Source organism: Oceanicella sp. SM1341 (genome assembly GCF_003448965.1).
In the GTDB taxonomy this organism is placed as follows: domain Bacteria; phylum Pseudomonadota; class Alphaproteobacteria; order Rhodobacterales; family Rhodobacteraceae; genus Paroceanicella.
Window position 1 is genome coordinate 1 of sequence record NZ_QRGC01000037.1, and the last position, 43,097, is coordinate 43,097.

General features: G+C 71.9%; 35 protein-coding genes and 1 other RNA gene. 25 read left to right on the plus strand and 11 right to left on the minus strand.

The genetic code is table 11. The annotated features are described in order from the left end of the window. From D3P35_RS23045 to D3P35_RS23055, 3 genes are all read left to right on the plus strand, one after another. Positions 1-439, plus strand: a 439-nt coding sequence (locus tag D3P35_RS23045) for an Hpt domain-containing protein (RefSeq protein ID WP_198670769.1), incomplete at its 5' end; no start/stop codon positions are given. A gap of 97 nt (positions 440-536) precedes the next feature. After that, on the plus strand, positions 537-1,502 hold the full coding sequence (locus D3P35_RS23050) for a DUF808 domain-containing protein (RefSeq protein ID WP_118138289.1): 966 nt from the start codon (positions 537-539) through the stop codon (positions 1,500-1,502). Between the two features lie 154 nt (positions 1,503-1,656). Then, positions 1,657-2,412, plus strand: coding sequence for an SDR family NAD(P)-dependent oxidoreductase (locus D3P35_RS23055; RefSeq protein WP_118138290.1), 756 nt, complete (start codon positions 1,657-1,659; stop codon positions 2,410-2,412). A gap of 25 nt (positions 2,413-2,437) precedes the next feature. Here D3P35_RS23055 and D3P35_RS23060 read toward each other — a convergent pair whose 3' ends face one another. Then, positions 2,438-4,756, minus strand: coding sequence for a penicillin acylase family protein (locus D3P35_RS23060; protein WP_198670770.1), 2,319 nt, complete (start codon positions 4,754-4,756; stop codon positions 2,438-2,440). A gap of 281 nt (positions 4,757-5,037) precedes the next feature. Between D3P35_RS23060 and D3P35_RS23065 the strand changes: the two genes are divergently transcribed. Genes D3P35_RS23065 through D3P35_RS23100 form a run of 8 tightly spaced genes read left to right on the plus strand, consistent with a single transcriptional unit; the run spans position 5,038 to position 12,348 of the window. Beyond that, positions 5,038-6,183: an ABC transporter substrate-binding protein gene (locus D3P35_RS23065; RefSeq protein WP_157982277.1), complete on the plus strand. Its 1,146-nt coding sequence runs from the start codon at positions 5,038-5,040 to the stop codon at positions 6,181-6,183. Positions 6,184-6,196: 13 nt separating this feature from the next. Then, the gene (locus D3P35_RS23070; protein ID WP_118138292.1) at positions 6,197-7,069 is read left to right on the plus strand and encodes a branched-chain amino acid ABC transporter permease; all 873 of its coding nucleotides are present in this window, start codon (positions 6,197-6,199) and stop codon (positions 7,067-7,069) included. After that, positions 7,069-8,007 (plus strand): branched-chain amino acid ABC transporter permease, encoded by a 939-nt coding sequence (locus D3P35_RS23075; RefSeq protein WP_118138293.1) that lies wholly within the window; start codon positions 7,069-7,071, stop codon positions 8,005-8,007. Before D3P35_RS23070 ends, D3P35_RS23075 begins: the two co-directional genes overlap by 1 nt. After that, complete coding sequence (locus tag D3P35_RS23080) at positions 8,004-8,789, plus strand: ABC transporter ATP-binding protein (protein WP_118138294.1); 786 nt, start codon at positions 8,004-8,006, stop codon at positions 8,787-8,789. Before D3P35_RS23075 ends, D3P35_RS23080 begins: the two co-directional genes overlap by 4 nt. Then, positions 8,776-9,501, plus strand: coding sequence for an ABC transporter ATP-binding protein (locus tag D3P35_RS23085; RefSeq protein ID WP_118138295.1), 726 nt, complete (start codon positions 8,776-8,778; stop codon positions 9,499-9,501). Before D3P35_RS23080 ends, D3P35_RS23085 begins: the two co-directional genes overlap by 14 nt. Next, positions 9,488-10,267 carry an SDR family NAD(P)-dependent oxidoreductase gene (locus D3P35_RS23090; RefSeq protein ID WP_118138296.1) on the plus strand — a complete coding sequence of 260 codons (780 nt, stop codon included), beginning with the start codon at positions 9,488-9,490 and terminating at the stop codon, positions 10,265-10,267. Before D3P35_RS23085 ends, D3P35_RS23090 begins: the two co-directional genes overlap by 14 nt. Positions 10,268-10,288: 21 nt before the next feature. Next, the gene (locus D3P35_RS23095; RefSeq protein ID WP_118138297.1) at positions 10,289-11,122 is read left to right on the plus strand and encodes a polysaccharide deacetylase; all 834 of its coding nucleotides are present in this window, start codon (positions 10,289-10,291) and stop codon (positions 11,120-11,122) included. Beyond that, positions 11,119-12,348 (plus strand): cytochrome P450, encoded by a 1,230-nt coding sequence (locus D3P35_RS23100; protein ID WP_118138298.1) that lies wholly within the window; start codon positions 11,119-11,121, stop codon positions 12,346-12,348. Before D3P35_RS23095 ends, D3P35_RS23100 begins: the two co-directional genes overlap by 4 nt. Positions 12,349-13,264: 916 nt before the next feature. Here the strand turns inward: D3P35_RS23100 and D3P35_RS23105 are convergent. The 8 genes from D3P35_RS23105 to D3P35_RS23140 form a co-directional block, all read right to left on the minus strand. Continuing rightward, the gene (locus D3P35_RS23105) at positions 13,265-14,053 is read right to left on the minus strand and encodes an IclR family transcriptional regulator (protein ID WP_118138299.1); all 789 of its coding nucleotides are present in this window, start codon (positions 14,051-14,053) and stop codon (positions 13,265-13,267) included. Between the two features lie 441 nt (positions 14,054-14,494). After that, positions 14,495-16,051, minus strand: coding sequence for a GSCFA domain-containing protein (locus tag D3P35_RS23110; protein WP_157982278.1), 1,557 nt, complete (start codon positions 16,049-16,051; stop codon positions 14,495-14,497). 397 nt (positions 16,052-16,448) lie between these two features. Continuing rightward, the gene (locus D3P35_RS23115; RefSeq protein WP_118138301.1) at positions 16,449-17,075 is read right to left on the minus strand and encodes an HAD family hydrolase; all 627 of its coding nucleotides are present in this window, start codon (positions 17,073-17,075) and stop codon (positions 16,449-16,451) included. A 163-nt stretch (positions 17,076-17,238) separates the two neighbouring features. After that, positions 17,239-18,003: a PRC-barrel domain-containing protein gene (locus D3P35_RS23120; RefSeq protein WP_118138302.1), complete on the minus strand. Its 765-nt coding sequence runs from the start codon at positions 18,001-18,003 to the stop codon at positions 17,239-17,241. A 109-nt stretch (positions 18,004-18,112) separates the two neighbouring features. After that, positions 18,113-18,988, minus strand: a complete 876-nt coding sequence (gene mmsB, locus D3P35_RS23125) for a 3-hydroxyisobutyrate dehydrogenase (protein ID WP_118138303.1) — start codon at positions 18,986-18,988, stop codon at positions 18,113-18,115. 112 nt (positions 18,989-19,100) lie between these two features. Beyond that, complete coding sequence (locus D3P35_RS23130) at positions 19,101-20,132, minus strand: enoyl-CoA hydratase/isomerase family protein (protein WP_118138304.1); 1,032 nt, start codon at positions 20,130-20,132, stop codon at positions 19,101-19,103. Beyond that, positions 20,129-21,268: an acyl-CoA dehydrogenase family protein gene (locus tag D3P35_RS23135; protein ID WP_118138305.1), complete on the minus strand. Its 1,140-nt coding sequence runs from the start codon at positions 21,266-21,268 to the stop codon at positions 20,129-20,131. Before D3P35_RS23135 ends, D3P35_RS23130 begins: the two co-directional genes overlap by 4 nt. A 273-nt stretch (positions 21,269-21,541) precedes the next feature. Beyond that, entirely contained in the window at positions 21,542-23,038 is a 1,497-nt protein-coding gene (locus tag D3P35_RS23140) for a CoA-acylating methylmalonate-semialdehyde dehydrogenase (protein ID WP_118138306.1), read from the minus strand. Between the two features lie 235 nt (positions 23,039-23,273). Between D3P35_RS23140 and D3P35_RS23145 the strand changes: the two genes are divergently transcribed. After that, positions 23,274-24,209: a LysR family transcriptional regulator gene (locus D3P35_RS23145; RefSeq protein WP_118138307.1), complete on the plus strand. Its 936-nt coding sequence runs from the start codon at positions 23,274-23,276 to the stop codon at positions 24,207-24,209. A 369-nt stretch (positions 24,210-24,578) separates the two neighbouring features. Here D3P35_RS23145 and D3P35_RS23150 read toward each other — a convergent pair whose 3' ends face one another. After that, positions 24,579-25,664 carry an AbrB family transcriptional regulator gene (locus tag D3P35_RS23150; protein WP_118138308.1) on the minus strand — a complete coding sequence of 362 codons (1,086 nt, stop codon included), beginning with the start codon at positions 25,662-25,664 and terminating at the stop codon, positions 24,579-24,581. Between the two features lie 274 nt (positions 25,665-25,938). After that, positions 25,939-26,553: a hypothetical protein gene (locus D3P35_RS23155; RefSeq protein ID WP_118138309.1), complete on the minus strand. Its 615-nt coding sequence runs from the start codon at positions 26,551-26,553 to the stop codon at positions 25,939-25,941. Positions 26,554-26,604: 51 nt separating this feature from the next. On the opposite strand from D3P35_RS23155, the gene D3P35_RS23160 reads away from it, so the two are divergent. The 13 genes from D3P35_RS23160 to D3P35_RS23225 all read left to right on the plus strand — a co-directional run bounded on the left by D3P35_RS23160 (position 26,605) and on the right by D3P35_RS23225 (position 42,832). Continuing rightward, positions 26,605-27,726 (plus strand): 5-methyltetrahydropteroyltriglutamate--homocysteine S-methyltransferase, encoded by a 1,122-nt coding sequence (locus tag D3P35_RS23160; RefSeq protein WP_118138310.1) that lies wholly within the window; start codon positions 26,605-26,607, stop codon positions 27,724-27,726. A gap of 136 nt (positions 27,727-27,862) precedes the next feature. Beyond that, positions 27,863-28,564 (plus strand): N-acetylmuramoyl-L-alanine amidase, encoded by a 702-nt coding sequence (locus D3P35_RS23165; protein ID WP_118138311.1) that lies wholly within the window; start codon positions 27,863-27,865, stop codon positions 28,562-28,564. A gap of 749 nt (positions 28,565-29,313) precedes the next feature. Continuing rightward, an RNA gene (gene rnpB / locus D3P35_RS23170) (RNase P RNA component class A) lies at positions 29,314-29,693 on the plus strand. A 712-nt stretch (positions 29,694-30,405) separates the two neighbouring features. Continuing rightward, positions 30,406-30,903 carry a division/cell wall cluster transcriptional repressor MraZ gene (locus D3P35_RS23175; RefSeq protein WP_157982279.1) on the plus strand — a complete coding sequence of 166 codons (498 nt, stop codon included), beginning with the start codon at positions 30,406-30,408 and terminating at the stop codon, positions 30,901-30,903. Between the two features lie 2 nt (positions 30,904-30,905). After that, the gene (gene rsmH / locus D3P35_RS23180) at positions 30,906-31,919 is read left to right on the plus strand and encodes a 16S rRNA (cytosine(1402)-N(4))-methyltransferase RsmH (RefSeq protein WP_118138313.1); all 1,014 of its coding nucleotides are present in this window, start codon (positions 30,906-30,908) and stop codon (positions 31,917-31,919) included. Then, a complete protein-coding gene (locus D3P35_RS23185) occupies positions 31,919-32,341 on the plus strand; it encodes a cell division protein FtsL (protein ID WP_198670771.1) in 423 nt (140 codons plus the stop codon). The genes rsmH and D3P35_RS23185 overlap by 1 nt, the downstream gene beginning before the upstream one ends. Beyond that, complete coding sequence (locus D3P35_RS23190) at positions 32,338-34,110, plus strand: penicillin-binding protein 2 (RefSeq protein ID WP_118138314.1); 1,773 nt, start codon at positions 32,338-32,340, stop codon at positions 34,108-34,110. Before D3P35_RS23185 ends, D3P35_RS23190 begins: the two co-directional genes overlap by 4 nt. 16 nt (positions 34,111-34,126) lie before the next feature. Further along, the gene (locus D3P35_RS23195; protein ID WP_118138315.1) at positions 34,127-35,629 is read left to right on the plus strand and encodes a UDP-N-acetylmuramoyl-L-alanyl-D-glutamate--2,6-diaminopimelate ligase; all 1,503 of its coding nucleotides are present in this window, start codon (positions 34,127-34,129) and stop codon (positions 35,627-35,629) included. Beyond that, a complete protein-coding gene (murF, locus tag D3P35_RS23200) occupies positions 35,626-37,092 on the plus strand; it encodes a UDP-N-acetylmuramoyl-tripeptide--D-alanyl-D-alanine ligase (RefSeq protein WP_118138316.1) in 1,467 nt (488 codons plus the stop codon). Before D3P35_RS23195 ends, murF begins: the two co-directional genes overlap by 4 nt. Beyond that, positions 37,093-38,181 (plus strand): phospho-N-acetylmuramoyl-pentapeptide-transferase, encoded by a 1,089-nt coding sequence (gene mraY, locus D3P35_RS23205; protein ID WP_118138317.1) that lies wholly within the window; start codon positions 37,093-37,095, stop codon positions 38,179-38,181. Positions 38,182-38,245: 64 nt separating this feature from the next. Then, complete coding sequence (locus tag D3P35_RS26355) at positions 38,246-38,746, plus strand: hypothetical protein (RefSeq protein ID WP_157982280.1); 501 nt, start codon at positions 38,246-38,248, stop codon at positions 38,744-38,746. A gap of 22 nt (positions 38,747-38,768) precedes the next feature. Further along, complete coding sequence (murD, locus tag D3P35_RS23215) at positions 38,769-40,175, plus strand: UDP-N-acetylmuramoyl-L-alanine--D-glutamate ligase (protein ID WP_118138319.1); 1,407 nt, start codon at positions 38,769-38,771, stop codon at positions 40,173-40,175. A 1,292-nt stretch (positions 40,176-41,467) separates the two neighbouring features. Next, on the plus strand, positions 41,468-42,832 hold the full coding sequence (locus D3P35_RS23225) for a hypothetical protein (RefSeq protein ID WP_232830610.1): 1,365 nt from the start codon (positions 41,468-41,470) through the stop codon (positions 42,830-42,832). Positions 42,833-43,097 lie beyond the last annotated feature (265 nt).

A 43,097-nucleotide genomic window follows, 5' to 3' on the forward strand; every position in this document is an offset into this window, starting at 1 on the left:
CCCCGTCGGACCGGCCGAGCCTGCCGCCGGGGAAGGCGCCGCGCCGGCGCCCGGGGCGGAGGCCGGCCCGGCCGGCCCGGCCGCGCGCGACCCGGTCGATATCGCCACCATGCGCGGCGCCCAGAAGGTGATGGGCAAGCGGTTCAACCGCATGCTGGAGATCTTCATCGCCGATGGCCGGGCCACCATCGCCCGCCTGCCCGCGCTGCTTGCCGAGCGCAACATGGAGGAGTGCAGCCGCCTCGCGCATTCGATGAAATCCTCGGCGCGGCTGCTGGGCGCGCCGGCCGTGGCCGAGGCGGCCGCGGATCTCGAATGGGTGACGAAGAACTCCACCTCCGATCCGTCGGAGGCGCCGGAGCGGGCGGCGAAGCTCGGCGTCGCGTTCCGCGCGTTCCTGCTGCGCATGCGCGAACTGAGCCGGAAATCGGCCGCGTGAGCCCCGGCAGCCTGGCGGCGCCGCCGCGAGGCCGGCCATTGTCGTCGCGCCGCCCGGCACTATGCTTGGCAGATGGTTCCGGGGCGAAAGGCAGGGCATGAGCGGATTACTGGCGCTACTCGATGACGTGGCCGCGATCGCGAAGGTCGCGTCCGCCTCGGTGGATGACGTGGTGGGGCAGGCGGTGAAGGCCTCCTCGAAGGCCGCCGGCGCGCTGATCGACGATGCCGCGGTCACGCCGAAATACCTGCACGGCTTCAGCGCCGAGCGCGAGATCCCCATCGTGTGGAAGATCGCCCGGGGCTCGCTGTTCAACAAGCTGGTCATCCTGCTGCCCGTGGCGCTGCTGCTCTCGGCCTTCGCGCCCTGGGCGATCTCGCCACTGCTGATGCTCGGCGGCGCCTACCTGTGTTTCGAGGGGGCGGAGAAGGTCTGGCACGCGCTCAACCCCGCCGATCATCATGCCGAGGAGCTGGTGCAGCAGAAGCTGCAGGACGCGCATCTCGAGGAAAGCAAGGTGCGCGGTGCGATCAAGACCGATTTCATCCTTTCCGCCGAGATCATGACCATCGTCCTCTCCGCGCTGCCGCCGGGCCAGTCGATCTGGGTCGAGGCCGCGGCGCTCGCGGTGGCGGGCGTGATGATCACGCTCGCGGTCTACGGCATGGTCGGGCTCATCGTGAAGGCCGACGACGCCGGGCTCGCCGTCGCGCGCGGCTCGCGCCTCGCGCCGTTCCGGGCGCTGGGCCGCGGCGTGGTGCGCTACATGCCGCTGTTCCTGAAGCTGCTGATGATCGTGGGCACCGCCGCGATGATCTGGGTCGGCGGCTCGATCATCCTGCACGGCCTCTACGAGCTCGGCCTCACCGGCCCCTATCTCGCCATCCACCACGCCGCCGAAGCGGCCGGCCAGGCGGTGCCGGAGAGCATGGAGGGCACCGTGGCCTGGCTGGTCACCGCGGCGATCGACGGCGTGGCCGGCCTCGCGCTCGGGCTGCTGCTCATCCCGGTCGTCACCCGCGTCATCACCCCGGTCGCGGGGCTTTTCGCCTCCGGCGACTGAGCCGGGCCCGCATCGCCCGCAGATCGCGCCGCCGCGGCCCCGGCCCGGCGGCGCTTGCTTGCCCGCCGTGGTGATTGACGGCGCCTCGCGCAGCTTCTAGCGTGATATTCAATTCAATCAAATTGGCAAGCGATACGAAGGCGAGAGCAAGACGATGAACCAGGTGACACGACTGACCGGCCGGGTGGCCATCGTGACCGGCGCTGCCGGCGGCATCGGCCTCGCCACCGCGGCGCGGCTGGTCTCCGAGGGCGCGCGGGTGGTGATGTCCGACCTCGACGCCGGCGTGCTGGCGCGCGCGGAAGCGCTGGGCGCCACCGGCCTCACCTGCGACATCGCCGCCCCGGGCGCCGGCGCTGAGCTGGTGGAGGCAGCGGGCGGCCGCGTCGACATCCTGGTGAACAACGCCGGCATCGGCGGCGCTAAGCCGCTGGCGCAGTCGGATGACGCGAACATCGCCCGGCTGCTCGACGTGAACCTCGGCGCGGTCATCCGCCTCACGCGCGATGTGCTGCCGCATCTCTCCCGCCCGGGCGGCGCCATCGTGAACACCGCCTCGATCTTCGGCGAGGGCTGCTACCCGGGCAAGGTGGCCTATGCCGCGGCCAAGGGCGGCATCAGCCAGCTCACCCGCCAGCTCGCCACCGACCTCGGCCCCGAGGGCATCCGGGTGAACGCAGTGGCGCCGGGCTGCATCGACACGCAGATGACCCATGACTGGATCGAGGCTGACGCCTATTACCGCACCGCGGTGGTGAAGGCAGCCCCCATGCGCCGCGCCGGCACCCCGGAGGAGATCGCCTCCGTCACCGCCTTCCTCGTCTCCGACGATGCCTCCTTCGTCACCGGCCAGGTGCTGGCGGTGGACGGCGGCTGGCTGGTGGGCCGCAACCCCGAGCCCTTCGACTGACGCGGGGCCCGGGGGCGGCCCGCCCTCAGCCGGCGGGCACGAGGGCGATGCGCTGCCGCGTCGCCGCTTCCACCGCCGCGTCGGAGTAGAGGAAGGGCACGTATTCGCCCTTCGCCCAGAGCGGCGCGAGGTCGGCGTAATGCGGCGAGCGCGGGTCGCCGGACTGGCCGGGGGCGTTGATGCAGCGGCTCGCGTCCCAGTTGCCCACGTCGATCACGAAGCGCACCGAGGCGCCCATGGTCACCCGGAAGTCGGAGCCGCGATAGGCGGCGTGCATCACGGTGGAGGCGCTGCCGGGCTTCTCCAGCGGGCCCACGTCGAGCTTCGCGCCCAGCGGCGCCAGCGGGTGCTCGAAATAGCCGTGGTGCAGCGCGCCCCAGCGCCAGCCCTCCGGCGCGCCCTGCGCGGCGAGCAGGGCGGCCACCGCCCCGGCCAGCGTCTCGGCCAGCAGCGCGTCGCGCGCCGCCTCCGGTGCGGGGCCGAACAGCGCTTCGGGCTGCTCCAGCGCGGTGAGGATGCCCTCCACGTCGCCCGGGGCGAAGAGCGGGCGCAGGGCGGCATCGGGCACGAGGCGCGCGAGAATCCCGGGCTTCAGGTGCTTCTCCCACCAGAACTCGCACAGCGCGCCGGCGGCGGAATCGACCCCCAGCACCCCGTCCCAGCCGGCGAAGAGCGCCTTTGCCTCGGCCGGGGTCTCCGCCAGCCCGCCCACCAGTGCCTTCAGCCGCAGGCCGGGCAGCGAGAGCGCGTCGGTCTGCAGCGCGCAGGCGTCGGCCACGTCATGGGTGCCGGAGGCAAGCGCCGCGCGCAGCCGCAGGGCGCGGCTCTTCTCCAGCCACTCGTAGCCCACCTGCACCGCGGCATGGTCCCAGTCCGTCGGCAGGTTCGCCTCGTTGGCGCTGGCGACGAAGCCTTCCGCCGGGTCGGTCACCAGCGGCAGGGTGTCGAGGTCGAGGAAGCCGTCCCAGTCGAGGCTGCCGTCGCCGGGCAAGGGCATCAGCCCGTCCCAGCCGCGGCGCACCGGGATCATCCCCGCCGGCTGCCAGGCGATGGTGCCGGAGACATCCGCGTAGAGATGGTTGAGGCTCGGCGTGGCGAAGCGGCGCAGCCCGTCGCGGAAGGCGGGCAGGGTTTTCGCCCGCATGGTCGAGAGCCCGCCGAGATAGGCCGCCGAGCCGGGCTCGAACCAGACCGAGCGCAGCGCATAGGCCCGGCCGCCCTCGCTGTGCAGAACCGGGCCGTAGCGGGTGAAGAGGAGGGTGCGCTCCTGCGGCTCCGCGCCCTTCACCTCGAAGGTCTCGGTCACCTGCTCCATCTCGGCCCAGCCCTCGCCCTGGCGGTAGCGCGTGGGGCAAGCGGGGTCGAGGGTGAGGACGAAGATGTCCTCCTGGTCGGCCGAGAAGATGGTCTGGGTGAAGGCGGCGGTGCCGTTGTGGCCCATGGAGATGCCGGGCACGCAGGGCTCGCCCGCGCCGATCACGTCGAGCCCCGGCGCGGTGAGATGCACGAGGTAGCGCAGCGCGGGCAGGGCGTGGTTGCGGTGCGGATCGCCTGCCATCACCGGCCGGCCGGTGGAGCTGCGCGCGCCCGAGACCGCCCAGTTGTTCGAGCCGGTCCAGGTGGCGTCGGCCACCACCTGCGCGAGGCTGTCGACCCGGCGCCAGCGCCCGGCCTCGGCCAGCGGCGCGGCGAGGCGCTCGGGCGAGAAGCTCACCCCGGCGGTGGCGAGGCGGAAATCATCGAGCACCGCCATCGGCACGCTGCCGGGGGCGATGCCGGTGTCGCCGGGCACGCGCTTCGGCTCGAGGTTCTTGCGCAGCAGGTCGGTTTCGGGGCCGAGCCCGGCGAGCAGGTTGCTGCGGATCACCTCGGAGATGGCGTTGCGGGTGAGGGCATGGCTGCGGATGCGCACCACGTCCTCGGCCGCCCAGGGCTCGGGCGCCGAGCCGGTGAGGGCGAATTCCGGCGGCAGGCGCGCGGGGTCTTCCAGCGCCCAGGCGATATAGCCGTTCACCCCGGCCACGAAGGCCTCGCAGATGGCGCGGGTGTCGGGCGCGTAGGATACCCATTCCGCCGCCATGTCGCCGCGGAACAGCACCTTGCGCGCCGCGATGTCCTGCGCGAGATAGCCGGGGCCGAAGCTGGCCGCCAGCCGCCCCAGCCCGCGCTTGCGCCACAGGTCGATCTGCCAGAGCCGGTCGCGCGCGGCGTTGAAGCCCTGGGCCAGGAACAGGTCCGCCTCGCTCTCCGCACGGATATGGGGAATGCCCCATTCATCCACCCGGATCTCGGCCGGCGCCGCCAGCCCCTCGATGGCGATCTCGCCCGTCATGCCGTCTTTCATTCTGTCCTCCGCTGTCGTCGGGAACAGCCTAGAGTTGATCATATCTTTATACAATACGACCGAATTTAAAAATTACGTATTTCGTATGCGCCGATACGGCTTCTGGCAACCCTATGGGAAACAAGTGATTTTTAGATGCCGCGCTGTATCCGGGAAACGTGTTTTGGCCGGTTGGTCAAGGCTTCGCCGCAAAAACTCTTTTGACACCGGGCGCGACTCGCCCCAATCATTCGATATCGACGTATCGAACAATGATACGCTTATGCCAACAGAGAGGGCACATGACCGAATTTTCCCGTCGCAGGATGCTCGGCCTTATCGGCGCCGGGCTCGCCGCTCCCACCATCCTCCGCGCCCAGGACACATCGGTGCTCCGCGTCGGCGGCATGCTGCCGCTCTCGGGCCCGGGCTCCATCGAGGGCCACCAGGTGCTCAAGGGCCTCGAGATGGCCGTGGCCGAGGCCAATGCCGCCGGCGGCGTCTTCGGCCGCCAGCTCGAGCTGGTGATGGAGGATGACGAGGCCAACTCCACCAAGGGTGTCACCGCCGTGCGCAAGCTCATCGAGCGCGACGAGGTGCCGTTCATCATCGGCACCTACCCCACGCAGGTGGTGATCGCGGCCACCCAGGTGGCGAAGGAATACGGCGTGCCCATGCTCTCGGGCGGCTCCACCGGCGCCGCGGGCACCGAGGCCAACGAGGTCGGCGACCCCTGGTTCTTCCGCGCCTGGCCGGATTCGAACGGGCAGGGCGAGGACACCGCCAAGGCCATCGTGCACCAGTTCGGCGCCCGCCGCGTGGCGATCCTGCACGACTCGACCAACTACGGGAACACGCTCGCCGACCAGGTGACCAGCCTGGTGCAGGCCGAGGGCGGCGAGATCCTCTCGCGCGACAGCTTCAACGTCGGCGAGCCCGATTTCTCCCCCGTGCTGATCCGCCTGCGCTCCGAGCGCCCGGACGCGGTCTACATCGGCGGCTGGGCCGGCGACGGCGCCAACATCGTGCGCCAGGCCGCCGAGGTGGGGCTGCGCACCCAGTTCGTCGGCTCCGGCTCCATGGTCTCGGATGATTTCATCGAGCTTGCCGGCCCGGCCTCCGAGGGCTTCGCCGTCGCCACGCTCTACGAATCGAGCACGCCCAACACGTTCGGCCACGATTTCGGCCAGCGTTTCAAGGCGCTCAACGGCTACGAGGCCGGCACGCTCAACGCGCTGGGCTTCGACAGCACCAACGTCGCCATCGAGGCCATGCGCCGCGCCGGCGCGCCCGACAGCCGGGCGGTGCAGGCGATGCTGAAGGACGGCATGGCCGACTTCCCGATCACCATGGGCCCCGACGGCACCACCGCCGATTTCGACGACACGGGCGGCGTGCGCTTCCCGATGTTCATCGCCGTCATCAAGGACGGCAAGCGCACCATCTGATCGGACCCCTGCATTGGACCTGTTTCTCCAGTATCTCGCGAACGGGATCGTCATCGGCTCGGCTTACGTGCTGGTGGCGATCGGCCTCACGCTCATCTTCGGCATTCTCGGCGTTGTGAACTTCGCCCATGGCGAATTCTACATGCTCGGCGCCTATGCCGGGGTGCTCACCGTCACGCTGCTCGGCCTGCCGCTCATCGCGGCGCTGGTGGTGGTGATCGCCTTCTCTGCGGTGCTCGGCGTTCTTGCCGAGTCCCTCCTGCACCGCGCCCTGCGCGAGCGGGACATGACGAGCTCGATCATCGCCTCCTTCGGCCTCGCGGTGGCGCTGCAGAACGCGGCGCTGCTGACCATCGGGCCGCGGCCCATGCTGCTGCAGACCGACCTCTCGATGCTCGCCGTCGAGTTCGGGCCGGTGTTCCTGCCGCTGCCGCGCTTCCTCATCCCGGTGGCGATGGTGGTGCTGGTGGGGCTGCTCTTCGGCGTGCTGCGCTACACCTGGACCGGGCGCAGCCTGCGCGCCATGGCCCAGCACCGCACCGTGGCCCGGCTCTGCGGGGTGCGGGTGGAACGGGTGGCCATGGTCACCTTCATGGTGGGCGCCGGCCTTGCCGGGGTGTCGGGCTTCCTGATGTCCTCGGTGCTCATGGTCACGCCCATCATCGGCAACATGATCGTGCTCAAGGCCTTCACCGTGGTCATCCTCGGCGGCATGGGCGACATCATGGGGGCGGCGGTGGCCGGCCTGCTGCTCGGCGTGGTCGAGACCATGACCTCCGCCTATCTCACCAACGGCTTGCGTGACATCATCGGCTTCGTGATCGTGATCGCGGTGCTGCTGTTCCGCCCGCAGGGCCTGTTCGGCAAATCGGTGGAGCGCTCGTGATGAAGGCAGGTCTCTCGCTCATCATCGCCGCGGTGTTCATCGCGGCGCCCTTCCTCACCGGCGGGTACGAGCTGCAGGTGCTGATGGTCGCACTGCTCTACGTCACGCTCACCACCGGGCTCAACCTCGTCTCCGGCTATGCCGGGCAGTTCTCCTTCGCCCAGGGCGCGTTCTACGGCATCGGCGGCTACACCACCGCCATCATGGGGCGCGACCTCGGCACCGGCTTCTGGATCAACCTTCCCGCCGGCATCGTGGTCACCGGGCTGTTCGGGCTCCTGCTCGGCATCCCGGCGCTGCGGCTGAAGGGGCATTTCCTCGCCATCGTCACCATCGCCTTCCAGACCATCGTCTACCTCGGCCTCATCCAGTGGAGCGGCTTCACCGGCGGGCAGAACGGCATCCTGGTGCCGCCCATCGGCGAGGTGTCGCTCTTCGGCGCCACGCTGGTCGACATCACCGGCCTCACCGCGCATTACTGGCTCACGCTCGTCTTCGCCGTGGTCGCTGTGTGGATCGCCTGGCGGCTGGTGCATTCGCGCCTCGGCCGCGAGTGGGTGGCGGTGAAGGACGACGAGACGCTGGCCGGCGCCGTGGGCCTCGACACCACGCGCGCCAAGCTCACCGCCTTCGTGGCCTCCGCCGCCTTCGCCGGCGCCGCGGGCGTGCTCAACGCCCATGTGATGCGCGGCGTCACCCCGGATGACTTCACCATCTGGATCTCCTGCACCATCGTGGCGATGATGGTGGTGGGCGGCCGGGGCACCTTCCTCGGGCCGATCATCGGCGCCATCCTGCTCACCATCCTTCCCGAGCTCACCGGCAGTTTCGCGCAGTACAAGCTGTTCCTGTTCGGCGTGCTGCTGGTGGTGATCATCATCGCGCTGCCGGAGGGCCTCGTCGGCCGCTGGCGCAAGATCAGGGAGGCACGGGCATGAGCGCACTTCTCGAAGTCACGGGCGTCACGAAGCGCTTCGCCGGCGTCACCGCGGTCGACACGGTGGACCTCTCGGTGGGGCAGGGCGAGATCGTCGGCCTCATCGGGCCCAACGGCTCGGGCAAGTCGACCATGGTGAACCTGGTGACGGGGGATCTCATGGCCGACGAGGGCACCATCCGCTTCCGTGGCGAGGACATCACCGCCGTGCCGGCCTGGAAACGGGCGCGGCTGGGCATGGCGCGCAGCTTCCAGATGATCCGGCTGTTCCGCTCGCTCACCGTGTCGGACAACCTGCTGCTCGCCAAGCACGCGGGCATGGAGACCACGCTGGGCGACTCGCTCCTGGGCCGCGCCGCCGCGCGCGAGGAGGAGGAGCGGCTCAGGGTGCGGGCGCGCGAGCTGCTCGCCTGGTTCGAGCTCGACGCCTTCGCCGACCGCCCGGTGGGCGCGCTCTCCATCGGCCAGCAGCGCATGGTCGAGCTGGCGCGCGGTGTCATCGCCGACCCCACGCTCTTCGTGCTCGACGAGCCGGCGGCGGGGCTCTCGCCGCCCAACGTGGACAGGCTGATCGTGCTCATCCGCCGCATGCGCGACGAGTTCGGCATGGCCATCCTGCTGGTGGAGCATGACATGCGCGTGGTGCGTGACCTGTGCGAGCGCCTCGTGGTGCTCGACTCGGGGCTGAAACTGGCCGAGGGCGCGCCCGAGGCCGTGACCTCCGACCCCAGGGTGGTCGAGGCCTATATCGGAACGGGATGGAAACGCCATGCTCGCGGTTGAGGGGATCGAGGCCGGATACGGCCGCACGCGCATTCTGCACGGGCTCACCATCGACGTGCCGAAGGGCGGGCTCATCGCCCTCCTGGGCGGCAACGGCACCGGCAAGTCCACCTGCCTGAAGGTGATCGCCGGCCTGCTGAAGCCCACCTCCGGCCGGGTGACGCTCGACGGCGAGGACATCACCGGCCTCGCGGCCGAGGACAGGCCGGGCCGCGGCCTGTGCCTGGTGCCGCAGGGCAAGGAGGTCTTCGGCACCATGAGTGTCGAGGAAAACCTGATGATGGGCGGCTTCCACCGCCGGCGCGACAAGGCCGGGCTCGCGGAGGATCTCGAGGGGGTCTACACCCGCTTCCCCCGCCTCAGGGAGCGCCGGCGCGTGTCCGCCGGCATGCTCTCGGGCGGTGAGCGGCAGATGCTCTCCATCGGCCGCGCACTGATGTCGCGCCCCTCGATGCTGCTGCTCGACGAGCCCTCGGCCGCCCTCGCGCCCAAGGTGGTGGAGGAGATCGCGGAAGCCATCCTCGGCCTGCGCGAGCTCGGCCTGTCGCTGCTGCTCGTGGAGCAGAATGTCGGCATGGCGCTCGAGATCGCCGACCACCTGCACGTGATCCGCGGCGGGCGCATCGCCTTCTCGCGGGCCGTCGACGGCGGCGTGGCCCCGGACGAGCTGCGCAGCTTCTATCTCAGCGGAGGACATGATGACGAAGCCTGACAGCACGGGCCGCTTCGAGGGCCAGGTGATCGCGGTCACCGGGGCGGGCGGCGCGCTGGCCCGCGCCACGGCGGTGCGGCTCGCGGCCGAGGGCGCGCGCCTCGCGCTCTTCGACCTCGACGCGGAGAAACTGGCCGAGACCGCGGCCCTCTGCCCCGGCGCGCTCACCATGCCGGGCGACGTGACCTCGGCCGCCGACATGGCCGCCTTCGCCGAGGCCACGCAGGCTGCCTTCGGCCCGGCGCACAAGCTCGTCGCCGCCGCCGGCATCCTGGGCAAGGCAGGCCCCGCCATCGAGATGGAAGAGGAGATGTGGGACCGCGTCTTCGCCATCAACGTGAAGGGCGCCTGGCTCGCCGCGCGCGCCTTCATCCCGCAGATCCGCACCCATGGCGCGGGGGCGGTGGTGCTGTTCTCCTCCACCGCCGGGGTGATGGGCTCGCCCACGCTTTCGGCCTACTCGGCCTCCAAGGGCGCGGTGAGCCTGCTCACCCGCTCGCTGGCGCTCAACCACGCGGCCGAGAACATCCGGGTGAACTGCGTCTGCCCCGGTACCATCGACAGCCCGATGTCGGACACGAGCTTCGACATGGCCGGCACCGGGGCCGCGCGCGACGCCCGCGAGGCGATGATGCTCGCCAAGATCCCCATGGGCCGTTTCGGCCTGCCCGCCGAGGTGGCCGACGCGGTGCTCTACCTGCTGAGCGACAGCGCCGCCTACACCTCCGGCGTGGCGCTGCCCATCGACGGCGCGCGCCTCGCCTGAGCCCCGAGAGGAGAGAGACAGATGCATGACATGAGCGTGAAATGGCCCGGCGGCGCCCGCTGCGCGGTGATGCTGACCTTCGACTTCGACGCCGAGACCCTCTGGACCTCGCGCGACCCGGCAAACGCCAACCGCCCCGGCGTGCTCTCCCAGGGCCGCTACGGCGCCGAGGTGGGCGTGCCCAAGATCCTCGACACGCTGGAGGAGGCCGACGTGAAGGGCACCTTCTTCGTGCCCGGCTGGACGGTGGAAAACCACACCGACAAGGTGGAGGCCATCCTGAAGGGCGGCCACGAGGTGGGCCACCATTCCTACTCCCATGTCTGGGTCTCCGACGACCCGGAAAAGGAGGTGGAGGAGTTCGAGCGCGGCATGGAGGCGCTGAAGACCTGCGTGGGCGTGGTGCCCAAGGGCTTCCGCTCGCCGGCGGGCGAGGTCTCGGCCGGGCTGTTCCGGCTGCTCAGGAAGCACGGGCTGCTCTACGACAGCTCGCTGATGAACCACATCAACCCCTACCGCCACACCGCCGAGGACGGCAGCCCCGGCGTGATCGAGCTGCCCTGGCACTGGAGCCTCGACGACGCGCCGCACGCGCTCTTCTCGGTGAAGTCGCCCCGGCCGATCTTCCCCAACTCGCACATGCTCGAGCTCTTCAAGGACGAGTTCCGCGAGATCTACCGCTGGGGCGGGCTCTACGACATCATCTTCCACCCCCAGATCACCGGCCGCCCCGGGCGCATCGCCATGCTGCGCGAGCTGATCGCCTTCATCCGCACCTTCCCCGATGTCTGGATCACCACCGGCGCCGAGGTGGCGGACCACTGGGCCGCGCTCGAGGCGGAGGGGCAGGCATGAGCGCCGAGCCCCTCCTCGCCCCCGAGCCGCCGCTGCCCGCCCCGGTCACCGACATCGACCTCTTCTCCGACGAGAGCCTCGCCGACCTGCCGGCGGCCTGGGCCGCGATCCGCGAGCTCGGGCCGGTGGTGTGGATGTCGCGCTACGGGGTCTACGCCATGGGCCGGCACGCGCATGTGCGCCCGGTGCTGACCGACTGGAAGACCTTCTCCTCCACCGGCGGCTCCGGCCTCGCCGACATCCGCCGCCCCGATGCCTGGCGCGCCGGCAGCCCGATCGTCGAGGTCGACCCGCCCGACCACACCGCCGTGCGCCGGGCGCTGCAGAAGATCCTCTCGCCGGTGCTGATCCGCGGCTGGAAGGCCGATTTCGAGGCCGCGGCCGAGGTGCTGGTCGACCGCCTGCTGGAGCAGGGCAGCTTCGACGGCGTCACCGATCTCGCGGAGGAATACGTCTCCTCCACCTTCCCGCCCGCGCTGGGCCTGGTCGACGAGCCGCAGCGCCGCGCCAACCTCTTCCTGCTCGGCGAGTACAATTTCGACGGCCAGGGCCCGCGCAACGCCCGCTTCCTCGCCACCGAGGCGAAGGTCGACGCGATCCGCGAGTGGTTCAACGCCTCGATGACCCGCGAGGCGATGGTGCCCGGCGGCTTCGGCGCGCAGATCTTCGAGGCGGCGGACCGGGGCGAGATCGCGCCCGAGATCGCCCCCCTGCTGGTGCGCTCCTTCCTGCGCGGCGGGCTCGACACCACGTCCTCGACCATCTCCGCCGCCCTGCGCCACCTCTCGCAGGACCCCGAACAGTTCGCCCTGCTGCGCGAGGACCCCGGCGCCCGGGTGAAGGCCGCCTTCGACGAGGCGATGCGCCTCGAGGCGCCGATCCCCAACGTCGGCCGCCTCACCATGTCCGACACCGAGATCGGCGGGGTGCCGGTGGCGGCCGACCACAAGATGCTGGTGCTGCTCGGCGCCGCGAACCGCGACCCCGAGGCCTGGGAGAATGCGCCCCGCTTCGACCTCACGCGCAACACCAACGCCCAGATGGCGCTGGGCACCGGCATCCACATGTGCATCGGCCAGATGATCGCCCGGCTCGAGGGCGAGGCGGTGCTGAAGGCCGTGGCCACCCGCGTGGGCCGCATCACCCCCGAGGGCGCGCCGGTGCGCAAGCTCAACAACAACCTGCGCTCGCTCAAAAGCCTCCCCCTGCGCTTCCACCCCGCCTGACCCCCGGGGGCGGCCCCGCATCCGCGAGGCCCGACATCCACAAGGCCCGCCGCGCCGCCGCGCTGCGCGGCGGGCCCGGCACACAGCCGCAAGAGCCCGGGCGCACGGCCCGCCAGACGCGGCGCCTCCGGGCCCTCCGACCTGAACCATCCGGTAGCCCTCCCGCCCCTCCGGCGACAGCCGCGCTGCGCGCGGAAGCCGCCTCCGCGTTGGGCCGTGCCGCTCCGCCTTGCGGAGCGGCATCCCCGCCCGGCACGACGGGCAGCGCGCCCTCCCGGGGGGAGGGTCGGGCGCGGCCCGGGCTGGTCGCCCGGGCCGAAGAGGAGAATTCGCGGTGCGCCGCTTGCTCGCGAGAGAGCCCCGTGCACCTTGCACTACGCATGACTCGTCGCGTCATGATCCTCCCGCTCGATTCAGGGGGGTGCACGATGCGGTGTCCCGGTGCAGCGCCATTCCAGACCTCAGGCAGAGGCGTTGCCGCCGGGTGCGCAGCACCCGGCCCGGCCCAAAGGCGGGGACACCGACAGGTGGCCCCGGCACGGGAGTGGCCCGGCCGACAGGCCTTCCGCGAGCGGAGGCGGGGCGCTCCCGTCCCGCGTCGACCCGCCCTGCGGGCGCGTCTCCTGCGGCTTGGGCCGGGCCGCGCGTGCCGCGCGGCGGGGGTGCCGGGGCCGGCAACGTCACATGCAGGTCGCCGCCAGGGGTGGTTCCGGAAGGCGGAACGTCGGCGCACGCGTCCGATGGCGCGCGGTTCGCCAGGGTGCGCCCGCCGGGTGCGCAGCACCCGGCCCGGCCCGGAGGGGCGGACACCGGCGGGTGGCCGCCTCACGGGAGGGCCCCGCCTGACGCTTCGCCCGGGCATGCGGGCGGGGCAGGGCGCCGGAGGCTGGCCGGCGGGCGCTCCGGCCCGGGACGCTCAGGTGGACAGGGCGCGAGCGGCCTCGATGGCGAGCGGGGCGAAGCGGCGGCGGAAATCCTCGGCGGTCCACTCGCTCATCGAGCCCGCGATGTGGATGGCGCCGATGGGCAGGCCGCCGGGCCCGGTGATCGCCGCCGCGAGCACGATCTCGCCGATCAGGCTCTCCTCCTCGGCATAGGCGAAGCCGTCGCGCCGGGCCTCGGCCACCTTGGCGCGGATGCCCTCGGGCGAGGTGATCGTGCGCTGGGTCACCGCGCGGCGCTCCGAGCGGGCGATGATGTCCTCCACCCGCTCGTCGGGCAGCAGCGCCATGCAGGCCCGCCCGCCGGTGGCGGTCACGCTCGGCTGGCGACGGCCGGAAAGCGTGGCGTAGAAGGTCTCGCGCTTGCTCTGCAGCCGGGCGGCGTAGACGATGGACAGGTCGTCGTGCCGCGCGTCGAACAGGCTCAGGTCCACCCGCTCCTCGGCCATCTTGCGCAGGTCGGTGAGCACCGGCATCGAGCGCTCGATCAGCGGGTTGGAGCGCAGGTAGTCGAAGCTGCGGTCGAGGAACAGCCGGCCCAGCGTGAGCCGCCCGTTCTCCGCCAGCTCCAGGTAGCCGCGGCTGAGCAGCGTCTGGCCGATGCGCTGCGCGGCGCTCTTGTTGATGCCGGCCGCCTGTGCGATCTCTCCCAGGGACTTGGGCTGCGGTGACGCGGCATAGGCCTCGAGCACGTCGAGCGCCCTCGACACGGATTGCAGGAACAGGCGTTCGTCGATCTCGGGAAAGCGGTGCTGCTCGGTCATACGGGTACGTGGGTCCTCCGGAACGCCTCCTCTCAGGGGCTTCTGTTCCACATACAACACGTTCGTATCGAATTGAAATACCCTAAACCCCGACATCCCGGCCTTCCGCGACGTCCCTCCCGCGCGCCTCTCGCCAGGCTTGCCGCCGGGGCGAGGCTCATCCCGCGCGCCGGCGAGACATCCGCGCGCCTTCGGCGCGACACCACGCACGCCTTCGGCATGACAGTCCGCTCGCCTTCGGCATGACCGCACGCATGACGTCGGCACAAGAGCACGATCACCGCCATGACGGCACGCCCCCAGCATGACGGCACGCAGGGCAGCGTGACACGGTCCATGGCCTCGGCGCAACCTGCGCGGGGGCTCCTGCGTGTCCCGCGCCACCGGCGGCCCGCCTCCACGGCCCCGCCCGGCGATCCGCGCACCGCCCGGTGCGACAGCCTAGCGCGACAGGCCGAGCCGCGACAGCCAGCCGGAGGAGCGCGGCTTCGGCCGTTTGAGGGTGATGCGCTCGCCCTCCGGCACGGCGGCCAGATAGCGCTCGGCAAGCTCCGGCCGGCCGTGGCGGTTGAGCTGCTCGGCAAAGCGGTTGAGAAGCTGGACCATGGCGATCCGCGACGGGTCGACGCGCTCGAGGATCTCCACCGCGTCGCGCGCCCGGCCCTCGGTGAACAGCCAGCGGGTGGACTTGTGAACCACGAAGCCCCGCAGCTTGCCGCCCCCGCCCAGTTCCTCCGCGAGCCAGGCGTCGGCGCGCTCGGGCGCGCCCACCTGCTTCCAGGCGCTGTAGCGCAGGAAGGCGAGCTGGTTCAGCCCCCGAACCCCGGCGTTGCCCGCATCCGCCTCGAGATGCGCGCGGGCGAGGGCCGCGTCGCCCTGCGCCGCCGCCACCACCGCGGCCAGGGTGTGGAAGCCGCGCGCCGGATGGGCGAGCGGCTCGGGCATGTCGCGGTAGATCTCCGCCGCACCGGCCAGGTCATGCGCCTCCACCGCCTCGGCGAAGCGCCCCTCGAGGTCCTGCCGCGTGAGGTTCGTCGCGGCTCCCTCGGCGGTGTAGCTCTGCTCGACCCGGCTCATGATGCGATGCACGAACTGCTCGGAGACATGCTTCAGGTCGTCCTGCCAGACGCTCGCGGAGCGGGTGAGCATCACGCTCTCGTAGCTCGGGAAATACTCCACCCCCGGGGTGTCCTGCGCAAGCTCGCCCGCCACCGCGCGCAGCACCGACTTGGAATGGCTGTTGGCCACCAGCACGTCCTCGGGCGTGTAGGTGCGCGCCAGCACCACCGGTGAGGTGGTGATCAGGATGCGCGGGTCCCTCTCGCCGCGGATCAGCGCCACCGCCGAGCGCATCATCTCCATGCAGCGGGCAAAGCCGAGGCGCTGGAAGAAGAAGCGCTCCCCGGCGCGCTGCATGGGGCGGGTGGGGGTCTCGGTGATGTAGAGCTGCAGCTCCGCGTCCCACCAGGCCTCGGTGAGCCCGAGGGTGATCACCACCACGTCGGCCGAGAACAGCGCCCGCCAGGTGCGGTACACGGCACGGCGCCGCTCCAGCGCCTCCTCGAGGGGCCTGGGCTCGAACGGGTGGAGCTGGGTGTCGATCACCCGCCCGTCCTCGCAGGTGAAGAACAGGCGCCGGGCGTCGGCCTCGGACATCTCGTCGTCACGCTCGAGGATCTCCCGCGCCCAGGCGACCTCCTGGAGGATGGAGGCGGGGGTGTACTTGTTCATGTGCCCGGGCGTGACCCCGGTGCCGCGCAGGAGCTTGCGCGACAGCATGTCGTAGCCGCGGGCGTCGAGGTAATTCTCGATGTTGGTGGCAAAGCAGGATCCGATGACGAAAACGCCGTCCTGCCTGCCGAAGGTGAAGCCGGGCGTGAGGCCGGGCCAGCACTCCGGCTCCAGCCGGTTCTCCGAGCCGCGGACCGGCACGCGCGAGAAGCGGTTTTCCTTCGTCACCTGCAGGGCGGTCTTCATCGGGACGAGGCAGTCTGTCATGCCGGCAGGGCTCCTTCGGCTCGGGATCATGCCCTGAATGTATGGCGTCCCGGCGGCGGGGCAACGCCGGCCCCCCGCCCCGCCGCCGAGGGCGGGGGGCCGGCCCTGAACGCCCCACCACCACCGGCGGAGCAAAGTCCTGAATTCCCCGCACCTGCGGCGGGGGGAAGCCCGGAGCGCTCCGCCCCTGCGGTGGCGCAACGCCGGGCACGTCCCGGCCGGGCGGCAGGAACGTGCAGGGACCGCCGCGGCCCGGGGGCAGGGAAGCGCCGGGAGCGCCCGGCCCCGGCGGCCGGGCAACACCGGGACGGCCAGACCGCGCGGCGGGGCAGAGCCTGCTGCCGCGCCGGCCCGGCGGCCGGGCAGGGGGGGTGCCGGTTCCCGCCCGGGGGCGGGCTCAGCCCAGCTCGTGCGGGGCGATGAGGCCGAGCTCGACGAGCTGCAGCGCCAGCGCGTCGGGATTGCGGAACAGGTGGCCCTGCCAGCCGCGCTTGCGGGCGGCGGCGATGTTGTCGGTGCGGTCGTCGGTGAAGAAGATGTCGGCGCCGGCAAGGCCGGTGCGCTCCTCCAGGATCTCGTAGATGCGCGGCTCGGGCTTGATGGCGCGCTCGCGGCCCGAGATCACCGGGATGTCGAACTCGAGCAGCACCGGGTAGAGCGTGCAGGCGAGATCGAAGCTGCCGGCGCCGAAGTTCGAGAGCGCGTGCACCGGCACGCCCTTGAGCCGCAGCAGCCGCAGCAGGCTCACCGAGCCTTCGATGGCGGGCTGGAACATCTCCGGCCAGCGGTCGTGCCAGGCGCGGATCAGCTCGCCGTCCTCCGGGTGGCGCTCGGCATGGGCGTAGATGTGCTCGCGGAAGGGGGCGCCGCGGTCGACGTCGAGGTTCATCTCCTCCACCCCGGTGCGGGCGAAGAAGGCGCGGCGCTCGGCCGGGTCGGGCAGGAGCTGGGAATAGACCCGGTCGGGGTCCCAGTTCACGAGGACATTGCCGATGTCGAAGACGACGGCGCGGGGCTGGTGCATGGGGGGCTCCCTCGGATTGCGGTGGCATCTTGTGCCATGCGCGCGGGCGGCGGGGAAGCCCGTCGCGGGGGGGCCGAAAGGGGAAACGCCGGGCGGGGGCATCGAGCCCCCGCCCGGCGTGTCGCCGCGTGCCGCGGCTCCGGGCGGCGCCCGGGCGGTGGGCTCAGATGCCGAGGCCGTAGTAGTTGAGCACCGAGCGGTCCCAGCGGTGGTCGAGGTCGGGCAGGCCCTCCAGCGGCGGGCTGTTCTTCACCCCCTCGCGGTCGACGTTGACCACGGTGCGGCCGCCGGCCCAGTCGAAGGCCTCGATGCGCTCGACGGGCAGCACCACCTGGCGGCCGGGCAGCCAGTTTCCGGTGTCCACCACGATGTGGCGCAGGGTCATGCTGTCGAGGTCGACGAGCACGTCGGAGATGGTGCCGATCTCGCCGTCGGTGGCCGAGATCTCGTGGCCCAGCAGGGCGTTGGTGGAGCGGATGAGGGCTGCCGAGGGGCGCTCGGGCAGGGCCTTGCGCGCCTCGCTCTCCTCGGTCTCGTCATTGGCCCAGTGCTGGAGCTGGGCCTCCAGCATCAGCGGCGAGTAGGTCTCGCCCATCGGGCCGATGAGGATGGGGGGCATGGCGTCGAGGTCGAACAGGCCCCATTCCTCGGCCGAGCGCTCCTCGGCGGGGAAGCTCTCCGGGCGGGGCGCGGCGCGGATCTGCTCCTGGCTCACCCGCACGGGCCACTCGAGGGTCTCGAAATCCGGCTTCGCGGCGAGGCCGGCGCCGATCACGGTGCGGCGGCTCTCCAGCCAGGAGCCGGTGTCGGCCACGATATGGGTGAGGCTCCAGCGGCTGCCGTCGAAGTAGAGATCCTCGACGGGGTCGCGGCTGCCGTCTGTGGTGAGCAGGGTGCAGCGGGTGAGGTCACGGTAGCTCATGAGCATGGTAAGGCCCTCCTCGGTCTTCCGGCCGTAACGTGGCCATGAAGGCAACGCGCAGGCGGGGGGCAGGGTTCCCCGCCCGCCCGCGGATTTCGCGCGGCGCGCGCGGGGCTCAGGCCCCGCCGCGGCCGAGCGCGCTCAGGTGCGGCAGAATGGCGGAGAAATCCTTGCCACCGCCGCCGCCCGCCACGAAGGCCTCGTAGAGCGCGGTGGCGGCGGCACCCATCGGGGTGGGGGCATCGGCGGCCTCGGCGGCCTGCTGGGACAGGCGCAGGTCCTTGAGCATCAGGGCGGCGGCGAAACCGGGCTTGTAGTCGTTGTCCGCAGGCGAGGCGGGGCCCACGCCCGGGGCCGGGCAATAGGCGTTGAGCGACCAGCAATAGCCCGAGGAGGTGGAGACCACGTCGAACATCGCCTGCCGGTCGAGCCCCAGCCGGTCGGCGAGCGAGAAGGCCTCGCAGACGCCGAGCATCGAGATGCCGAGGATCATGTTGTTGCAGATCTTGGCAGATTGCCCGGCGCCGGGGGTGCCGCAATGCACCGCCTTCTGGCCCATGATGTCGAAGAGCTCCGCCGCCCTGGCGAAGCCCGCGTCGCTGCCGCCCACCATGAAGGTGAGCGTGCCGGCCGAGGCGCCGCCGATGCCGCCCGACACGGGCGCGTCGAGCGGCAGGAGGCCCGCGGCCTCCGCCTCCGCCGCCACGGCGCGCGCGCTCTCCACGTCGACCGTGGAACAGTCGATCATCGCGGTGCCGGGGGCGGCGGCGGGGACGATCTCGGCATAAACGGCGCGCAGGATGGCGCCGTTTGGCAGCATGGTGATGACCGCGTCGCGCCCCGCGGCGGCCTCCGCCGCGCTGGCGGCGGGGCTCACGCCCTCCGGCATCACCCCGGTCACGTCGAAGCCGGTCACGTCGTGCCCGGCCTTCGCGAGATTGGCGGCCATGGGCGCGCCCATGTTCCCCAGCCCGATGAACCCGATCTTCATTGCTCTTTCCTCCCTCTCATGTTGCTGCCCCCTTTCGCGGCCGCTCCCGCCCCGGAGAGGGCGGGGCGCGTGGCCGGCCGCAGCGCGGCCCACCCCGCGACCGCGAAAGGGGTCAGAAGCTCAGCTCGTCCGGGCCCAGCGGCGCCAGCATCGCCGCCACGTGCTCCGGTGTCACCGCCTCCAGCGGCGCGAGGCGCCACTGCGGGTTGCGGTCCTTGTCGACGATCGCGGCGCGCACGCCCTCGAGGAACTCGCCCTGGTCCATGCAGCGCCAGGTGAAGCGGTATTCGCGCGCGAGGCTGTGCTCGATCACCGGGTCGGCGCGGGCCGCGCGCACCAGCTCCAGCGTGCAGGCGACGGAGAGCGGGCAGCCGTGGCGCAGCGCCTTCAGCGCCGCCACCTGCCATTCCGCCTCGCCCGAGAGCGCGCCGGGCAGGCGCGACAGCTCCCCCGAGAAGGCGTGGTCGATGTCCGCCTGCAGCCCGGGCAGCACGCCCTCGGGCGGGGTGGCGGCGAAGCGGCGCAGCACGGCGCCCGGCTCCGGCTCCTCCAGCAGCGCGCGGGTGAGGGCGGGCAGCTCCGCCTCGGGCACGTACACGTCGGCGAAGCCGGCGAAGATCGCGTCCGCCGCCCCGATGCGCGCGCCGGTGAGGCCGAGGTATTCGCCGATCCGCCCCGGCGCGCGGCCGAGGATCAGGCTGCCGCCGACGTCGGGGATCAGCCCGATGCCGCATTCCGGCATCGCGAGCTTGGTGCTGTCGGTCACCACCCGGTGCGAGCCATGGGTGGAGATGCCCACGCCGCCGCCCATCACGAAGCCGTGCATCAGCGCCACGTAAGGTTTCGGGAAGCGGGCGAGCTTCGCGTTCATCCGGTACTCGTCGGCCCAGAAGCGGCGGCCGGCGTCGTAATTGCCCTTCACCCCTTCCGCGCGCACATGGCCGATGTCGCCGCCCGCGCAGAAGGCGCGCTCGCCTTGCGCATCGCACAGCACCATGGCCACGGCATCGTCATGCGCCCAGGCATCCAGCGCGGCCTCGATCGCCAGCGCCATCTGGTGGGAGAGCGCGTTCAGCGCCTTCGGCCGGGTGAGGGTGATGCGCCCCACGGCGCCCTCGGTGCGGATGTGGATGTCGTCGGTCATTGTCTCTCCGCCAGCAGCGCCCGGGCGGTGATCAGGCGCATGATTTCATTGGTGCCTTCCAGGATCTGGTGCACCCGCAGGTCCCTGACCAGCTTCTCGATGCCGTAATCGGCGAGGTAGCCGTAGCCGCCGTGCAGCTGCAGCGCGTCATTGGCCACGCGGAAGGCGGTGTCGGTGACGAAGCGCTTGGCCATGGCGCAGTGCTTGGTGGCATCGGCCGCGCCGGTGTCGAGCTTCCAGGCCGCCTGGCGCAGGAAGACGCGGGCCGCCTGCAGCTCGGTCTCCATGTCGGCGAGGCGGAACTGCAGCGCCTGGAACTGGTCGATGCTCTTGCCGAAGGCCTGGCGCTCGGCCATGTAGGTGAGCGTCCTGTCGAGCGCGGTCTGCGCGGCGCCGAGCGCGCAGGCGGAGATGTTGAGCCGCCCGCCGTCGAGCCCGGCCATGGCATAGCGGAAGCCCGCGCCCTCGGCCCCGATCAGCGCCAGCGCCGGCACCGCGTCCATCTGCACCTGGGCGGTGGGCTGGCTCTGCCAGCCCATCTTGCGCTCCGGCGCGCCGAAGGTGAGGCCCTCGGCCCCGTCCTCGAGCAGGTAGGCGGAGATGCCCTTCGGGCCCTCCTCGCCGGAGCGGGCCATCACCACGTAGAGGTCGGAATAGCCGCCGCCGGAGATGAAGGCCTTGGTGCCGGTGAGCTCCCAGCCGTTGCCCGCACTCACCGCGCGGGTGCGCAGGGCGGCGGCGTCGGAGCCCGAGCCGGGCTCGGTCAGGCAGTAGGAGGCGATCTTCTCCATCGAGCAGAGCGCGGGCACCACGGCTGCGCGCAGCGCGTCGTCGCCGAAGCGGTCGATCATCCAGGCGCACATGTTGTGGATGGAGAGGAACGCCGCCACCGAGGGGCAGGCCATCGACAGCCCCTCGAAGATCAGCGTGGCATCGAGCCGCGAGAGGCCGGAGCCGCCGTGTTCCTCGTCGACATAGATGCCGGCCATGCCCAGGGCGGCCGCCTCGCGCAGCACCTCGCGGGGGATGGTGCCGGCGGCTTCCCATTCGCTGGCGAAGGGGGCGATCTTCTCCGCCCCGAAGTCGCGCGCCATGTCGAAGATGGCGGCCTGCTCGTCGCTGAGCTCGAAATCCATGGTCTCCTCCCTGCTGCGGCCTTTGCGGCCGTCATTCACGCGGCGGCCCCTGCGGGGGGCCGGTTCTCCGGGCGCGAGCATGGCCGATTGCGCCCCGCCGGGGAAGCCCGCCCGCGCCGGCGCCGGGGCGGGGCCCTGCCGGGAGCGCCGCAACGACGCGGCCCCCCGGAAGCGGAGCCGGCAGGGCACCGCCCCGCCGCCTCCCTCGGCGCCCGTGGCCCCGGCCTCACCCCGCCGCGAAGGCGCAAGTCCGGCCGTGCCGCAGGCACCACCTCAGCCCATGGTGGGGATGGAGAATTCCGCGCCTTCCTTGGTGCCCGAGGGCCAGCGGGCGGTGACGGTCTTGGTGCGGGTGTAGAAGCGGAACGCGTCGGGCCCGTGCTGGTTGAGGTCGCCGAAGGCGGATTTCTTCCAGCCGCCGAAGGTGTGGTAGGCCAGCGGCACCGGGATCGGCACGTTCACGCCCACCATGCCGATGTTGATGCGGCTGGCGAAGTCGCGCGCCGTGTCGCCGTCGCGGGTGAAGATGGCGGTGCCGTTGCCGTACTCGTGGTCCATGGCGAGGCCGAGGGCCTCCTCGTAGGTCTTGGCGCGGACGGTGGTGAGCACCGGGCCGAAGATCTCCTGGCGGTAGATGTCCATGTCCTTCGTCGCCTTGTCGAACAGGCAGGGCCCGACGAAGAAGCCGTTCTCGTAGCCCTGCAGGCTGAAGTCGCGGCCGTCGACCACCAGCTCCGCGCCCTGTTCCACGCCCGAGCCGATGAGCCCGAGGATCTTGTCGCGCGCGGCCGAGGTGACCACGGGGCCGTAGTCCACGTCGGCGCCCGCGGTGTAGGGGCCCACCTTGAGCTTCTCGATGCGCGGGATCAGCCGCTCGATCAGCGCGTCGGCCGTGGCCTCGCCCACGGGTACTGCCACCGAGATCGCCATGCAGCGCTCGCCGGCCGCCCCGTAGCCCGCGCCGATCAGCGCGTCGGCGGCCTGGTCGAGGTCGGCGTCCGGCATCACGATCATGTGGTTCTTCGCGCCGCCGAAGCACTGCACGCGCTTGCCGTTCTCGCAGCCGCGGGCGTAGATGTAGGCGGCGATCGGGGTGGAGCCGACAAAGCCCACCGCCTCGATGTCCGGATGGTCGAGGATGGCGTCCACCGCCTCCTTGTCGCCGTTGACCACCTGCAGGATGCCTTCGGGCAGGCCGGCTTCGAGCATCAGTTCGGCGAGCATCAGCGGCACGGAGGGGTCACGCTCGGAGGGCTTGAGGATGAAGGCGTTGCCGCAGGCGATGGCCGGGCAGAACTTCCACATCGGGATCATGGCGGGGAAGTTGAACGGCGTGATGCCGGCCACCACGCCCAGCGGCTGGCGCATGGAGTACATGTCGATGCCGGGGCCGGCGCCGTCGGTGTACTCGCCCTTGAGCAGGTGCGGCGCGCCGATGCAGAACTCCGCCACCTCGAGGCCGCGGATCACGTCGCCCTTTGCGTCCGGCAGGGTCTTGCCATGCTCGCGCGAGAGGGCCTCGGCCAGCTTGTCCATGTCCCGGTGCAGCAGGCGCACGAATTCCATCAGCACGCGGGCGCGGCGCTGGGGGTTGGTGGCGGCCCAGGCGGGCTGGGCGGCCTTCGCGCCCTCCACCGCGGCGGCGAGCTCGGCGGCCGAGGCGAGCGGGGTTTTCGCCTGCACCTCGCCGGTGGCGGGGTTGTAGACATCCGCGAAGCGCCCCGAGGCGCCCTTCACGTGCTTGCCGTTGATGAAATGCGTGAGTTCCATGGCCTTGTTCCTCCCGGTCTGGCGTGTCTGCGCCCGCCCGGGCCCAGGCATTCTGGCGGCCGTGTCGCGGCGGGCGGCGCTTGCGAGGACTTCTACCATCGCGGAATTTCGGCTATCAAATGGCGAAAATGCAAAACGCCCTTGCGTAACTGCAAGGCAGAACCGGCAGGGCGCGCGTTTACCCCTTGTAAACTGTTGACAGCTGTCAACTCCGCCGCCCCGGGGGGAGGTGCCGATGAAATGGGATGACCTGCGCAGTTTCCTCGCCGTGGCGCGCGAGGGGCGGCTCACCGCGGCCGGCAAGGCGCTCGGCCTCGACACCGCCACCGTGGGCCGGCAGCTCTCGCGGCTCGAGGCGGCGCTCGGCGTGCGGCTGTTCGAGCGCGGGGCAGGGGGCCACGCGCTCACCGAGGCCGGCCGCCGCCTGCTGCCGCGCGCCGAGGCGATGGAGGCCGAGGCCCGCGCCCTCTCCGCCGTTCTCGCCGGCGCCGAGCAGGAGATGGCGGGCCCGGTGCGCATCGGCGCGCCCGACGGCATCGCCACCTTCCTGCTGCCGGCCCTCACGCTGGAGATCAGCCGCGCCTGGCCGCGGCTCGAGCTGCAGCTCGTCGCCATGCCGCGCAGCTTCGACGTGGCCCGGCGCGAGGCCGACATGGTGCTCACCCTCTCGCCCCCCACCGCCGGGCGGCTGCGCGTGCGCCGGGTGGCGGACTATCACCTGCATCTCTACGCCACGCGCGAGGTGGCGGCCTCCGCCGGCGGGCTCACGGACGTGGCGGCGCTGCGCTCGGTGCGCGGCATCGGCTATGTCTCCGACCTCATCTACCACCCCGAGCTGGACTACGTGCCGCTGGTGGGCCCCGACCTCGCGCCGCGGCTCACCTGCACCTCGCTCGCGGTGCAGCTCGCCTGGGCGCGGATGGGGGCGGGGGTGGCGATCCTGCCGGATTTCATGGCCCGCAGCTGCCCCGAGCTGCTGCGCATCCTGCCGCTGCAGGTGAGCTTCACCCGCTCCTACTACCTCGTGAGCCACGAGGAAAACCGCCACGTGCCGCGGCTCGAGGCGGTGGCCGAGCGCCTCGCCTCCGGCCTGCGCGAGGCCCTCGCCGGCGCCTCCCGCTCCGAGCCGCTGGTCTGGCCCGCCGAGGGCGGCGTCGCCTCCGGCCCCTGAGGGCGCTTCCGTCATCGCCCCCGAGGGCAGCGGCGCCCCGCGCAGCTACGGCCCCCCCCGGCCCCACTCTTCCGCCCGGGCGACCAGCCCGGGCCGCGCCCGACCCTCCCCCCGGGAGGGCGCGATGGCGATGCCACAAGCCGCACAGCCCTCGCCCGGGGCTTACGGGATAAACCGCCGACCACGCGCGGAGCAGCGCCCACCCAGGGTCGGGCGCGGCCCTCCGCACCCGGCCCGGAGGCATTGCGACATGCGTAGCGGTTGGCTTGCTCTGACGCCTCCCGCGCCGGGTGCCGCGCGGCAGCGTGGCCAGCGCCGCAGGGGGCTCGATGCCCCCTTCGGCGCTTGCTTCGTCGCGGGCGCGCCGCTTCAGCCCTGCTCGCGACGTTTCACGATGGCAAAGCCGGCCCGGCCGACGATCACCGCCACCACGATGCGCAGCACGTGATGCGCGGTCACGTAGACCGCCGAGATGTTGAGCGAGAGGGCGACGAGCGACATCTCCACCAGCCCGCCCGGCGCGAAGGACAGCACCACCGCCTCCACGCTCTCGCCCACCAGCGGGCCCAGCACCAGCGCCACCAGCGTCGCCGCCGCCAGCACCCCGGCCACCATCGTGGCCGACAGGCGCAGCGCACGCAGCAGGTCGCGGTGGCGCATGCCGGCGAAGCGCACGCCCAGCGTGATGCCGATCACCAGCTGTGTCATCCGGATGGTCCAGACCGGCGGCTGCCCCTCCAGCACGCCGGAGAGATGCGCCGCCGCCGAGAGCACGATCGGCCCGGTGATCTGCCCCGCCGGCATGCCCGACCGCGTGCCGATGATGTAACCCACGACACCGCAGGCGATCAGCACCGCCGCGTCCTTCAGCGTGAGGGGGATGTCGGCGCCGGGCAGGCTCACGCCCGAGGCGCTGCCCACCGTCTGGCCCTCGATGATCGACAGGCCCAGCGGGATGAGCAGGATGCAGATGATCAGCCGCAGGAACTGCATGGCCGCCAACACGCCCTCGTTCGCCCCGTCGCGCTCGCCCATGGTGATGGCCTCCACGAAGCCGCCGGGCATCGAGCCGTACCAGGCCGTGGGCGCGTCGAGCCCGCCGTAGCGCCGGCAGTAGAGATAGCAGACGTAATGCACCAGCGGCACGTAGACGAGCAGGGCCAGCAGGCTCGGCCACCACTCGGCCACGCCCGCCACCACCTCCTGCGTGAAGGAGCCGCCGATCGACAGCCCGATCACCGGCACGAAGAGCTGGCGCACCTTGCCGGGAAAGCGCAGCACGTCGCCGCCCGCCTTCAGCCCCAGGATCGCCGCCGCCCCCACGCAGACCACCGGCCCGAACAGCCAGGGCAGCGGCGTGCCGGCCCAGCGGGCCAGCAGCGCGCCGCCCAGCCCGAGCAGGATGCAGGCCGCGAGGCTCTGCCAGGCGAAGCTCTGGCCATAGATGCGGATCATGCGGCGGGGCCTCCGGGGGTCGTCTCGAGCGGCGGGGCGCGGCAGCGCTCCGGATCTGGCCTGCGGACAGGCCGCGGCCGGGCCGCGCGCGAGGGATCAGGGCTCCTGATACGGCCGCAGGCCCCGCCACTCAAGCCCCGTCGACGGAATGCCAGCCCTGCACGGCCCGCGTATCAGGCCGGGCGGAAGCCGGTTTCCGGCCTCCCGCCGCATCGCCCCGGGGCACTCGGCCCCCGGCGGGTCGGGCGTCGGGGCCTCCCTCCCGACCGGGCCCTCACCCAATGGCGCTGGGGTGCAGCATCGGCGCGTAGCCCCCGGCCAGCACGGCGCGGGTGGCGGCGGGGGTGAGGGCGCTCACCGGCCCGGCAGGGCGCGGCACCTCGGCGCCGTAGCCCCCGGGCGCCCAGGGGCGGGCGCCCCGGAGCGTGCAGAGCCAGCTCTGCCCGGCATGGGCATAGAAGGCGCCGGGGGGCAGGGCCCCGGCCGCCACCTGCTCGCGCGGCCCGAGGCGCTGGGCGTGCAGCACGCGGTCCATCACGTCGGCCGGGGGCGGGGCGGAGAGGGCCTGCGCCCGGGCCCAGAGGGCGGCGAAGGCGCGCGCCTCGGCCCGCCGGCACTCGAAACAGGGGCGGTGGCCGGCGGCCAGCGCCACCGCCTCGTCGAGGAAGAACAGCTCGGTATAGCCCGGCCCCATCACCTGCCGCCGCCGGCCGCGGAAGGCGAGGCGGCAGATGATCCAGCGCCGGCCCGCCCAGCGGCGGGGGGTGAGCGAAAACCCCTCGTGGAGCCGCCCGCCGCGGTTTCCCATCAGCGTGCCGCGCGCGCCGAGCGCCGCGATGCAACCCTCTGGTGTGACACGGTTCGGCAGCGGGGTCGGGCGGCTGGACATCGGCTCGAATCCGGGATTGAGTACGCCGAACCAGAAAAGTGGAGGATCCCCATGCCCGAAGCAACCGCCCCGTTCCGCGCCGACCATGTCGGCTCCCTGCTGCGTGCCGACAGCGTGAAGGCGGCCCGGCACCGCTTCTACGACGAGAAGAGCATCGGCGCCGAGGAACTCGCCGAGATCGAGGACGAGGCGATCCGCGACGTGATCCGCATGCAGGAGGAGGCGGGCCTGCCGGTGGTCACCGACGGCGAGATGCGCCGCTCCTTCTGGCACTACGACTTCATGGGCGGGCTCAGCGGCTTCGAGCTGGAGGAGCGCGACGAGGGCGTGCAGTTCGCCGGGGTGAAGCTGCGCCCGATCTTCCCCACCATCCGCGATAAGCTCGACTTCCCCGACGACCACCCGATGCTGGAGCATTTCAAGTTCGTCGCCGCGAACACGAAGGTGCAGCCGAAGATCTCCATCCCCGGCCCCTCCTGCTGCCATTTCCGCACCGCGCCCTCGGACATCCTGCCCGAGGAGTACAAGGACCCCGAGGCGCTGTTCGCCGACCTCGCGAAGACCTATGCCAAGGCGGTGAAGGCCTTCTACGAAGCCGGCTGCCGCTACCTGCAGATGGACGACATCTTCTTTGCCTACCTCTGCGACCCCAAGCACCGCGCCGACAAGGCCGCCCTCGGCCAGGACCCGGACTGGCTGATCGGCAAGTATGCCTGGATGATGCACGAGGCGATCAAGGACCGCCCCGCGGACATGAAGATCGGCATGCACATGTGCCGCGGCAACTTCAAGTCGACCCATGCCGCCGAGGGCGCCTACGACCTCGCGGCGGATGCGATCTTCAACCAGACCGGCGTCGACATCTACTTCATGGAATACGATGACGAGCGCTCCGGCGGGCTGGAGCCGCTGCGCCTGCTGCCGAAAGGCTCCAAGCGGGTGATGCCGGGCTTCATCACCACCAAGCGCGGCGAGCTCGAGACCGTCGACGCCCTGCGCCGCCGCTTCGACGAGGTGGCGAAGGTGGCCGATCTCGACCAGTTCGGCATCGCGCCGCAATGCGGCTTCTCCTCCACCGAGGAGGGCAATGCCATCACCCCCGACGACCAGCGCCGCAAGCTCGACCTCGTGGTCGAGACGGCGGAGAAGATCTGGGGTGGCGTCGCGGCCTGAGGCCGCGCGACTTGATTGTGGCCTGAGGCCGCGCGACTTGATTGTGGCCTGAGGCCGCGCGACTTGATTGTGGCCTGAGGCCGCGCAACTCGAATGTGGCCTGAGGCCGCGCGCGCCGGGCAGGGGGAGCCGGGAGATGGAGATCGTCACGCGGCTCTCGCCCAATCGCGGGCCCCGGCGCCTCGGCGCCCGGCCCGACATGGTGGTGATCCACTTCACCGCCATGGCCACGGCGGAGGCAGCCCTCGCGCGGCTGACCGACCCTGCGGCCGAGGTCTCCTCGCATTACCTTGTCGCCGAGGACGGGCGCTGCTGGCTGCTGGTGCCCGAGGAAGAGCGGGCCTGGCACGCGGGCGCGGGCGCCTGGGGGCCGGTGACCGACGTGAACTCCCGCTCCGTGGGCATCGAGCTTGCCAACCCCGGCGACCGGCCGTTCGACGCGCCGCAGATGCAGGTGCTCGAGGCGCTGCTCGACGGCATCATGGCGCGCTGGGCGGTGCCGCCCGAGCGGGTGATCGGCCATTCCGACATGGCCCCGGGGCGCAAGGACGACCCCGGCCGGCACTTCGACTGGCCGCGGCTGGCAGCGGCAGGACGGGCGGTCGGGGCGCAGGGCGCGCGCGGCCTGCAGGGCAGTCCGCGATCGGGCCTGCCCGATCCGGCGCGCTTCGAGCGCGCCGCGCGCCGGTTCGGCTATGTCCCGCCGCGCGGCGCGCTCGCCCCGGTGCTGGAAGCCTTCCGCCAGCGCTTCCGCCCCCGGGCGGAGGGGCCGCTCGCGCAGGAGGACATCGCGGTGATCGAGGAGCTGGCGCAGCGCTGGCCGGTGGCGCCGGGCTGAGCGCGCCCCGGTGCCTCTGCTGTCCGCGCCCTGCTTCTCCCGGAAGCGGTGTGAAAAGACAGCGAGAGGGAGATGCTGTGCGCCTGAATGAAATTCAGAAAGGAAAGCACTATTTACGTGCGAAATTGGTGTCGAATTCGAAACTTGATCCTTCGCCCACCATCTTGCAGTCGTCATATGTGCTTTTTATGGTCAGAGCGTCATCCCATTCTAGCGTCACATCTGCGAAATATCCGCAATCTATTCTATCTACCAGGAGAGAACCTTGATTGGCGGCGTAACGCCTCGGATAAATATTCGTTACATCCGTTGAGCTGAAAGATAATCCATATTCCACGCGGACATAAACACACCTGTCCCCGGAGCTGTCGCACTCCTCCGAAACACGGGCCATGGAGCTCCCCCCGGCGATGAGGCTCTTCATGTTTGATGCTTCAACCGGAAAAATCAGAATTACTGCGAGGGATGAAATGATTCCGAGAATGTATTATTTGAAATCGCGTAATTTCATTTTCCTTCACCTTGGGGATGACCCGTTCTGGTCTGGTCCGGACTGCAATAACCGTGCTCGCGCCGTTCCGTCTGGCGGTCGGTCTCGCCACGCTGAGCGCCGGCCCGGCCTCGTGTCCGGGGCTTTCTCACTGTGTCCCGCGCCAGTGCAGGCCGCCAGCCGTTTTCCGGAAAGGCTCGGGCATGGCGCCTCCGAACCCGATTGACCGGCCTTCCGCCCCAGCGTAGGAGGGGCGCGCGCGGATGGCCAGGCGGTCGCGCTGCCCTTCGGGGCGGTGAGGAACGTCCGGACTTCACGGAGAAGCGGCGCCGGATAACGTCCGGCCGGGGAAACCCGAGGGAAAGCGCCACAGAGAACAGACCGCCCCGGGTTCGCCCGGGGTAAGGGTGAAACGGTGGGGTAAGAGCCCACCGCCCCCCTGGCAACAGGGGGGGCACGGCAAGCCCCGCCGGAAGCAAGGCCGAATAGGGACTGCGCGCCGCCTCGGCGGCAGGGGGTCTCCGCCCCGCGGTCCGGGTTGGCTGCCCGAGCCGGATGGTGACATCCGGCCCAGATGAATGATCGCCCCGGGGGCCTCGGCCCCCGTGACAGAATCCGGCGTATCGGCCATCCGCGCATCACGGCCCTTTTCCGGAGAGTTGAGCCCGATCCCGGCGCGTGGCGGGGGTGCGCGTGGGAATTCATCCCCGTTTCGCCCGCCTCCGGCAGCGGCGTGGGATTTCATCCCCCCGGGGCCGGATCATGGGAAATCATCCCCCCGCAGCCCGGATGATTCACGAATCCGGGCGGGCAGGGAACCTCACATCCCCCTCACGCGGCAGTGATTCGAGGCGATTCCGCCGCGATTCCGCCCTCGCGGTGGGTCGGAGCGCCCGGGGAGGGGCGGTGAAATGGGTTTTCATGGGGTTTTCATGGGCCGGTGCCATGCGCCCCATATATGGTAGGTATTCAGGGGATACATACCAGACCTTTGGATTTTTCGCCCCCGAACCACCCCGGAGCACACCAGCTCCGCGCGGCAAGCGCCTGCGGTGGCGCAAGAAATCCCATGGAGTGGCTTCGTAAGGCTTGTTTTCCCATAAGGCTCCGGGTACCTTCAATTCACAGGACATCGAGATCACGAAAAGTGACCGATATTTGAGTGTTGAGGCAGGTTTCAACGCCAGCAGAACGAGCAGAACGATCGGACCAGGGTAGAGACGAAAAAAGCAAGCGCATACCCCGGAGTTACCGACGAGGGACGGCCAACGGGTCGCGCAGGGCAAGCGCGGCCCGTTCGCTTTTTGACGCCTCTTTCCGGACCCCCGATCGCAACAGCGGGACGGTTTGAGTGGCACTTCGTTTCAGAGGCGACGCACTCCACAAGGTGGACAGCAAGGGCAGGGTCTCGATCCCGTCCGGCTTTCGCCGCGTGCTCGCCTCCGGCGACCCCGACCTGGAGCCCGGCTCCGCCACGCCCCCCACGATGATCGCCGTGCTTTCCGCCAACAGCGAGAGCCTCGACTGCTATTCCATCGAGGGCATGGACCGGCTGGAAAGCCGCATCCTGCAGGTGGCCGACCCGGTGCGCCGCCAGAAGCTGCTCGACCTCATCCCCGCCCGCTCCATCGACCTGCAGCTCGACGACAACGGCCGCATCGTGCTGTCGCAGAAGCTGCGCGACGCGCTGGGCATCTCCGACCAGGCCCGCATGGTGGGCAAGCTCGAGTTCTTCCAGATCTGGCGGCCGGAGGTGTACGACGCCCGCCAGGCCGCGGTGCTGGCCGAATACGCCGCGGAGGGCGGCTCGCTCGACCTCTTCTCGCAGATCCCCGGGCCGGAGCTGTGAGCATGGAGGAGGAGGCCGCCCCGCACATCCCGGTTCTGCTCGATGACGTGATCGCCGCCGTGTCGCCTGTCACGGGCACCTGGGTGGACGGCACCTTCGGCGCCGGCGGCTATTCCCGCGCGCTGGTGGCGGCGGGCGCGCAGCGGGTGATCGGCATCGACCGCGACCCCGAGGCCCATGCCATGGCCGCCGCCTGGCTGCCCGAGTACGAGGGCCGCATCCGGCTGGAGAGCGGCGTGTTCGGCGAGCTCGACAGCATCGCCGCCGCCGCGGGCGCGCAGAGCGTGGACGGCGTGGTGCTCGACATCGGTGTGTCCTCCATGCAGCTCGACCGGGCGGAGCGCGGGTTTTCCTTCCTGCGCGACGGCCCGCTCGACATGCGCATGGGCCAGGACGGGCCCACCGCGGCCGACCTCGTGAACACCCTCCCCGAGGCGGCGCTCGCGGACCTGCTCTATCTCTACGGCGAGGAGCGCGCCTCGCGCCGCATCGCCCGGCGCATCGTCGAGGCCCGCGCCACCGCGCCCTTCACCACCACGCTCGAGCTCGCGCGGGTGATCGAGGGCTGCCTGCCGCGCGCGCGGCCGGGCCAGCCGCACCCGGCCACCCGCAGCTTCCAGGCGCTGCGCATCGCGGTGAACGACGAGCTGGGCGAGCTGGTGCGCGGGCTCTGCGCCGCCGAGCGCGCGCTGGCGCCGGGCGGGCTGCTGGCCGTGGTCACCTTTCACTCGCTGGAGGACCGGATCGTGAAGCGCTTCATCCAGATGAGGTCCGGCGAGGGGCAGGGCAACTCGCGCTACGCGCCGGAGGCGAAGGGCGAGGAGCCGCGCTTCGAGAAGCGCACCCGCAAGGCGATCGGCGCCGGCAAGGACGAGGCGAAGGCCAACCCGCGCGCCCGCTCGGCCAAGCTGCGCGTGGCCCGCAGGCTCAAAGCCCCCGCCGGGCCGGTGGAGCCGCGCAGCCTCGGGCTGCCCGAGCTGCCGGAGGCCGCATCGGGCGGCCGGGGGAGGGGCTGATGCGCACGCTCTTCTTCGTGCTGGGCGCCCTGGTGGCGGTGGCCTTCGGCTTCTGGGCCTACCGGGTGAACTACGAGACCCAGTCGACCGCCAAGCGCGTGACCGCGCTGCAGAACCAGATCGCCGCGGAGCGCGAGAACATGACCATGCTGCGGGCCGAGTGGGCCTGGCTGAACCGCCCGTCGCGCATCGAGGCGCTGGTGGCGGCGAACAACGACGTGCTCGGCCTCGGGCCGCTGCAACCCGACCATTTCGGCGAGGTGAACATGGTCGCCTGGCCGCCGCTGGTCGCGAAGGACCTGGAGGAAGGCTGGGATGGCATCACCCGCGAGGACATCACCGTGACCGAGATCTCCGAGGCCGACCCGACCCCCCGCCCGCATCACCGCCCGGACATCATCGAGGCCAAGGCCGCGCAATGACCAGAAGACCCCTCCGCCCCCTCGCCGGCATCATCGGCGCCCGCTCCCGCGGCGAGGACCCCGCCCGCATCGAGGCCCATCGCAAGGCCGAGCGCCTGCACGCCGAGCGCGCGCAGGAGCGGCGCCGCGCGCAGTGGCGCCTCACGCTCATGGGGGCCTTCTTCATCTGCGCCTTCGGCACCGCCACCGCGCGCATGGCCGTGGTGGCCAACTCCGACCCCGAGGAGCCCTCGGCGATCTCGAGCTCGGTGCCGGTGAGCGCGGACCGTGCCGATATCGTCGACCGCCGGGGCCGGGTGCTCGCCACCAACCTGCCGACCTGGGCGCTCTACGTGCAGCCCAACCTGATGGTGGACCCGCGCGCCGCCGCCCGGGGCCTCTCGAAGGTGTTCCCGGACATCGACGCCGCGGCGATGGAGGAGCGCATCCGCCGCGGGCGGTTCTTCTGGGTGAAGCAGTCGATCTCGCCCGAGGAGCGCCAGCGGGTGCATGACATCGGCGAGCCGGGCCTGCAGTTCGCCCCGCGCGAGACGCGGCTCTACCCCGCGGGGCGCTCGGTGGCCCACATCATCGGCGCGGCCGGTTTCGGGCAGCTCGAGGTCTACGCGGCCGAGCTCGTGGGCACCGCCGGCGTGGAGCGCTGGTTCGACACCCGGCTGCGCGACCCGGCCAAGACCGGCGTGCCGCTCGAGCTCTCCATCGACCTCGCCGCGCAGGTGGCGATGCATGACGTGCTCGAGGACGCGATGGAGCGCTACACCGCCAAGGGTGCGGCGGGCATCGTGATGGACGTGCACACCGGCGAGATCATCTCCATGGTCTCGCTGCCCGACTTCGACCCCAACCACCGCCCGCAGGACCCCTCCGACCCGCGGCTGTTCAACCGCGCGGCGCAGGGTGTCTACGAGCTGGGCTCTACCTTCAAGGTGATCAACAACGCGCTGGCGATGGAGCGCGGCATCGCCCGGCCCGACACGCTGGTGAACACCTCCGGGCCGCTGCTCTGGGGGCGGTTCAAGATCTCGGACATGCACAACATGCCCAAGCAGCTCTCGCTCACGGACGTGCTGGTGCATTCCTCCAACACCGGCTCGGCGCGGCTGGCGGTGATGGCCGGCACCAAGGCCCAGCAGGACCTGCTGAAGCGGCTGGGCTTCTTCGAGCCCACCTCCATCCAGCTCGGCGAGGCGGCGCAGGCCAAGCCGCTGCTGCCCGGGCGCTGGTCGGAGCTCTCGACCATGACCATCTCCTACGGTCACGGGCTGGCGGCGACGCCCCTGCACCTCGCCGCCGCCTATGCCACGCTCACCAATGGCGGGCTGAAGGTGAACCCCACCCTGCTGCACGACCCCCAGGCCCCCACCGAGGCCGACAGGGTGGTGTCGGAGGAGACCTCGCTGCACCTGCGCGAGATGATGCGCGCCGTGGTCGAGCGCGGCACCGGCAAGAACGCCGCCGTGCCGGGCTACATGATCGGCGGCAAGACCGGCACCGCCGACAAGCCCCAGCCCACGGGGGGCTATTCGCACAACAAGGTGATGGCCACCTTCGCCGCGGTCTTCCCCACCAGCGCGCCGAAATACGTGGTGATCGTCACGCTTGACGAGGCCTCCACCCAGGCATACGGCCGGACATGGCGCACCGCGGGCTGGACCGCGGCGCCCACCATGGCCAATGCCATCCGCCGCATCGCCCCCGTGCTGGGCATGCGACCCCTGCCCAAGACCGGCCCGCAGGAGGCGCCCCCGCCGCTGCTGGTCCGCAACTGACGACCCCGAGGCGCAGATGGAAGAGCCGAGATCGGCAACACTGAAGGAGCTCGAGCTCACCGAAGGGTCCCGGATATCGGGCGAGGCCGGCACACGCGTGACCGGCCTCAGCGTTGACAGCCGCCAGGTGCGGCCCGGCCATCTCTTCGCCGCCCTGCCGGGCGCGCGGGTGCACGGGGCGGAGTTCATCCCCTACGCGCTGCGCATGGAGGCGGGCGCGGTGCTCACCGATGGCGCGGGTGCGGCGATGGCGGGCAAGCTGAACGTGCCGGTGATCATCCACCCCGACCCGCGCCTCGCGCTCGCGCGCGCCGCGGCGCGCTGGTTCGACGCCCAACCGAGGGTGATGACCGCCGTGACCGGCACCAACGGCAAGACCTCGGTGGCGAGCTTCACGCGGCAGATCTGGCAGCACATGGGGCTCGCCGCGGTGAATTTCGGCACCGCGGGCGTGGAGGGCGCGGTGCAGGCGCCGCTCTCGCACACCACGCCCGAGCCGGTGACCCTGCACCGGCTGATCGCCCGGCTGGCGGGCGAGGGCGTGACCCATGCCGCGATGGAGGCCTCCTCGCACGGGCTGGAGCAGCGCAGGCTCGACGGCGTGCGCCTCACCGCCGCGGCCTTCACCAACCTCACGCGCGACCATCTCGACTATCACCCCAGCGTGGAGGCCTACACGGCCGCCAAGCTCGGCCTGTTCGACCGGGTGCTGCCGGTGGGCGCCACCGCGGTGATCAACATCGACGATGCCGCCGCGACGCTGTTCCGGCTCGTCGCCACGGGCCGCGGCCAGCGCATCATCGGCGTGGGCCGGGGCGAGGGCGCGGACCTGCGCCTCACCGGCACCGAATTCGAGAGCCACGGCCAGGTGATCCGCTTCACCTGGGAGGGGCGCGAGCACGTGGCGCGCCTCGGCCTCGTGGGCGATTTCCAGGCGCTGAACGCGCTGGTGGCCGCGGGGCTTGCCATCGGCTGCGGTGGCGCGCCGGAGGCGGTGTTCGCGGCCCTTCCCGCGCTCGTCGGGGTGCGCGGGCGCATGGAGCTCGCCGGCACCCGGGCCAACGGCGCCGCGGTCTATGTCGACTATGCCCACACGCCGGACGCGCTGCAGACCGCCCTCGCCGCGCTGCGCCCGCATTGCGCCGGCCGGCTGGTGTGCGTCTTCGGCGCGGGCGGCGACCGTGACCCCGGCAAGCGCCCGCTGATGGGCGCCGTGGCGGCCGAGGGCGCCGACCTCGCCATCGTGACCGACGACAACCCCCGCTCGGAAGACCCCGCGACCATCCGCGCCGCGATCCTCGCCGCCGCCCCCGGCGCCACCGAGATCGGCGACCGGGCCGAGGCCATCCTCACCGGGGTGGACGCGCTGGGCCCGGACGATTTGCTGCTGATCGCCGGCAAGGGCCATGAGACCGGGCAGATCGTGGCCGGCGAGGTGCACCCGTTCGACGACGGCGAGCAGGCCCGCGCCGCGATCCACGCGCTCGACGGCAACGGCCTCGCCGGGGTGCAGGCATGAGCGCGCGCGCGGCAGCCCCGCTCTGGACCGCCGAGGAGGCACAGGCCGCGACCGGGGGCACCGGGCCGGGTGGCTGGGTGTGCAGCTCCGTCTCCGCCGACAGCCGGTCGCTCGCGAAGGGCGCGCTGTTCGTCGCGCTCTCGGATGCGCGGGACGGGCATGATTTCGTCGCCGACGCGCTGAAGGCGGGGGCGGCGGCCGCGCTTGTCTCGCGCGTGCCCGAGGGGTTGCCGGCCGACGCGCCGCTGCTCGTGGTGGCGGACGTGCTCGAGGGGCTGCGCGCGCTTGGTGCCGCGGCCCGCGCGCGGATGCAGGGCAAGGTGATCGGCGTCACCGGCTCGATGGGCAAGACCGGCACCAAGGAGATGCTGCGCCTCGCGCTCGGCTGCCAGGGCCGGGTGCATGCGGCCGAGAAGAGCTTCAACAACCACTGGGGCGTGCCGCTCACCCTCGCCGCCATGCCGCGCGACACCGATTACGCGGTGATCGAGATCGGGATGAACCACTCGGGCGAGATCACGCCGCTGACCACGCTGGCCCGCCCGCATGTGGCGCTGGTGACCAACGTGGCGCCGGTGCATCTGGCGCATTTCGCCTCCGTCTCGGAGATCGCGCGGGCGAAGGCGGAGATCTTCACCGGGCTCGAGCCGGGCGGCGTGGCGGTGATCAACCGCGACATCGCCACCTACCGCATCCTCGACCGCGCGGCGCGCAAGGCGGGGGCGCGGATGATCCGCTTCGGCGCCGCCGGGCGGCCGGAGCTGCGCCTGCAGCGCGCCCGCGTCTGCGACCGCGCGACGGTGATCGCCGCCAAGGCCTTCGGGCAGGAGCTGATGTTCAAGCTCGGCGCGCCGGGCCGGCACCTCGCGCTCAACGCGCTGGGGGCGCTCGGCGCCGTCGCCGCCGCGGGGGCCGACATCGGCCAGGCCGCGGTGGCGCTGTGCCAGTGGACCGCGCCCGCGGGCCGCGGCGCGCGCTGGGTGGTCCGCCTCGGCACGCCGGAGATCGACGGCGCCTTCGTGCTGATCGACGAGAGCTACAACGCCAACCCCTCCTCGGTGGAGGCGGCACTGGAGCTGCTCTCCAGCGTCTCGCCGCGCGACGGCGAGGGCAGGGTGAGCCGGGGGCGGCGCATCGCCTTTCTCGGCGACATGCTCGAGCTCGGCCCGGAGGAGGAGAACCTGCACGCAGGCCTCGCCAGCCTGCCCGCGCTCTCGGACATCTCGAAGGTGCATTGCGCCGGCCCGCGCATGCGCGCGCTGCATCTCGCGCTGCCCGCCCGGCTGCGCGGCGAGTGGCACGAGGACAGCGCGGCCCTTGCCTCCAGGGTGCCGCGGCTGGTAGACGCCGGCGATGTCGTGATGGTGAAGGGATCGCTCGGCGCGCGGATGGCGCGTGTGGTGGAGGCCCTGCGCCACATGGGCGACGCCCGCCCCGACGAACCCGCCCCGGAGGAAGCCTGAATGCTGCATTTCCTGCTCACGCCGTTCTCCGAGGGGGGCGGGGTGTTCAACCTCTTCAACTACATCACCTTCCGGGCGGGCGGCGCCTTCTTCACCGCGCTGCTGTTCGGCTTCCTCTTCGGGCGGCCGATCATCGACATGCTGCGGCGGATGCAGAAGAAGGGCCAGCCGATCCGCGAGGACGGCCCGCAGAGCCACATCATCGCCAAGGCGGGCACCCCCACCATGGGCGGCGTGATGGTGCTGGGGGCGCTGCTGGTCTCCACCCTGCTCTGGGGGCGGTGGGACAACGGCTACACCTGGATGGTGCTGTTCGTGACCTTCTGCTTCGGCTCCATCGGCTTTGCCGATGATTTCCTGAAGGTGGCGAAGTTCAACACCAAGGGCGTGCCCGGGCGCATCCGCCTCGCGGCCGGCTTCACCACCGCGCTGATCGCGGCGCTCTGGGCGATGTACCTGCAGCCCGACGAGCTCTCCGGCCGGCTGGCCTTCCCGATCTTCAAGAACCTGCTGCTGAACCTCTCCTGGGGCTTCCTGCCCTTCGCGATGATCGTGATCGTGGGGGCGGCGAACGCGGTGAACCTCACCGACGGGCTCGACGGGCTCGCCATCATGCCGGTGATGATCGCCGCCGGCACGCTCGGGATCATCGCCTACGCGGTGGGCCGCACCGACTTCACCACCTATCTCGACGTGCATTACGTGCCCGGCACCGGCGAGATCATGGTGTTCGTGGCAGCGCTGATGGGCGCGGGCCTGGGCTTCCTGTGGTACAACGCGCCCCCCGCGGCGGTGTTCATGGGCGACACCGGCTCGCTCGCGCTCGGCGGCGCGCTGGGGGCGATCGCGGTGGCGACCAAGCACGAGATCGTGCTGGCCATCGTGGGCGGGCTCTTCGTGGTCGAGGCGCTGTCGGTGATCATCCAGGTGTTCTGGTTCAAGCGCACCGGGCGGCGGGTGTTCCTGATGGCCCCCATCCACCACCATTTCGAGAAGAAGGGCTGGGCGGAGCCCACCATCGTGATCCGCTTCTGGATCGTCTCGGTCATTCTCGCGCTGATCGGGCTCGCCACGCTGAAGCTGAGGTAGGCCCGTGGCCGGGGGCCCGCACACCCGGCCGGGACACCCGGCGCCGGAGCCGCGGGACGCCCCCGTGCGCGCTGACGAGCGGCCGGGAGCCCTCGGGCACCCCGTTGCGGGCGATGCCGGGCGTCCCGTTCCGGGCGATGCTGAGCGTCCCGTTCCGGGCGATGCTGAGCGTCCCGTTCCGGGCGACGCGGCGCGCCCCGCCCCGGCGCAGGCTCTCCGACCCGCAGCGCGGGATGCCCTCGGCGAGGGCCGCGCGTTTCTCGACGATCTCGGCGCCCTCGTCTCGGCCATGCTGGTGGCCGGCGGGCTCTGGGCGGCGCTGCTGGCGCTGCCGGCCTGGGCGGAGGGGCCGGGGCTGGGGCGGCCCGCCACCATCGCCTGTGCCGCGGCGCTGATCGCGGCGGCACTGCTGGCGAGCGCGCTTGCCTTCCTGCGGCTGCGGCTGGTCTTCGAGGCCGCGCGCGGCGGGGGGGTGCGGCGGCTTGGGCCGTTGCTGGTGGCGCTCTGCGTTCTCGTATCCGTCGGCGGGCTGGGGGCGGCGGCGCTCCTTGCCCTGCTGCGCTGAAACCCAAGGGAGGGACAATCCGATGATCCCCGTTCGCGGATATGCAAACCGCCGCGTGGCCGTGCTCGGCCTCGGCCGCTCCGGCCTCGCCACCGCTCGCGCGCTCTCGGCCGGCGGCGCCCTGCCGGTGTGCTGGGACGACAGCGAGGACCGCCGCGAGGCCGCGGCCGCCCAGGGCTGCATGATCGCCGACCTCACCCGCCCGCGCGAGTGGGAGGGCATCGACGCGCTCATCGTCTCGCCCGGCATCCCGCATCTCTACCCCGCGCCGCACCCGGTGGTGGCGCTGGCCCAGGCCCAGGGCGCGGTGGTGGACAATGACGTCGGCCTGTTCTTCCGCTCCTTCGCAAGCCAGGACTGGGCGAATTTCGACGTCCCGGCCCGGGTGGTGTGCATCACCGGCTCGAACGGCAAGTCGACCACCACGGCGCTGCTGCACCACATCCTGCGCGAGTGCGGCCTGCCCACGCAGATGGGCGGCAACATCGGCCGCGGCGTGCTCGACCTCGATCCGGGGCAGGAGGGGGAGGTGACGGTGCTGGAGCTCTCCTCCTACCAGACCGAGCTGGCCCGCGCGCTCGCCCCCGACATCGCCGTGTTCCTCAACCTCTCGCCCGACCATCTCGACCGGCACGGCGGCATGGGCGGCTATTTCGCCGCCAAGCGCAGGCTCTTCGCCGAGGGTGGCCCGGAGCGCGCGGTGATCGGGGTGGACGAGCCCGAGGGCCGGTTCCTCGCCGCCCAGTTCCGCGAGGAGGCCGACACCGGCGAGCCTGTCATCCGCATCTCGGTGAAGGAGAAGCTCGACAAGCAGGGCTGGTCGGTGTTCGCGCGCAAGGGCTTCCTCGCCGAGTGGCGCAAGGGCCGGCAGGTGGCGTCGATCGACCTGCGCGGCATGGCCACGCTGCCGGGCGCGCACAACCACCAGAACGCCTGCGCCGCCTACGCCGTGTGCCGCTCGCTGGGCCTCGCGCCGGCGCGCATCGAGGCGGCGATGCGCAGCTACCCCGGGCTCGCGCATCGCTGCAAGCTGGTGGGCGAGCGGGGCGGGGTGCGCTTCGTGAACGATTCGAAGGCGACGAACGCGGATGCCGCCGAGAAGGCGCTGCTCGCCTTCGAGCGGGTGCGCTGGATCGCCGGCGGCAAGCCCAAGGAGGGCGGCATCGCGCCGCTCGCGCCGCTGTTCGGCCGGGTGGCGAAGGCCTACCTGATCGGCGAGGCGGCGGAGCAGTTCGCCGCCACCCTCGGCGAGACCCCGCACGAGGTCTCCGGCACGCTGGAGGTGGCGCTGAAGGCGGCGGCGGCGGAGGCGGAGCCGGGCGACGTCGTGCTGCTCTCGCCGGCCTGCGCGAGCTTCGACCAGTTCGCCTCCTTCGAGGCCCGGGGCGATGCGTTCGAGGCTGCCGTCCGGTCGCTGCTCGGCATCTGAGGGAAGCGCGGGGAGGCACGTCTGACGGGGGCATCGAGCCCCCGACAGCCGTGTCGCCGCGGGCCCGCGGCTCCGGCGCGGGGCGGGGGCGTGGCGACCAGCCCGGGGGGGCTGCTTTGGCGGGCCATGCACGCAGGTGCTCCGCCGGAGCAGGGGGAAGCCCGGGCGGCTCGCGGTTCCGCGCAGGCGGGGGGCGCCGGACGCGCTGTGTCCCGCGCGGGGCAGGGCGCTGTCGCGGGCCGGCGTCCTGGGACATGAGCGCAGACGCGAGACAGGGCGCGGGCCTGTCCGGCTTGCCCGGGGGGTGCCGGCGGCGCCCTGTTCTGGCGGCCATGGATGCAGGTGCCCCATCGGCAGGGGGAAGCCCGGGCGGCTTGCGGTTCCGCACAGACGGGAGGCGCTGGACGCGCTGTGTCCCGCACGGGGCAGGGCGCTGCAGCGGGCAGTCGTCCTGGGACATGAGCGCAGACGCGAGACAGTCGGCGGGCTTATCCGGCCTGCCCGGGGTGTTGCCGGCGGCGCGGCGCCGTCCCGTCAGGGCGGGATCCGCGCAAGGTCGGGCCCGGGCGCCGATTTCTGCGCGCGAGGCCATGCCTCGGCCGCCTGCGCATCCCCGCCGCAGCGCGCATACGGGGACGCTGGCCGTCCCGCGAAGGCGGGATCGTTCCCCGAGCGGGGGCTCGATGCCCCCCGAGGGGAAGGCTTCCGCCGGGTGCGTCGTCCGGGCACCTCGTTGTGCCGGAGCCGGAGCCGGCCGGTTTCCCCGCCGGTCGCGAGACATGTCGCGAAGTCTGCCGGTGATGCTCTGACCCTCGGCGCGAGGCAAGGCATGGCCCCGCGGGCTCCACCGCACTCTCCCGGCCCGGATCCGGGCGGCGCCTGCCCGACAGTCGGGTATTGCGCTGACGGGCAGCGGTGTGTTGCGAACCTCTCCGTCTCCGTCTCCGTCTCCGTCTCCGTCTCCGTCTCCGTCTCCGTCTCCGTCTCCGTCTCCGTCTCCGTCTCCGTCTCCGTCTCCGTCTCCGTCTCCGCCTCCCGGACGGGCGCGGCCGGGGCCATCCGCAACTCCCGGCGGGCCATGCGCCCTGGCCGCCCCCCCGATCGGCGGCTTTCCGCTCACCGGCCCGTGAGGCGGCGTGGGGCCGGCGGGCTTGCAAGTCGGGCCGGGGGTGCCATGTTTGCGGGAAGCGACCGGGGCCGCCGCCCCGGCGCCGCTTCGCAGGGAGGCAGCCGACTTGGATATCGACAGGGGGCCGGGCACGCCGGCCGTCCAGCACCACCGCGACCCCGAAATGCGCAACGCCCGCGAGCTGCAGGAGCATCTCGCCTGGCTCGACACGTTCACGCCGCTGGCGCTGGGCGTGCTCTCGGTCGCGTCGGGCATCTACACCTATCTCGGCGTCTCCGGCCTGCTGGAACGCACCGGCGCGCTGAGCTTCCTCGCCGCCGTCGCCTACTCTGTCGCGGTCTCGGTGGCGATCTTCGTCTTCTGGTCCTACGTGCTGAAGCTGCTGCCGGCGATGACCCGGGCGGGCGGGCGTATCGGGCTTTTCATCGCCACCGCCATCGGCTGTGTCGCCATCGTGGCCATGTCGTCCTGGCTGAACGCGGCGGCGCTGGCGGGCTCGGCGGCGGTGGAGCAGCACCTCGCCACCACGGTGCAGGACTACCAGCGGGCGCTGGAGCGGGCGAACACCAACGCGGTGTCGGCCCAGTCGCTCGGGCGCGACGTGGAGCGCGCGCGGATCTCCTTCGAGGATCTCTCGGCGCAGGAGGCCTCGGGCGAGCTCTCCGGCATCTCCGGGCAGGGCGCCGTCTACCGGCTGCTGCGGCAGAAATCCGAGGAGCTGGCGGCGCTGGAAACCCAGATCGCCGCGCAGGACGAGCCGATCCGCGAGGCGTTCGAGACCGGCAACGGCATCCTGTCACGCATGCGCGAGCTCATCGCCGAGCAGGGGCCGGTGGAGACGCGCTCCATCGCCTTCTCCGAGCAGTCGGTGCGGCTGGCGGGGGTGATCGCCACGCTGCGCCAGCTCTCGGTGGCGCCGCTGGTGAGCCGGGCGGCGGAGGACCTGCGCGCCGCCGTGGTGCTGCCCGAGCTCGACGGCGGCTCGGCCGAGGCGCGCACCGCGCAGGACGCCACCATCCGCTCGGTGCTCGAGGCGATCGACCGGCGCGCGGCCTCGCTGGGCGAGGCCGCGCAGCAGGTGCTCGACCTGCCGCCGCCGGAGGAGACCACCTACACCGCCATCTCCACCGCCGACGCGGTGATCCGCTACGCCGGCGATTTCGTGCCCTCCTGGGCCGGCGCCATCGCCATCGACCTGCTGCCGGGCGTGCTGGTGCTGATCCTCGCGGTCACGCAGGGCGCGATCCGCGGCAACCGGCGCGAGCTCACCCTCGAGCAGACCATGACCCTCTCCGACCTCGAGGCCGCCATGCGCGCCCTGCGCCGCATCGAGACCGCGCAGCTGCAGGGCGCCGAGGCGCTCAGCCACGCGCCGCCCCCGCCCGCCCCGCAGGCGGCGGTGCCCACCACCCGCGCGCCCGACCCAGACGCGGCAGCGGACTCCGCCCCGCCGGCCCCCGGCGCGGCGGATTCCCGGGCCGACCCCGATGCCACGGCCCCGCGCGACCGCCCGCGCGCGGCAGAATGAGTGGCAGAATGAGTGGCGGAATGAGTGGCGGAATGAGTGGCGGAATGAGTGGCCGGGTGCCGCGCGCCACGCCCGCCGCCACCCCCGGGCGCGCCGGTGGGTGCGTCGGGGCGTGCGGGAGGTATCCGATACGCGGTCGCGCGCGCCGCCCGGTCCGCGCGGCTGGCGACGCGGCTGGCGACCGAGCGGTGTCCGGGCGCGATGCGCGCCACGAGGCTCCCGCCGCGGTCCACCCGCCGGGCCGGTCCGCCGGCTGCATCACGGG

Coding starts and splice junctions, on each gene's coding strand:
- D3P35_RS23050 (WP_118138289.1), top strand. CDS start 537: ATGAGCGGATTACTGGCGCTACTCGATGACGTGGCCGCGATCGCGAAG.
- D3P35_RS23055 (WP_118138290.1), top strand. CDS start 1,657: ATGAACCAGGTGACACGACTGACCGGCCGGGTGGCCATCGTGACCGGC.
- D3P35_RS23060 (WP_198670770.1), bottom strand. CDS start 4,756: ATGAAAGACGGCATGACGGGCGAGATCGCCATCGAGGGGCTGGCGGCG.
- D3P35_RS23065 (WP_157982277.1), top strand. CDS start 5,038: ATGACCGAATTTTCCCGTCGCAGGATGCTCGGCCTTATCGGCGCCGGG.
- D3P35_RS23075 (WP_118138293.1), top strand. CDS start 7,069: ATGAAGGCAGGTCTCTCGCTCATCATCGCCGCGGTGTTCATCGCGGCG.
- D3P35_RS23080 (WP_118138294.1), top strand. CDS start 8,004: ATGAGCGCACTTCTCGAAGTCACGGGCGTCACGAAGCGCTTCGCCGGC.
- D3P35_RS23085 (WP_118138295.1), top strand. CDS start 8,776: ATGCTCGCGGTTGAGGGGATCGAGGCCGGATACGGCCGCACGCGCATT.
- D3P35_RS23090 (WP_118138296.1), top strand. CDS start 9,488: ATGACGAAGCCTGACAGCACGGGCCGCTTCGAGGGCCAGGTGATCGCG.
- D3P35_RS23095 (WP_118138297.1), top strand. CDS start 10,289: ATGCATGACATGAGCGTGAAATGGCCCGGCGGCGCCCGCTGCGCGGTG.
- D3P35_RS23100 (WP_118138298.1), top strand. CDS start 11,119: ATGAGCGCCGAGCCCCTCCTCGCCCCCGAGCCGCCGCTGCCCGCCCCG.
- D3P35_RS23105 (WP_118138299.1), bottom strand. CDS start 14,053: ATGACCGAGCAGCACCGCTTTCCCGAGATCGACGAACGCCTGTTCCTG.
- D3P35_RS23110 (WP_157982278.1), bottom strand. CDS start 16,051: ATGACAGACTGCCTCGTCCCGATGAAGACCGCCCTGCAGGTGACGAAG.
- D3P35_RS23115 (WP_118138301.1), bottom strand. CDS start 17,075: ATGCACCAGCCCCGCGCCGTCGTCTTCGACATCGGCAATGTCCTCGTG.
- D3P35_RS23120 (WP_118138302.1), bottom strand. CDS start 18,003: ATGCTCATGAGCTACCGTGACCTCACCCGCTGCACCCTGCTCACCACA.
- mmsB (WP_118138303.1), bottom strand. CDS start 18,988: ATGAAGATCGGGTTCATCGGGCTGGGGAACATGGGCGCGCCCATGGCC.
- D3P35_RS23130 (WP_118138304.1), bottom strand. CDS start 20,132: ATGACCGACGACATCCACATCCGCACCGAGGGCGCCGTGGGGCGCATC.
- D3P35_RS23135 (WP_118138305.1), bottom strand. CDS start 21,268: ATGGATTTCGAGCTCAGCGACGAGCAGGCCGCCATCTTCGACATGGCG.
- D3P35_RS23140 (WP_118138306.1), bottom strand. CDS start 23,038: ATGGAACTCACGCATTTCATCAACGGCAAGCACGTGAAGGGCGCCTCG.
- D3P35_RS23145 (WP_118138307.1), top strand. CDS start 23,274: ATGAAATGGGATGACCTGCGCAGTTTCCTCGCCGTGGCGCGCGAGGGG.
- D3P35_RS23150 (WP_118138308.1), bottom strand. CDS start 25,664: ATGATCCGCATCTATGGCCAGAGCTTCGCCTGGCAGAGCCTCGCGGCC.
- D3P35_RS23155 (WP_118138309.1), bottom strand. CDS start 26,553: ATGTCCAGCCGCCCGACCCCGCTGCCGAACCGTGTCACACCAGAGGGT.
- D3P35_RS23160 (WP_118138310.1), top strand. CDS start 26,605: ATGCCCGAAGCAACCGCCCCGTTCCGCGCCGACCATGTCGGCTCCCTG.
- D3P35_RS23165 (WP_118138311.1), top strand. CDS start 27,863: ATGGAGATCGTCACGCGGCTCTCGCCCAATCGCGGGCCCCGGCGCCTC.
- rsmH (WP_118138313.1), top strand. CDS start 30,906: ATGGAGGAGGAGGCCGCCCCGCACATCCCGGTTCTGCTCGATGACGTG.
- D3P35_RS23185 (WP_198670771.1), top strand. CDS start 31,919: ATGCGCACGCTCTTCTTCGTGCTGGGCGCCCTGGTGGCGGTGGCCTTC.
- D3P35_RS23190 (WP_118138314.1), top strand. CDS start 32,338: ATGACCAGAAGACCCCTCCGCCCCCTCGCCGGCATCATCGGCGCCCGC.
- D3P35_RS23195 (WP_118138315.1), top strand. CDS start 34,127: ATGGAAGAGCCGAGATCGGCAACACTGAAGGAGCTCGAGCTCACCGAA.
- murF (WP_118138316.1), top strand. CDS start 35,626: ATGAGCGCGCGCGCGGCAGCCCCGCTCTGGACCGCCGAGGAGGCACAG.
- mraY (WP_118138317.1), top strand. CDS start 37,093: ATGCTGCATTTCCTGCTCACGCCGTTCTCCGAGGGGGGCGGGGTGTTC.
- murD (WP_118138319.1), top strand. CDS start 38,769: ATGATCCCCGTTCGCGGATATGCAAACCGCCGCGTGGCCGTGCTCGGC.
- D3P35_RS23225 (WP_232830610.1), top strand. CDS start 41,468: ATGCGCAACGCCCGCGAGCTGCAGGAGCATCTCGCCTGGCTCGACACG.